This window comes from Streptomyces sp. WZ-12, from assembly GCF_028898845.1.
GTDB lineage: Bacteria > Actinomycetota > Actinomycetes > Streptomycetales > Streptomycetaceae > Streptomyces.
The window spans coordinates 7197292-7253343 of sequence record NZ_CP118574.1 but is presented as its reverse complement, the minus strand read 5'-3'; the positions used below and the strand labels follow the sequence as shown (position 1 = coordinate 7253343).

The following is a 56052-nucleotide window of genomic DNA, read 5'->3' as shown; positions in this document are numbered from 1 at the left end:
CCATGGACGCCGGCAAGACCCCGCACACCGTCAACTCCTTTGCCTTCCTGGCCGGTCAGGGCTACTTCGACCACAGCCGCTGCCACCGCCTCGTCGACGCGGGGATCTACGTCCTGCAGTGCGGCGACCCGAAGGGCACCGGCCAGGGCACCCCCGGTTACACGCTCCCCGACGAGAACCTCAAGGACCCCCGGATCAAGGGCAATGTGTATCCGGCGGGCACGGTCGCGATGGCCAACCGCTACGACGGCCAGGACCCCAAGACCCGTAATTCCGGGGGCAGTCAGTTCTTCCTCGTCTACAAGGACAGCCAGTTGCCCCCGAATTACACGCCGTTCGGCCGGATCACCGGCGGGATGGACGTGCTGAAGAAGATCGCCGCCGCCGGTTCGCACCCCGATCCGGCCACCGGCAACACCGCTCCCAACGCCACGGTCGTCATCAACGGGGCGTCGGTCAGGAAATCCTGACCGACGCGGGGGCCGGCGCGGGGGCGGGTACCGTCCGTCCCATCTGGAATTTCGGTCGTGCTGGATGCGGACAGCCGACCGCCGGTCGCCTAGATTGGCGTTGTGTAGGGTGCCTGCTCCGACGGCCTGCCACCCTCACCGCAATTCAGCCCGTCGGACCGGTCGGGGCGCTGCCCCGCCGGACAGAAACTGTGGACGATGCCGGGGGGCCACAGCCCGCGTCGGCATCATGTGGAGGAGGCGCTGTGAGCAGCGACCCATGGGGCCGCGTCGATGAGACGGGGACCGTGTACGTGCGTACCGCCGACGGCGAGCAGGTCGTCGGATCGTGGCAGGCGGGCACTCCAGAGGAGGCCCTGGCCTACTTCGAGCGCAAGTATGAGGGCCTGGTCGTCGAGATCGGCCTCCTGGAGCGACGGGTCAAGACCACCGACCTCTCGGCGAAGGACGCCCAGGCCGCCATCGACCACCTGCGCCAGCAGGTCGACGAGCACCACGCGGTGGGCGATCTGGAAGCGCTGAGGAAGCGGCTGGACGGGCTGGTCAGCACGGTCGAGTCGCGGCGCGAGGAACGCCGGGCGGCGAAGGCCCGGCAGACCGACGAGGCGCGGCAGTCCAAGGAGAAGCTGGTCGTCGAGGCCGAGGAGCTGGCGGCCAGCGAGCAGTGGCGGGCCGCCGGCGAGCGGCTGCGGGCGCTGGTGGACACCTGGAAGGGGCTGCCCCGGCTGGACCGCAAGACCGACGACGAGCTGTGGCACCGCTTCTCGCACGCCCGGTCGGCGTTCTCGAAGCGGCGCAAGGGGCACTTCGCCTCGTTGGACGCGCAGCGCGAGGAGGCCCGCAAGGCCAAGGAGAAGCTGGTCGCCGAGGCCGAGGCACTCTCCGGCTCCACGGACTGGGGCGCCACCGCGGCCCGTTACCGCGAGCTGATGCAGGACTGGAAGGCCGCCGGCCGCGCCCAGCGCGAGCACGAGGACGACCTGTGGAACCGCTTCCGCGGCGCCCAGGACGTCTTCTTCCAGGCCCGCAGCGAGGTCTTCGCGGAGCGCGACGCCGAGCAGCGGGAGAACCTGACCCGCAAGGAGGAGTTGGCCGCCGAGGCGGAGAAGCTGCTCCCGGTCACCGACCTGAAGGCGGCCCGGTCCGCGTTCCGGGCGATCAACGAGCGGTGGGAGGCCATCGGCCACGTGCCGCGGGACGCCCGCCCCAAGATCGAGGGCCGGATGCACACCGTCGAGCGGGCCATCCAGGACGCCGAGGAGGCCGAGTGGCGGCGGACCAACCCCGAGGCGCGGGCGCGCGCCGCGGGGCTGACCGGCCAGCTCCAGGACGCCGTCGACAAGCTCCAGAAGCAGATCGACACGGCCCGGGCGGCCGGCAACACCGCCAAGGCGGACAAGCTCGGCCGCGAGCTGGAGGGCCGCAAGGCCCTGCTTGACCAGGCCCTGAAGGGACTTGAGGAGTTCGGCGGCTGACGCCGGTCGGACGCGCGAAGGCCCGGTACGGACGATCCGTACCGGGCCTTTCCCGTGCGGGTTCGCTCAGGGCCGGCGGGCCGAGGTCACCCGGTACACGTCGTAGACGCCCTCGACGCCGCGGACGGCCTTCAGGACGTGGCCCAGGTGCTTGGGGTCACCCATCTCGAAGGTGAAGCGCGAGGTGGCGACCCGGTCGCGGGAGGTCTGCACGGCCGCGGAGAGGATGTTGACGTGCTGGTCCGAGAGGACCCGGGTGACGTCCGACAACAGCCGGGAGCGGTCCAGCGCCTCCACCTGGATGGCGACGAGGAAGACCGACGACTGGGTCGGCGCCCACTCGACCTCCAGGATCCGCTCGGGCTGTCGGGAGAGCGAGTCCACGTTGACGCAGTCGGCGCGGTGCACCGAGACGCCGCTGCCGCGGGTGACGAACCCGATGATGGGGTCGCCCGGCACCGGAGTACAACAGCGGGCCAGCTTGACCCACACGTCGTCCACGCCCTTGACGACCACACCCGGGTCCGCGCTCGTCCGACGCTTGGAACGGGGCCGGATCGGCGTCGACTCGGCGATGTCCTCGGTGGCCTCGTCCTGCCCGCCGAGCGCCTGCACCAGCTTCTGGACGACGCCCTGCGCGGCGACATGGCCCTCGCCGATGGCGGCGTAGAGCGAGGAGATGTCCGGGTAGCGCATCTCGTGCGCCAGGGTGACCAGGGAGTCGCCGGTCAGGATCCGTTGGATCGGCAGGTTCTGCTTGCGCATCGCGCGGGCGATGGCGTCCTTGCCCTGCTCGATGGCCTCGTCGCGGCGCTCCTTGGAGAACCACGCGCGGATCTTGTTGCGGGCCCGCGGGGACTTCACGAAGCTCAGCCAGTCGCGGGACGGGCCCGCGCCGGCCGCCTTGGAGGTGAAGACCTCCACCAAGTCGCCGTTGTCCAGGGTCGATTCGAGCGGGACGAGGCGCCCGTTGACCCGGGCCCCTATCGTGCGGTGGCCGACCTCGGTGTGCACCGCGTAGGCGAAGTCGACCGGGGTGGCGCCGGCCGGCAGCGCTATCACGTCGCCCTTGGGCGTGAAGACGAAGACCTCGTTGCGGGAGAGGTCGAAGCGCAGCGACTCCAGGAACTCGCCCGGGTCCTCGGTCTCCTTCTGCCAGTCCAGCAACTGCCGCAGCCAGGCCATGTCGTTGACGGTGTCCTGGCCGGCGCCCTTGCCGGTGCCCTTGGGTGCGTCAGTGCGCACCTTGGAGGCGCCGGCGACCGCCTCCTGCTTGTACTTCCAGTGCGCGGCGATGCCGTACTCGGCGCGGCGGTGCATGTCGAAGGTGCGGATCTGGAGCTCAACGGGCTTGCCGTTGGGGCCGATCACCGTCGTGTGCAGCGACTGGTACATGTTGAACTTGGGCATCGCGATGTAGTCCTTGAACCGGCCGGGGACCGGGTTCCACCGCGCGTGGATGGTGCCGAGGGCGGCGTAGCAGTCCCGGACGGTGTCGACGAGGACGCGGATGCCCACCAGGTCGTAGATCTCGGCGAAGTCGCGGCCGCGCACGATCATCTTCTGGTAGACGCTGTAGTAGTGCTTGGGGCGGCCGGTGACGGTGGCCTTGATGCGGGCGGCGCGGAGGTCGGCCTGGACCTCGTCGGTCACTATCGCGAGGTACTCGTCCCGTTTGGGCGCGCGCTCGGCGACCAGCCGGACGATCTCGTCGTACATCTTGGGGTAGAGGATCGCGAACGCGAGGTCCTCCAGCTCCCACTTGATGGTGTTCATGCCCAGCCGGTGCGCCAGCGGGGCGTAGATCTCCAGCGTCTCGCGGGCCTTCTTCTCCTGCTTCTCCCGCTTGAGGTACCGCATGGTGCGCATGTTGTGCAGCCGGTCGGCCAGCTTGATGACCAGCACCCGCGGGTCCTTGGCCATCGCCACGACCATCTTGCGGACCGTCTCGGCCTGCGCGGCCTCGCCGAACTTGACCTTGTCCAGCTTGGTGACGCCGTCGACGAGCAGCGCGACCTGGTCGCCGAAGTCCCGGCGCAGGGTGTCCAGGCCGTACTCGGTGTCCTCGACGGTGTCGTGCAGCAGCCCCGCCATCAGCGTCGCCGGGTCCATGCCGAGCTCGGCGAGGATGGTGGTGACCGCGAGCGGGTGGGTGATGTACGGGTCGCCGCTCTTGCGCTTCTGGCCGCGGTGCCAGCGCTCGGCGACCTGGTAGGCCCGCTCGACCTGGCGCAGCGTCGCCGTCTCGATCTTCGGGTCGTTGCTGCGGACCGCCCGCAGCAGCGGCTCCAGGACCGGGTTGTACGGGCTGGAACGCTGGACGCCGAGGCGGGCCAGGCGGGCCCGGACGCGGTTGGGCGAGCCGGAGCGGCCGGCCGTGGCGGTCGGCAGCGGCTTGGCCGTCGCCGGCGGCGAGGCGGGGGCCGGGCGGGAGCGGCCGGCGGGGGCGACGGTGCCGTCGGCCGCGGTCTGCCGCTCGGGCTTCGACGCGTCGGAGGAAGCCGCGGGCTGCGGCTTCGGCTCGTCCGGGCGCACGGCGGGGGTCCCCGTCGGACGCGGTCCGGGGGAGAGCGGCTGGGCCTCGTCTGGCAAGGGCACTCCTCAGGCGGGTTCGGACCCCAGGGCCTCGAAGCGGCCGGGGTGCCATGGTATCGAGCCCATGGCCACGGCCGCCGCGCGGCCGCGGGTCCGGTACCTGACACAGCAGCGGGGGCACCCGGAATGTTCCGGATGCCCCCGCTTGTCGCCACGGGTGCCGGCCGCACGGCCGACGACGGCTCAGACCGTGATCAGGGCCTCCAGCGGAGCGCCCTTCAGGCCCGGCTCCAGCCGCTGCCGCCCGGCCAGGAAGCCGAGCTCCAGCAGCACGGCCACGCCCGCCACCTCGGCGCCGGCCCGGCGGATCAACTGGAGCGAGGCGTCGGCGGTGCCGCCGGTGGCCAGCACGTCGTCGATCACCAGCACCCGGTCACCGGGCGCCAGCGCATCGGCGTGCACCTCGATCTCGGCGGTGCCGTACTCCAGGTCGTACGCCTGGCCCAGCGTCGCGCCTGGCAGCTTGCCGGCCTTGCGGACCGGGACGAAGCCGACCCCGGCGGCCACCGCGACCGGCGCCGCGAGGATGAAGCCGCGGGCCTCCAGACCCACCACCTTGTCGACCCGGAAACGCGCGCACAGATCGACGAAGGCGCTGGTCAGGGCGCGGAACGCGACCGGATCCGCGAGCAGCGGGGTGATGTCCTTGAACATCACGCCCGGCTTCGGGTAGTCCGGGACGTCCGCGATCCGGTCCAGGAGCAGCTCGCGCAGCTCGGTGGGGGCGCTCATCGGCGCCTCCCTGAGGGACGGCCGCGGCCGCGGTTGCGGGACGCGGGTTGGGAGCGGGGCCCGACCACCGCGGCGCCCTCGTCCTCCTCGGCGCCGTCCTCGGCCACCGCCTCGTCCGACTCCTCCTGGCGGGCCGCCTCCTTGGTCGCGGCCGAGGCGCGCTTGGCGGCGACCCGCTTGGCCAGCGCCTTCATCTGCGGCTCACCGTTCTTCAGGTCGGCGACCAGCGGGGTCGCGATGAAGATCGACGAGTAGGCACCGGCGGCCAGACCCACGAACAGGGCCAGCGAGATGTCGTTGAGCATGCCCGCACCGAGCAGGCCACCGCCGACGAACAGCAGACCGGCGACCGGGAGCAGCGCCACGACCGTGGTGTTGATCGAGCGCACCAGGGTGCTGTTGATGCTGCGGTTGGCGATCTCGCTGTAGGTGAAGCGGGTCTGCTTGGTGATGTCCTTGGAGGCTTCCTTGAGGCTGTCGAAGACGACGACGGTGTCGTAGAGCGAGTAGCCGAGGATCGTCAGCAGACCGATGACCGTGCCCGGGGTGACCTCGAAGCCGACCAGGGCGTAGACGCCGACCGTGATCGTCAGGTCGTGGATCAGCGCGACCAGCGCGGCGACCGCCATCCGCCACTCGAAGGCGACGGCGAGGTAGAGCACCACGAGGACCATGAAGATCCCCAGGCCCAGCCACGCCTTGTTGGCGATCTGCTCGCCCCAACTCGGGCCGACCAGCTGGGTGTTGACGTCCTTGACCGGGACCTTGAGGTCCTTGGCGATCTCCTCCTGGACGGGCACCGCCTGCTTGGTGTCCAGACCGCTGATCTGGATCCGCAGGGCGCCGCCGCCCAGTTGCTGCACCAGAGCCTGGTGGCCGGGTGCGGCCGACTCGGCGTGGTGCTGGGCCTCGGTGGTGGAGACCGAGGTCTTCGGGGTGGTGAAGACCGCACCGCCGGAGAACTCGATGCCCATGTTCAGGCCGCGCACCGCCAGGCCGACGATGGCCGTGATGGTGATCAGGATCGAGACGCCGTACCAGATCTTCCGCTTGCCGATGAAGTCGTAGCCGACCTCACCGCGGTAGAGCCGGGCGCCGAGGTTGCCGAGCTTGGACATCTCACGCCTCCTTCGTCGGGGTGGGGGCGGTGCGACGACGGCGCAGCGGCGGCTGGGCACCCAGGCGCTTGGGGTCGAGGCCGGACCACGGGTGCCCCGAGGCGAAGAACTTCCGCTGGGCCAACAGCGTCATCAGGGGCTTGGTGAAGAGGAAGACCACGACCACGTCGAGCAGGGTGGTCAGGCCCAGCGTGAACGCGAAGCCCTGCACCTTGCCGACGGTGACGATGAACAGCACCGCCGCGGCCAGGAACGACACGAAGTCGGAGACCAGGATCGTGCGGCGGGCCCGCGGCCAGCCGCGCTCGACGGCCGGGCGCAGCGTGCGGCCCTCGCGGATCTCGTCCCGGATGCGCTCGAAGTAGACGATGAACGAGTCGGCGGTGATGCCGATGGCGACGATGGCGCCGCAGACCGCCGGGAGGTTCAGCGCGAACCCGATGGTCGGGCCGAGCAGCGTCATGATCGTGTACGTCAGGACCGCCGAGACGCCCAGGCTCGCCAGCGCGACCAGCGCCAGCCCTCGGTAGTAGGCGACCAGGTAGACGATGACCAACGCGAGGCCGATGGCGCCGGCGATCAGACCCGCCTGCAACTGTTCGCCGCCGAGCGCCGCGGTGACCGTGGTCTCGTCGTCGATCTTGAAGGAGAGCGGCAGGGCGCCGTACGACAGCATGTTGCCGAGGTCCTCGGCGGACTGCTGGGTGAAGCCGCCGGAGATGGTGGCGTTGCCGCCGTTGAGGCGCTCGCTGACGCGCGGGTCGGAGACGACCGAGCCGTCCAGCACGATCGCGAACTGGTTCTGCGGCTGCGTCTTGGCCGCCAGCTTGCCGGTGACGTCCGCGAACTTCTTGCCGCCGCCGGAGGTGAAGTCCATCTGGACGATCCAGCCCTGGCCCTGCTGGCTGTCGAAGACGGCCTTGGCGTCCTTGACGTCGGTGCCCTCGACGCCGACCGGGCCGAGCACGTACTTCTGCGAACCGTCCTGCTTGCAGGCCACGACCGGGTCGGAGGGCTTGGTGCCGGCGGCCTGCTCATTGGCCTGGGACAGGCTCTGCTTGGTGGAGCAGTCCAGCGCCGCGAACTGCTTCTGCAGCGCGGGCGGGATGTCCGCGCCACCGGGAACGGGCGGCGTCGGCGGCGTGGAGGGCTTGTCCGAAGCGGAGGCGGAGGGCGAGGCGGACGGCTTCTTCAGCGCGTCGGTGACCGCGCGGCCCTGGGTGGTGGAGCTGGCGCTCGGCGACGGCGAGGCGCCCTGCTGGGAACCCTTGCCGCCGGTGGCCTTCTCGCCGCCCTTGCCGCTCTGCGAGGGGCTGGGCTCGGGCGTCTTGGCGCCGGCGGCGGTGGTCAGCACCGGCCGGAAGGCGAGCTGGGCGGTGGTGCCGACCTGTTGGCGGGCCTGCTTCGCGTCCGTCCCCTTGGGGATGTTCACGATGATGTGGCCGGTGCCCTGCGTCTGGACCTCGGCCTCGGACACACCCAGACCGTTGACCCGCCGCTCCATGATGCCGGCGGCGGTGTTCATGTTGGTCTCGTTGATCGCATTGGGTTTGCCCGGCTGGTTCTGCGCGGCCAGCGTGAAGCTGGTACCGCCCGCCAGGTCGATGCCCAGCCGCGGGGTCAGATGGTTGGAGTAGAACATGCCTCCGACCAACGCCACCATCGCGATCAGGACCAGGATCAGGGTGCGCCCTGGATGCCCCTGGCTCGCGGGCGCCCTACGGCCCTTTTTCGGTGCTGCCACCTTGTCGATTCTCCCTGTCCAACCCCTCGGCCTGGGATGTCTGCCGAGCGGCCACGAAGTGTTGTGGGGACGTGCCCCCGCCGGAGCCTAGACCGTCCGGGAACCGCGGTGCGCCTGATCTGGGGGCGAGCCGCGGTCCCTCACTACGGAACGACTACTTCGCGTCGGCGCCGCCGGCCTTCTTGCCGTCCTTGGCGGCCTCGGCCTCGGCGGCGGGCTCGTCGGCCTTCTTGGCCTCGGCGTCCTTGGCCTTCTCGGCGGGCTCGGCGTCCTTGGCGGCCTCGGCCTTGCCCAGGTCGATCTTGCCGGCCTCGTCACCCTTGTCGGCGGCCTCGTCGGCGCTGGTCAGCGACGAGAGGTCGTCCGGGACGACCGGACGGTCCTCGCTGGAGATCGGGTCGGCGCCGTCCAGAATGCGGTTGAACTCCTCGTCCGCGAGCACCGCACCGATGGCGTTCTTTGCGTAGATGGCGTGCACGCCGGGGGCGACCTCCAGGAGGACGGTGTCCTCGTGGATCTCCTTGACCGTGGCGTACATGCCGCCGATGGTCCGGACGCCGGTGCCGGGCTGCATCTCGTTGCGCATCTGCTGGGCCGCCTGCTGCTTCTTCTTGGCGGACCGCGTCATCAGGAACATGGCCCCGATGAGGACGATGAAGGGGAGGAGAGTCACGATACTCACGGGACGGAAATCCTTCGCACGACCGCTTCACCGCGGTCTCATATACAGGGGTGGAAATACCGTCCATACGGACGGCATCGGCGGAGTCTAAGCGAGTCCGCACCACAGGAACAACGCCCAGCATCGCACCGCAGTTCCTGACCGGGCGAGTCCCCGCGCCGTCATGCCCCGAACAGGCCGTGCTGTCCCGTTCCACCCGCCTGCTGCGGCGGAACCAGCCCGAGGTGCGCCCAGGCCGCCGGGGTGGCGATCCGGCCGCGCGGCGTACGGGCCAGCAGCCCCTCCCGGACCAGGAACGGCTCGGCGACCTCCTCGACGGTCTCCCGCTCCTCCCCCACCGCGACCGCGAGGGTGGACAATCCGACCGGGCCGCCGCCGAACAGCTTGAGCAGGGCGGTGAGCACCGCCCGGTCGAGCCGGTCCAACCCCCGGCTGTCGACCTCGTAGACCCCCAGGGCCTGCGCGGCGACCTCGCGGGTGATCACGCCGTCGGCCTTGACCTGGGCGTAGTCGCGGACCCGGCGCAGCAGACGGTTGGCGATCCGGGGCGTACCGCGGGAGCGGCCGGCGATCTCGGCGGCGCCGTCGGGCTCTATCGCCACGTCCAGCAGGCTGGCGGAGCGGTGGATGACGCGCTCCAGCTCGGCCGGGGCGTAGAACTCCATGTGGCCGGTGAAGCCGAAGCGGTCGCGCAGCGGCGGCGGCAGCAGACCGGCCCGGGTGGTGGCCCCGACCAGGGTGAACGGCGGGAGCTCCAGGGGGATGGCGGTGGCGCCCGGCCCCTTGCCGACGATCACGTCGACCCGGAAGTCCTCCATCGCCATGTAGAGCATCTCCTCGGCCGGCCGGGACATCCGGTGGATCTCGTCGAGGAAGAGGACCTCGCCCTCCTGGAGGGAGGAGAGGATCGCCGCCAGATCGCCGGCGTGCTGGATGGCGGGGCCGGAGGTGATCCGGATCGGGGCGCCCATCTCGGCCGCGATGATCATGGAGAGGGTGGTCTTGCCCAGGCCGGGGGCGCCGGAGAGCAGCACGTGGTCGGCGGTGGCGCCGCGGGCGCGGGCCGCCTTCAGCACCAGGTCGAGCTGCTCCCGGACCCGCTCCTGGCCGACGAACTCCGCCAGGTCCTTGGGCCGCAGCGCGGCCTCGACCGCGTTCTCCTCGCCGTCGGCGTCGGCCGCCACCAGTCGGTCGGCCGGCCCGCCGGCGGGCTCCTCGGCGGTGGACGGTGCGGTGTCGTCCCAGTTCACTGCGGATTGCCTCGCGGGGTCGGGGCGGTCGGGCCGCCTGCGTGGTCGTGCGGTCGGGGGCGCGCGGCCGGGGCGGTCATCGGGCGCGGTTGAGGGTCTGCAGCGCCGCCTTGAGGAGCTGCGGCACCTGTGGGGTGGAGCCCGCGGCGGCGGCCGCCTCGGCCTGCGGGGCCACCGCGGCGACCGCCTCGTCGGCCTCCTTGGCGGCATACCCCAGACCGACCAGCGCGGCCAGGAGCTGATCGCGCCAGCCGGCCGGCCCGGCCGCGGCCCCGGCGACCGGACGGGCGCCGCCGACGGGCGCGCCGAGCCGGTCCTTGAGCTCCAACAGCAGCTTCTGAGCGCCCTTCTTGCCGATGCCCGGCACCGCCGTCAGCGCCCTCTCGTCGCCGGTGGACACCGCGAGCCGCAGGGCGTCCGGGGAGTGCACCGCGAGCATCGCCTGGGCCAGCCGCGGGCCGACGCCGCTGGCGGTCTGCAGCAGCTCGAACGTCCCCCGCTCGTCGTCGTCGGCGAAGCCGTAGAGGGTCAGGGAGTCCTCGCGGACGACGAGGGAGGTGGCCAACTTGGCGCGCTCGCCGAGCCGGAGGCCGGAGAGGGTGTTCGGCGTGCACTGGACGGCGATGCCGATGCCGCCGACCTCGACGACGGCGCTGTCCGGTGCGAGGCCCGCGACCGGGCCGGAGACAAAGGCGATCATCGGGTGCCCTTCAGGGTGCGAGCGGGAACGGAGGTGCGGCGGGCCGCGGCCTGGGCCTGCTGGAGGCGGTTGACCGCGGGGGCGCGCCAGATGTGACAGATGGCCAGGGCGAGGGCGTCGGCGGCGTCGGCCGGCTTCGGCGGCGCGGACAGCCGCAACAGCCGCGTCACCATCGCGCCGACCTGCGCCTTGTCGGCCCGTCCTGAGCCGGTGACCGCGGCCTTGACCTCGCTGGGGGTGTGCAGCGCGACCGGCAGCCCGCGGCGGGCGGCGCACAGCATCGCGACCGCACTGGCCTGGGCGGTGCCCATGACCGTACGGACGTTGTGCTGGCTGAAAACCCGCTCCACGGCGACGCATTCGGGCCGGTGCTCATCGAGCCACGCGTCTATGCCGCGCTCGATCAGCACCAGACGCTGCGCGACGTCCGCATCCGCCGCAGTGCGCACCACGCCGACGCCGACCATGCTCAACGGCCGTCCGGCCACCCCGTCGACCACGCCGACCCCGCAGCGCGTCAGCCCCGGGTCCACCCCCAGCACCTTCATCGGGCCCCGCCCCTCGCCGTCGTTCGGTCGTCTGTTCCTGACGTTCTTGCAGGTTAGTAGCTGCCACTGACAAACCGACGGGCCGGCGGGGTGTGTCCCCGCCGGCCCGTCGTACGACCGGTCAGTGCGCGCCCGTCAGGCGTCGGCCTTGGGTCATGACGTCGTCCGACACGTCGTGGCGATCCTCGCCCCGCGGCGGCCGGACGCCCTTGCGCACCAGGTCAGTCGATGGAGGCCATGACGTTGTCCGGCACGTCGAAGTTGGCGAAGACGTTCTGCACGTCGTCGCTGTCCTCCAGCGCGTCGATCAGCTTGAAGATCTTGCGCGCGCCCTCTTCCTCCAGCTCGACCTGCATGGTCGGGACGAAGTTGGCCTCGGCCGAGTCGTAGTCGATGCCGGCCTCCTGGAGCGCGGTGCGCACCGCGACCAGGTCGGTGGCCTCGCTGAGCACCTCGAAGGACTCACCGAGGTCGTTGACCTCCTCCGCACCGGCGTCCAGGACCGCGCCCAGGACGTCGTCCTCGGACAGCTCGCCCTTGGGGACGATCACCACGCCCTTGCGGTTGAAGAGGTAGGACACCGAGCCCGGGTCGGCCATCGAGCCGCCGTTGCGGGTCATCGCGACGCGGACGTCGGACGCGGCGCGGTTCCGGTTGTCGGTGAGGCACTCGATGAGGACCGCGACACCGTTGGGACCGTAGCCCTCGTACATGATCGTCTCGTAGTCGGCACCGCCGGCTTCGAGACCGCCACCGCGCTTGATCGCGGAGTCGATGTTCTTGTTCGGGACCGACTGCTTCTTCGCCTTCTGAACGGCGTCGTAGAGCGTCGGGTTACCTTCCAGGTCGACGCCGCCCATCCGCGCCGCGACCTCGATGTTCTTGATCAGCTTCGCGAAGAGCTTGCCGCGCTTGGCATCGATCACGGCCTTCTTGTGCTTCGTCGTAGCCCATTTAGAGTGGCCGGACATCCGCCTGTCTCCTTCGCGTAACCAAGTTCAGAAACGATCGCCCCAGATCCTACCGGGCGGCGCGGTGGTGTCCCGACCCCTCCGCCCGTCACGGGACGCTCAGTCGCGGCCCTTCGTGAGGACGGCGCGCACCATGTCCACGAACAGCGCGTGGATGCGGTGGTCGCCGGTCAGCTCCGGATGGAACGACGTGGCGAGGACGTTACCCTGCCGCACGGCCACCGTGTGTCCACCGTACGTCGCCAGGACATCGGCCGAGGCGCCGACCGACTCGACCCACGGGGCCCGGATGAAGACGCCCTCCACGGGACCGCCGTCGATCCCGGCGACCTCGACGGCCGCCTCGAACGACTCGTTCTGCCGCCCGAAGGCGTTACGGCGCACGATCATGTCGATGCCGCCGAGCGTCTCCTGGTCCTCCCGGCCGTCCAGCAGCTTGTCCGCGACCATGATCATGCCGGCGCAGGTGCCGTAGACCGGCCGGCCCGCGCGGACGAACGCGCGCAGCGGCTCCAACATGCCGAACGAGACCGCCAGTTTGGACATGGTGGTGGACTCGCCGCCCGGGATGACCAGGCCGTCGACGTCGTCGAGTTCCTCGGGACGGCGTACCGGGCGCGCCTCGGAGCCGGCGTCCGCGAGCGCCTTCAGGTGCTCGCGGACGTCGCCCTGGAGCGCCAGCACACCGATGGTGGGAGTGGTGCTCATGTCGTCTCTGCGTCCTTACCAGCCGCGGTTGGCGTAGCGCTCGGCCTCGGGGAGGGTGTCGCAGTTGATGCCGACCATGGCCTCGCCCAGGTTGCGGGAGACCTCCGCGATGACCTTGGGGTCGTCGTAGAAGGTGGTGGCCTTGACGATCGCGGCGGCGCGCTTGGCCGGGTCGCCGGACTTGAAGATGCCGGAGCCGACGAAGACGCCCTCGGCGCCGAGCTGGCGCATCAGGGCGGCGTCGGCCGGGGTGGCGACGCCACCGGCGGAGAACAGCACGACCGGCAGCTTGCCGAGCTCGGCGACCTCCTTGACCAGCTCGAACGGGGCGCGCAGCTCCTTGGCGGCGGCGTACAGCTCGTTGTTGTCGCAGCCGCGCAGCTTGGCGATCTCGCCCTTGATCTGGCGCAGGTGACGGACCGCCTCGACGACGTTGCCGGTGCCGGCCTCGCCCTTGGAGCGGATCATCGCGGCGCCCTCGGCAATACGGCGCAGGGCCTCGCCCAGGTTGGTGGCACCACAGACGAACGGAGTGGTGAAGGCCCACTTGTCGGAGTGGTTGACCTCGTCGGCCGGGGTGAGGACCTCGGACTCGTCGATGTAGTCGACGCCGAGCGACTGGAGGACCTGGGCCTCGACGAAGTGGCCGATCCGGGACTTGGCCATGACCGGGATGGACACCGCGTTGATGATGCCGTCGATCATGTCGGGGTCGGACATACGGGCCACGCCGCCGTCCTTGCGGATGTCGGCCGGGACCCGTTCCAGGGCCATGACGGCGACCGCACCGGCGTCCTCGGCGATCTTCGCCTCTTCCGGCGTGACGACGTCCATGATCACGCCGCCCTTGAGCTGCTCGGCCATGCCGCGCTTGACGCGCGCGGTTCCGGTCTCGGGGTTCTGGGGCGTGGTGGGCGTGCTGGACACGATGACCTCACTCAGTGCGGGTGGTTGTGCTTCGCGCCCACACAACCGTTGGTGAGGTGCTCGGGGAAAGAGCCAATTACAGGTCAGTGGCTTGTGGCGTCGACCGTCACACCAACCGGAGGCACAAATTCCACCGTGCGGTCAGGCGCCGGCGGAACGGTCGTCCAGGATGGCCGGCGGCTGATCGTCCATCTCGAAGGCCATCGGAAACGGGGCGTGCCCCGCCAGCCGCAGATACCGCACCACCCGGTGGCGGCGCACCGCCCGCGCGGCCCGTACGGCGTCGTTGTGGAACCGCCGCGCCATCGGGACCCGCCGCACCGCGGCCGTCAGCTCCGCCACCGTGTGCTCCCCACCCGGGGCCTCCCGCACCGCCTCCAACTGCGCCTCGTCCTCGAAGACGGCCCGCAACGCCTGGCTGAGCTCGCTCTCCGCGACCTCCCGGTGGTCCTCCGACGCCTGCCGGGCCTCGTGCGCGGCCTGGTAGAGCACGATCGACGCGGCCGGATCCAACACCCCCGAGGTCCCCACCTCCTGCGCGACCGACGCCCGCCGCAACAACTGCGCGTCCAACGCCGCCCGCGCCGCGTCGATACGCGCGTGCAGCCGGTCCAACCGCCCCGCCGTCCAACTCAGATAGACCCCGACGAGGACGATGGCAACGGCGATCCAGATAAACGTGGTTGTCACGCGGGGTTACGTTACCCGTCCGCTGCGCTTGGCTTGCTGCCCACGTTGGTGGCTTTCCCGCCGTGGCGCCTGCGGCGGGCCGATCCGCTGCGCGGGACGGGTGGAGTTGTTGTCCGCTGCGCGGGGCTGTCGGGGTGCGGTGACGGGCCTCCGGGGGCGGCATGCCAGACTGCTTCGCTTTACGTCTGGCACACCACCCCCTCCGGCCCGTCCCCTCCCGTTGGGTGGGTGGAATTCTCTGAGATGGGGCTGGCCACTGTGGTCCGCTGACAGTCACCGCCCGGTTGCTTGGGCCACCTGTCCTCTTACGGTCACCACTCAGGCTCACACGTACCCGTCATCTGACGGCCACCACCCAACCCAACGGCCCGAGTTGACCCACCGGCAGAACGTGGCACCCACCGTTTTCACCCACCCCCAACGGGAGGGGACGGGCCGGAGGGGCGGGTGTGCCAGACGTAAAGCGAAGCAGTCTGGCATGCCCGCCCCGCAGGCCCGTCACCGCACCCCAAAAGCCCCGCGCAGCGGACACGTCGGCCCGCCCCGCGCAGCGGACCGGCAGCGGACAACAGGCCAGCGCCGCAAGGCGCTAAGAACAGCAACCCGCGCGGCGGGAAAGCCAACCACGTGGGAAGCCGAGCCAAAAACGTGGGAGGGCAGCCAACCGCTAGTCCCTCGTCAGCCAGCGTCGTGCCCTCGCCCCCACGCGCTCGTCCGTTGCCACCGCTGACGCGCCGGCGGCCACCGTTTCGTAGACGGCGAGGATGTCCGCGCCGACCGTCGTCCAGTCGAAGCGGCGGACGTGCTTCGTGCCGCGGGTGCGGAGTTCGGCCAGTCTTTCGGGGTGGTTGAGGAGGCGGATCGCCGTGGCGGCGAGCGCTTCGGCGTCCTCGTTGGCGAAGAGTTCGCCGGCCTCGCCCTGGTCCAGGACCTGGGCGAACGCGTCGAGGTCGCTGGCCAGTACGGGGGCGCCGGCGGACATCGCCTCCACGAGGATGATGCCGAAGGACTCGCCGCCCGTGTTGGGCGCGACGTAGACGTCCACGCTGCGCAGCAGGCGCGCCTTGTCCTCGTCGGAGACCATGCCGAGGAACTCGACCCGGGAGCGCAGTTCGGCGGGCAGGTCGGCGACCGCCTCGTGCTGGTCGCCGCGGCCGGCGACCAGCAGGCGGGCGTCGGGGACCGCGTCGAGGATCGCGGGCAGCGCCTTCATCAGGACCGGCAGGCCCTTGCGGGGCTCGTCGATCCGGCCGATGAAGCCGATGGTGCGGCCCTGCCACTCGGGGCGCGGTTCGGCCCGGCCGAAGAAGTCGACGTCCACGCCGTTGGGGATGACCACCGCGTCGCCGCCGAGGTGCTCGACCAGGGTGCGGCGGGCGTACTCGCTGACCGCGATCCGCGCGCTGATCTTCTCCAGCGCGGGCTGCAGGATCGGGTACGCGGCGATCATGGCGCGGGAGCGCGGGTTGGAGGTGTGGAACGTCGCCACGATCGGGCCCTGGGCGGCCCAGCAGGCGAGCAGGCCGAGGGACGGGGACGCCGGCTCGTGGATGTGGATGACGTCGAAGGCGCCGTTCTGCAGCCAGCGGCGGACCCGGGCGGCGGAGAGGAAGCCGAAGTTCAGGCGGGCCACCGAGCCGTTGTACGGGACGGGGACGGCGCGGCCGGCGGGGACGACGTAGGAGGGCAGCGGGGTCTCGTCGTCGGCGGGGGCCAGGACGGAGACGTCGTGGCCGAGGCGGATCAGGTGCTCGGCCAGGTCGCGGATGTGGAACTGGACGCCGCCGGGGACGTCCCAGGAGTACGGGCAGACGATGCCGATCTTCACGCGGGCTCCGTTCCGGGGGTGCCGCCGCGGGGCTCCAGGTCGGCGAGCCACAGGCGCTGGAGCATGTGCCAGTCCTCGGGGTGGTCGGCGATGCCGGAGGCGAAGGCGTCGGCGAGCGCCTGCGTCATGTGGGCGGCCTTCTCGGCGCGGGTGCCGTTCTCCGGTACGTCGACCTCCGGGTGGACCCGGCCGCGCATGATGGGGCTCTCGTCGTACCAGAGGGTGACGGGGAGCAGCATCGCACCGGTCTGGAGGGCGAGCATCGCGGGTCCGGCCGGCATCTTCGTCTGCTCGCCGAAGAACTTCACCGGTATCCCGGAGCTGGACAGGTCGCGGTCGGCGACCAGGCAGACCAGGCCGCCGGCGCGCAGCCGCCGGGCCAGCGTGCCGAACGCGGCGCCGCCGGTGTGCGGCAGCACCTCCATGCCCAGTCCCTCGCGGTAGGCGACGAACCGGTCGTAGAGCGACTCCGGCTTCAGGCGCTCGGCGACGGTGGTGAACGGGGTGTTGAGCTCGGTGGTGACCCAGACACCGGCCAGGTCGTAGTTGCCCATGTGGGGAAGCGCGAGGATCACCCCGCGGTCGCTCTTGAGGCCCTCCTCCAGGTAGTGCACGTCCTGGGGAGCGAAACCGGCCTTTATCCGCTCTGGGCTCCACGCCGGCAGCCGGAAGGACTCCATCCAGTACCGCATGTACGAGCGCATCCCGGCCCGGGAGAGCTCGGTCAGCCGCTCCGCGGAGGCGTCCGGCACGACCCGGGCGAGGTTGGCCTCCAGGCGCCGGACGCCCTTGCCGCGCCGCCGCCAGGCCAGGTCGGCGATCTGCCGCCCGAGCTGCACCGCGACGCCCTCGGGCAGCCGCTTGACGGTGCTCCAGCCCAGGCCGTAGAGCCCGTCCGTCAGCTTGTCGATGTCGATCAGGTTTCCGCGGCCCATCAGCCGTTCCCCCCTTGCGCGATGGCGTCGGCCTCGGCCGACTCTCGTCGTACCGTCACCACGCGCTGGCCGAGGGTGACGGCGCTGCCCGCGGCGACCACCCACAGGGCGATCGGCAGCAGAACCTGCACGCCGGGCACGCCGAACGCGTGCAGCCCGGACAGGCCGCAGGCGACCAGCGAGATCACCAGCCGCTCGGCCCGCTCCACCAGCCCGTTGACGGCCACCGGCAGCCCGATGGCCTCGCCGCGCGCCTTGGTGTACGAGACGACCTGGCCGCTGGCGAGGCAGAAGATGGCGACCGCGCAGAGCGCGAGGTTGTCGCCGCGCCCCGCGTACCAGAGCGCCAGCCCGCCGAAGATCGCGGAGTCCGCGACCCGGTCGAGGGTGGAGTCGAGGAAAGCGCCCCACCTGCTGGAGCGGCCCAACTGCCGCGCCATGTTCCCGTCGACCAGATCGGAGAAGACGAACAGCGTGATCACGACCGTGCCCCAGAAGAACTCGCCCTGGGGATAGAAGATCAGGGCGCCGGCCACCACACCGCCGGTCCCGACGAGGGTGACCGCGTCCGGGCTGACCCCGAGACGGATGAGCAGGGCGGCGAACGGAGTGAGAACACGCGTGAAGAACGCACGCGCGTACTTGTTCAGCATGACCTTCCCGGAAGTCGATATGGGCCGCGCGGTCAAGGGGCCACCGGCTGGCCCATCGTAGCCAGGACGCCGCGGGGCACCACGAAGGCATCGCGGCGCGGGGCGCTTCCCCGGGGCTCGGGCCGGCCGTCGCGCGCCGACCGGCACCCCCGCGGGACCAGGATGGCCGGGCGGCGCCTAGGGAGCGGCCGGCCCGCGCGCCATGTATGGACGCATCCTGAACCCGGTGGAAAGCTCGAATCACCGCAAAGTGTCGACCTGGAGGCGAGACACATGAGCGAGAAGTCGAGTACACACCCAGGAGCCGCCGGAAGGGCACCGGCGGCCGACCGGCCCGCAGCCCTGCGCAATGTGGTGCTGGTCGGCCACAGCGGCTCGGGGAAGACCACCCTGGTCGAGGCGCTCGCGCTGGCGTCCGGCGCGGTCAACCGGGCGGGCCGGGTCGAGGACGGCGGCTGTCTGTCCGACTACGACGAGATCGAACACCGCCAGCAGCGCTCGGTACAGCTCTCCCTCGTCCCGGTCGACTGGGGCGGAATCAAGATCAATCTGTTGGACACCCCCGGATACGCCGATTTCGTAGGGGAACTCAGGGCCGGTCTGCGCGCCGCGGACGCGGCCCTTTTCGTCGTCTCGGCGGCGGACGGCGTGGCCGGCGCGACCCGGATGGTGTGGGACGAGTGCGCGGCGGTCGGGATGCCGCGCGCCCTGGTCGTCACGCACCTGGAAGCCGCCCGCGCCGACTTCGACGAGATGACCCGGCGCTGCGCGGTCACCCTCGCCGGCGAGGACCCGGACGCCGTCCTCCCGCTCTACCTCCCGCTGTACGGCACCCCCGGCGCCGACGGGCACGCGCCCGTCCACGGCCTGATCGGCCTGCTCTCCCAACGGGTCTTCGACTACTCCTCGGGCGAACGCACCGAGCGCGCGCCCACCGACGAGGAGCTCCCGCTGATCGAGGCGGCCCGCAACCGGCTCATCGAGGGGATCATCGCCGAGAGCGAGGACGAGTCCCTCATGGACCGCTACCTCGCCGGCGAGGAGATCGACGTCAAGACCCTCATCGGCGACCTGGAGACCGCGGTGGCCCGGGGCTCCTTCCACCCCGTCCTGGCCGCCGCCCCGGCCGTCGACGGCGCCAAGCAGGGGCTGGGCACCGTGGAACTGCTGGAGCTGATCACCGGCGGCTTCCCCACCCCGTCGGAGCGCGAGGCCCCCGCCGTCACCGGCCCGGACGGCTCGCCCCGGGCGGGCCTGGGCTGCGACCCCGAGGGCCCGCTCGCCGCCGAGGTGGTCAAGACCTCGTCGGACCCGTACGTGGGCCGGCTCTCCCTGGTCCGGATCTTCTCCGGCACCCTCCGCCCCGACGAGACGGTGCACGTCTCCGGCCACGGCCTGACCGACCGCGGCCACGAGGACCACGACGTCGACGAGCGGGTCGGCGCGCTCTCCGCACCCTTCGGCAAGCAGCAGCGCCCGCTGCCCCAGGCCATCGCCGGTGACCTGGCCTGCGTGGCCAAGCTGACCCGCGCCGAGACCGGCGACACCCTCTCCGCCAAGGACTCCCCGCTGCTGATGGAGCCGTGGGAGATGCCCGACCCGCTGCTGCCGATCGCCATCCGGGCGCACAGCAAGGCCGACGAGGACAAGCTCTCCCAGGGGCTGGCCCGTCTGGTGGCCGAGGACCCGACGATGCGGCTGGAGCACAACCAGGACACCCACCAGGTGGTCCTGTGGTGCATGGGCGAGGCGCATGCCGACGTGGCGCTGGAGCGGCTGCGCTCCCGTTACGGCGTCCAGGTCGACACCGTGGACCACAAGGTGGCGCTGCGGGAGACGTTCGGCGGCGCCGCCGCGGGCCGCGGCCGGCACGTCAAACAGTCCGGTGGGCACGGCCAGTTCGCGATCTGCGAGATCGAGGTCGAGCCGCTGCCGGGCGGTTCCGGCATCGAGTTCGTGGACAAGGTCGTCGGCGGCGCGGTGCCCCGGCAGTTCATCCCCTCCGTGGAGAAGGGGGTGCGGGCCCAGGCCGCCCGCGGGATCGCCGCCGGCTATCCGCTCGTCGACATCCGGGTCACCCTGCTCGACGGCAAGTCCCACTCGGTCGACTCCTCCGACGCCGCGTTCCAGACGGCGGGGGCGCTGGCGCTGCGGGAGGCCGCAGCGCAGATCACGATCGCGCTCCTGGAACCGGTCGCCGACATCCGCGTCCTGGTGCCGGACGAGTACGTCGGCCCGGTGCTCAGCGACCTCTCCGGCCGCCGCGGGCGGGTGGTGGGCACCGAACAGTCCGGCGCCGGGCGCACGTTGGTCCGCGCCGAGGTGCCGGAGATCGAGGTCGACCGCTACGCCGTCGACCTGCGCTCGCTCTCGCACGGCACCGGCCGGTTCAGCCGCGGCTATCTGCGGCACGAGCCGATGCCCGGGCAGCTCGCCGCCAAGATGCGCGAACGGGTCGAGGTCGGCGCATAGTTAACGCCAGGTCAGCCGCCGTCCACAAGGGCCCTGTTGGGTCGGGGCGGCGGCTGTACGCTGGGACTCCTCGCCGCGACGGGCGTCGTGCGCCACCGTGCGAACCGGCCGGCGCGGCAGGTGTGCGCGCAAGCGCAGTCGGGTAGAGCGCATCAGCGGGTACGCGAGGGTGTGGGGGCGGTAGTGGCAGACGGCTTTGACTTCAGTCCGGGGGCGCAGGTCCCCATCTCGGGGGGCGCGGGACAGACCGCGGCGACCCAGGCGCTGGCCTCGGCCGCCTACCGGGACAGCCCGCTGTCGGACATTTCCAAGGCGGACTCCGACTCCGGTGCCTCCGACATCAAAAAGCCCAAACTGTCCCTGTTCGCGCCCAACTTGGGCGAGGCGTTCTCGCGCGCCGTCCAGGTGCGGATGCTCGGCGGCGGCCGCGGTCCGCTGATCCAGTCCTTCGGGACGGAGCCCCAGACGATCGTCGAGCACTGCCTGTCGGCCACCCGCATCCGCAAGCAGCGCGACACCCAGCTGACGGTCCTGATGGTGGTGTGCGGGCTGCTGTTCCTGCCCGGGGTGCTGCTCTGGCTGGGCGCCTTTCAGCTCCGCAAGATGTTCTCCAAGGACGGCGAGGGCAACGGCATCTCCCTGTTGGGCGGCACGCTGTTGGCACTGCTGGCCGCCGCCGGCCTGTTCTTCATGATCAAGCTGCCGTGGAACGGCTTCTGGCCGCTGTACGCCCGCGGCATGCTCGTCGCCCCGGTGGTGGGCTGGTGGCTGGCCAAGCAGATCTGCGAGCGGACCGCGGTGACCCTGCGGGAGGCGTGGAAGGGCCTGTTGGAGGGCGGCGGGGTCGCCGCGAAGATCCCCGAGGCGGTACCGCAGGACCCCAACCACACCTCCGCCGAGACCCTGCGGCACAACCTCGCCAAGGTCTCCGCCGAGCAGCGCAGCAACGTCGTCTTCTACGCCGGCCCCAAGGGCATACTCGGGATGGGCACCCGCTGGGGAAGCTGGCAGTTGGCCGAGGAGCTCCGGCCGGCCCAAGAGGGCACCGAGATCCACCCGTTCCGCAGTTGGGACGTCATCCGCGCGATCCACGACCGGCTGCGCCTGCTGGAGCGCAGTCCGCTGCACACCGGCGGTTTCCAGCAGCCGCCGTCCGTCCGCCACTGGATCGTCTCCCCGGTCGGCGAGAACGCCAAGGGCGTCTCCCGCCCCGACGGCAGCCACGTGGACGGCTACGAGATCCGCGGGCACGAGATAGAGCGGATCTGCAACGAGCAGCAGTTCGGCAGCGGCGACCGGCACTACCTCGGCGTCCAATTCGTGCTGTGGGACGGCCAGTTGGTGCTCACGCTGCTGATCACCGTCACCGTCCTGCACGAGACGCTGCGCATCGAGGTCAGCGGCCACGCCCTGGGCCCGGTCAACTCCCTCTTCATGGGCAAGCCGTCACCCAAGACCAAGCAGGTCGCCAAGGTCGTCCGGTTCTGGGAGACCAGGACCCAGACGCTGCCGCTGATCGAACCGTCCGAGGTGGTCCGGCTCGCCGCCCGCGCCCCGCTGACGTGGTTCCCCCCGGTACTGGACTTCCTCGGCGGCAAGTTGGGCCTCCCGGAGCCGTTCGGCCTGCGCCACGTCTGGGCCGACAAGCCCTGGCGCCACCGCTTCATGGCCGATGACGCGCTGCGCGCCGCGACCCCGGTCCTGCGGGCCGTGCACACCGCCGCGATGGGCGTCCTGCGGGAGCACGGCGTCGACACCGAGCGCTTCGACAACCGCTCGCTGGTGCTCAGCGGCATGGTCCAGGGCGCCGAGCCGAAGAAGGCCGACGAGTACAACGCGTAGGGCGGCACCCCGCACCCACGCGGACGGGCGCGCGCACGGCAGCAAAGCCGGGCGCGCGCCCGTCCGTTGTCCGCCCCGCTCCGTCGGCGGGCCGATGCCGAGCGGCTAGCGGAAGATCCCGGTGTGCCCCAGCGAGTACCGCCCCGGCTGCGGGTACACCGCCAGCCCGTGCGGCCCCTCCCCCACCCGGATCTTCGCCAACGTCTTCCCCGTCGCGGTGTCGAGCGCGTAGACCTCGGAGTTGTACCGCCCCGAGAGCCACAACACCTTGCCGTCCGACGAGACCCCGCCCATGTCGGGGCTGCCGCCGCCCTTGATGTGCCACTTGTCGACCAGGTCACCGCTCCTGAAGTCCAGCAGCGAGATGGAGCCCTCGCCCCGGTTGGAGACGTACATGGTGTGGGAGTCGCGACTGACGTAGAGGCCGTGCGCGCCCTTGCCGGTCGGCAGCAGCTTGGGCTTGCCGAAGGTGTCGCCGTTCAGGATCCACACGCCGTCGGCCATCATGTCGGCGACGTACCAGGTCCTGCCGTCCGGCGAGATCTTCACGTCCTGCGGCATCGCGCCCTCGAACGGCAGCTTCTGCTTCTCGACCACCTCCATCTTCGCGGTGTCGACCTTGAGTAGTTCCCCGGAGAACTCGCAGGAGACGATGAAGTACTTGCCGTCGGGCGAGAAGTCGGCGTGGTTGACGCCCGCGCAGTCGACCGGCAGGGTCTTGCGGATCTCCATGGTGTGCGGGTCCCGGAACACCAACTGCCGGTCCATGGACGCCATCACCACCGCGTACTTCCCGTCGGGCGTGAAGTAGAGGTTGTACGGGTCATGGACCTTCACCGGCTTGCCGGCCTTGCCGGTGGCCGGGTCGATCGGGGTGAGGTCGTGCCCCCGGTTGTTGTTGACCCACAGGGTCTTCATGTCCCAGGACGGCACCACGTGTTGCGGCTGCACGCCCACCGGGATCGTCTCGATGACCTTGTACGTCTTGGGGTCGATGACGCTGACCGTGTCGGAGCCGGTGTTGGGCACGTACACCCGCGACGGGAAGTCCTTGACGTGCGACGCCAGTTGGTTGGGCCGGTCCGCGGCGTACAGGTCGTGCGCGTCCAGCACCGGCGGCATGCCGGGCAGCCCCTGGACGACGGCCTTGTGGGGCGCGGCCGACGCGGGCCGCGCGGGGGCGGACTGCCCGCCGCCGCTGCACCCCGCCGCCAGGGCGCAGGCGGCGACCAGCAGCGCGGCGCGGCGGGTGGGGCGGGGGCCGGTCGGGCGGGGATGGGTACGGTTCCGGTCAGCCATCAGGTCACTAGCTCCGTTGTCGTCACCGCGCGCAGACCGCGCCGGCGGAGGCCGTCGAGGATCGGGGGCAGCGCGGCCACCGTGCCGGCGTGCCCGAGGTGGAGGCTGACGACCGAGCCCGGTCGGACGCCGTCGAGGACCGTGCGCTGGACGGCCCGGGCCCCGGGATCGTTCGCGTCGAGGGAGTCCACGTCGTACGACAGGACGTGCGGGTAGCCCGCCTTCCGGGCGAGCTGGATCACCTGCCGGGTGGCCCGTTGGGTCTGCGAGGGGCGGAACCAGCTACCGATGCTGCCGGTGAGCCTGCGCAACCGGTCGGCGCACTGGCTGATCTCGGCGTACGCGGCATCCGCGGGCAGCGCGCAGATGTTGCGGTGGTGCATGGTGTGATTGCCCAGCTCGTGGCCGCCGTCGAGGATCCGGCGGGCCATCTCGGGCTGCTCGTCGAGCCAGTCGCCGATGGCGAGGACGGTGACGCGGGCGCCGGCCCGCTCGGCCTCGCCCAGCAGCGCCCGCCCCAGCTTCGGGTCGCCGCGGCCGTGGAAGGTGAGGGCCACCGCGTGGCCCTCACGCGGCCCGTGTTCGATCTCCGCGGGGAGGCCGGGCGCGCGGGTCGGCGGCCGGGCGGCGGGGTGCGGGGCGGCGGGCCGGCCCGTCCCCTGGGAGCTCGGTCCGCCGGGGGCCGGTGCGGAGGCGGAGTCGTCCGCCGACCGCTTCGGGTCACAGCCCGTCGTGAGTGCGCCGGCGGCCGCGGCCGAGGCCGCCGCGCGCAGCACGGAACGACGATCTAGGGAAGTCACCACCCCATTAGAGGCGGAAGAATTCCCAATCGAGGCGATTTGTACGGTTTATCAGGGTGCGTGTCGCCCCGTTCACCGGGGTGCAACGCCTACGCCGGCCAGGCAGCGGCGAGCATCGCCCGGGTGTCGGCGAGGAGTTGCGGCAACACCTTGGTGTGCCCGACCACCGGCATGAAGTTGGTGTCGCCGCCCCAGCGGGGAACGACGTGCTGGTGGAGGTGGGCGGCGATACCGGCGCCCGCGACCGAGCCCTGGTTCATCCCGATGTTGAAGCCGTGCGCCCCGGACGCGGTGCGCAGCGCCGTCATCGCGCGCTTGGTGAAGTCCGCCAGCTCCGCCGTCTCCGCCTCGTCGAGGTCGGTGTAGTCGGCGACGTGCCGGAACGGGACGACCATGAGGTGCCCGCCGTTGTACGGGTAGAGGTTCAGCACCGCGTAGACCCGCTCCCCGCGGGCGATCACCAGACCGTCCTCGTCCGACTTCGCGGGAATGCTGCAGAACGGACAGCCGTCCCCGGCCCCCGGGCCGCTCGGCTTGTTCTCCCCCTGGATGTACGCCATCCGATGGGGAGTCCACAGGCGCTGGAACGCGTCCTGCGTCCCGACTCCGATCTGCTGTTCCGGCTCACTCGTCATGTTGCGAAGCATATTCTCCCGGGCCGGCCGGAGATGCGGCGAGGGGCGGTCCCCGTGGAACCGCCCCTCGTCACGTCGTGCGCGTCAGATCTGCGCGCGGCGCTCCACCACGTCCAGGAGCTTGGCCAGCGCCTCCTCCCTGGGGATGCCGTTCTCCTGCGAACCGTCGCGGTAGCGGAACGACACCGCACCGGCGGCCAGGTCGTCGTCACCGGCCAGGATCATGAACGGCACCTTGGCCTTCTGCGCGTTCCGGATCTTCTTCTGCATCCGGTCCGAGGAGGCGTCCACCTCCAGCCGCAGCCCCTTGGCCTTCGCCTCCTTGACGAAGTCCGCCAGGTACGGGACGTGCGCGTCGCCGATCGGGATGCAGGTGGCCTGCACCGGGGCCAGCCACGCCGGGAAGGCGCCCGCGTAGTGCTCCAGCAGCACCGCGAAGAACCGCTCGATCGAACCGAACAGCGCGCGGTGGATCATGACCGGCCGCTGCTTGCTGCCGTCCGCCGCGGTGTATTCGAGGTCGAAGCGCTCCGGCAGGTTGAAGTCGAGCTGGATCGTCGACATCTGCCAGGTGCGGCCGATCGCGTCCTTGGTCTGGACGGAGATCTTCGGGCCGTAGAAGGCGGCGCCGCCCGGGTCCGGGACCAGCGGGAGGCCCTGCTTGTCCGCGACCTGACGGAGGGTCTCGGTGGCCTCCTCCCAGACCTCGTCCGAGCCGACGAACTTCTCCGGGTCCTTGGTGGACAGCTCCAGGTAGAAGTCGTCCAGCCCGTAGTCGCGCAGCAGGTTGAGCACGAAGGTGAGCGTCCGGTCGAGCTCGTCGGCCATCTGCTCGCGGGTGCAGTAGATGTGCGCGTCGTCCTGCGTGAAGCCGCGGGCCCGGGTCAGGCCGTGCACCACGCCGGACTTCTCGTAGCGGTACACCGTCCCGAACTCGAAGAGGCGCAGCGGCAGTTCACGGTACGAGCGGCCGCGCGCATCGAAGATCAGGTTGTGCATCGGGCAGTTCATGGGCTTGAGGTAGTAGTCCACGCCCTCGTCGAGCTGCATGGGCGGGTACATGCCGTCGGCGTACCAGTCCAGGTGGCCCGAGGTCTCGAAGAGCTTCCCCTTCGTCGCGTGCGGGGTGTAGACGAACTCGTAGCCCTCTTCCTCGTGGCGGCGCCGCGAGTAGTCCTCCATCACCCGGCGGACGATGCCGCCCTTGGGGTGGAAGACGGCGAGGCCGGAGCCGATCTGCTCCGGGACGGAGAAGAGGTCCAGTTCGGCGCCCAGCTTGCGGTGGTCGCGCTTCTCGGCCTCGGCGAGGAAGTCCAGGTACGCCTTCAGCTCGTCCTTGGTCGGCCAGGCGGTGCCGTAGATGCGCTGGAGCTGCGGGTTCTTCTCGCTGCCGCGCCAGTAGGCGGCGGCCGACCGCATCAGCTTGAAGACCGGGATGTGCCGGGTGCTGGGCAGGTGCGGCCCGCGGCACAGGTCCTTCCAGCACAGCTCGCCGGTCTTGGCGTCGAGGTTGTCGTAGATGGTCAGTTCGCCGGCACCGACCTCGGCGGAGGCGCCCTCGGCGGCGTCCGCGGCGGAGCCCTTGAGGCCGATCAGCTCCAGCTTGTACGGCTCGTCCGCCAGCTCCTCGCGGGCCGCCTCATCGGACACCGCGCGGCGGGCGAACTTCTGGCCGCGCTTCTGGATCTCCTGCATCTTCTTCTCGATGCGCTTGAGATCGTCCGGGTGGAAGGGCTTCTCGACGTCGAAGTCGTAGTAGAAGCCGTCCTTGATCGGCGGGCCGATGCCCAGCTTGGCCTCGGGGAAGAGCTCCTGCACCGCCTGCGCCATCACGTGCGCGGCGGAGTGTCGCAGGATGTTCAGGCCGTCCTCGGAGGTGATCTCGACCGGCTCGACCTCGTCGCCGTCGGCCAGTGCGTAGGTGAGGTCCTTCAGCTCGCCGGCCACCCGCGCGGCCACGATGCTGCGCTCACCCTGGAAGAGGTCGGCGGCCGTAGTGCCCGTGGTCACCACGCGTTCTTCCCGCTCGGAATCGCGTTGGACGGTCACACGGACGTCTGACACCGGTCTCTCCTGACTCTTTACTCACGTCAGCGTTTGCTGCGCCCCCGAATCGTACCGAGCCACCGGACCGCACCGCGAAACGGTTATCGCGGCCCGCTCAGGCGTCCGCCGGCGACCCCTCGCACGCCGCGTCCGGGTCGTCGAAGACCGCGCCCCCGGAACCCGCGGTGCCCACCGGGTCGGTGGGGTCGTCCAGGAGCGCCTTCAGCAGCCGGTCCCGGTCGGCCGGGTCGACCGGGACCGGCGTGACGTCCCGGGCTCCGGTGATCCGTCGGAAACCGCCCCGGCTCTCCAGCCGGCCGCAGACCCGGACCGGCAGCCCGGCCAGATGCGCGTGCCCGGCGATCCGGTAGTCCTCCTCCCCCAGGGCCGCCCGCACCTGCCGCACGTCCGCGCCGGAGATCACCCGCAGCCGCACCGCCCCCGGGCCGTCCGGCTGTTCCCGGCGCAGCCGTACGACGGTGCCGGTGACCCGCACCGGCACCGACGGCTCGGCCCGGACGTAGCGCTGCGCGGCCTGTTGGAGGGCGGGCAGGTCGCCGGGCGAGAACTCGACGGGCTCGGGGCGGGCCGCGAACCCGGGCGGAGTGCCCGCCGCCGGCGACCACGCGAGGGCGATCCGCACCCCCTCCGCGCCCCGCACCAGCGCGATCAACGACTGCGCCAACTCGTGGCAGACGCCCAGCCCGACGGCGGCGTCGAACGCCTCCATGCCGCCGGTGGCCCGCTGGTAGTCGGTGGCGTCCCGGGCCGCGTGCAGCGCCCGTTGGAGCGCGGCGACCGCGCCCCGCCCGGCCGGTACGGGGACGAAGGCGGCCAGGTGCCGCCCGGCGGGCGCCGGGCCGATCAGCACCTGCCCGAGGAAGCCCTCGGCGCGGCGTTGGTGGCGGGCGCCGTAGAAGCCGGCCCGGGAATAACTGGCCAGCGCGCCGGCGGTCAGCATCGCCCGGGCCGCGCCGCGCAGTTGCTCCTGCGCCGCCCCGCGCGCCCCACCGGTGCCGCCGTCGGGGACCTCGCGCTCCCAGCGGACCTCGTCGCTGGGCACCGCGAGCCCGACCAGCACCTCGCGGGCCGAGGGGGTGCCGCTGCGCGCCAGCGCGGCCAGCGCCTCGGCGAGCAGCTCGGCGCTGTCCGGGAAACGGCGGTCGTGCGGCACCAGGAGGCTGGTGCCGCCCGCCCCACCCGGCGGGGTCCAGCGGGAATACGGGCCGGCCGCGCCGCCCCGGCGCCGCCAACCGTGCCGGGCCAACAGGGCGCCCAGCACTGCCGGGTCGAGCCGCGCGGGGTCCGGCGGCCGCGCGCCGTAGTCATCGGTCAGCCGGTCCATCAGGGTCTCCCTCCCGCCCCGACCCGCGTCATGATCTCGCGCAGCGCACGGTCGTCGAAGATCCGCGTGGTCGGGACCCGCACGGTGGTCCTGCGCCGGCCGGTCACCGGATGGCCGGCGAGGTTGATCCAGTAGCAGCAGTGCCGCAGTTCGAGGTGGTCGTGCCCGGCCCGCAGCCAGTCGTCCGGGTCCCGCGGGACCAGCATCACGACGAGGATCTTGTGCACCGCCACCGGGGTGCGGGCCAGCTTCACCAGGTGGTCGTTGTCGAGCGTGAAGGCAAAGGTGGGCCCCGGTGGTCGGGGGGCGATCTGGTAGGTGCACTTGAGCTGCACCTTGACGGTCACCTCGTCGTCGACGGTGTGGCCGGGCGCGGCGTGGCTGACGTGCCAGTCGATGCCGTTGTCCGGGAAGGGCTGCGCCAGCGAGCATCCGGAGGCGGCGGCGACCGCGTGCAGATAGCCCACTTGGAGCGTCTCCATGCAGGCCGTCGTGGCGAGTCCGCCGCGCTGCGGCGCGGTGGGGGGCGGGGGGTACCTGTCGCTGGTAGGGAACAGCCCGCCCGGTTCGGGCTGCGCGAGGGTCATCGCGGGTGCCTTCCGGGCTGTGCCGATCGTTGCGGGCGGGCGGCGGGGCCGGGGCCGGCGTACTGCACTGCCGGACCGCGCGGTGCGCGCCACCCGTCACCTTGGTTGTCTCCGCGTCAAGAGGGCCGCAAACAAGGGCGGTTCGAGCCGACTGCCAGTCGGGTATCACCAGCACGGGTGACGTGCACCGTCATCCCCCGTACGACCGCGAGGAGTTGGATGATGCCGCGCTGGTATGACGGTCCACTGGCCGCCTTTGACACCGAGACGACGGGCATCGACGTCGAGCGCGATCGCATCGTCTCCGCCGCCCTGGTGGTCCAGGAGACCCCGCGCGCCGCGCCGCGCGTCACCCGCTGGCTGATCAACCCCGGGGTGGAGATACCGGAGGCCGCGCAGGCCGTGCACGGCCTGACGGCCGACCACCTCGCGCTGCACGGCCGTTGGCCGGCGCCGGTGTTGGAGGAGGTGGCCCGCGCACTGGCCGCCCAGGCGGTGGCCGGCCGCCCCTTGGTGGTGATGAACGCCCCGTTCGATCTCACGCTCATGGAACGAGAGTTGAAGCGCCACCGCGCCAGCTCCCTGGCCACCTACCTGGCGGCGCAACCACTCCACGTCCTCGACCCCCGCGTCCTGGACAAGCACCTGGACCGCTACCGCAAGGGCCGCCGCACCCTCACCGACCTGTGCGCGCACTACGAGGTCGAGCTGACCGACGCCCACGAGGCGGCCGCGGACGCCATGGCCGCGCTCCGGGTGGTCCGGGAGGTGGGCCGGCGCTTCGCCGACCGGCTGGCGGAGCTGGAACCGGCCGAACTGCACACCCGGCAGGCGGTTTGGTACGCGGCCCAGGCCCGCGGCCTCCAGGCGTGGTTCGCCCGCACCGGCTCCCCCGAGGCCGTCGACCCGCACTGGCCGCTCCGCCCCGAACTCCCCGCCGCCGCCTGACTCCACCTCACCCAAGACCACGACGCCACGGCGGAAACGGCCACCGCGCCGCCCGCGAACGCACCACCTCAACGCAGAAAGCCGGGCCGCCTGTTGGCGGCCCGGCTCCCTGATCCCGGTGGGCGATACTGGGTTCGAACCAGTGACCTCTTCGGTGTGAACGAAGCGCTCTCCCACTGAGCTAATCGCCCGGGTTTCCGCGGGGTTTCCCCTGCGAACGACCTGAACAATACAGGCCGTCGCACCCTTCCATCAAATTCCTGTTCCGCCCCCTCACCCACGGGCCAGCCAGGCCGCCAACCCGCGCCGCCCGGCCCGCATCATCAGCGCGTGATTGACCCGGAAAAGCGGCCGCCCCAGCAACGCCCACCGCCGCAACGCCGGCTTGCGGACCTCCACGTCCTGCTCGAAGACCGCCCGGGTACCGCTCTCCCCCGGCACGACCGTCCACCGCGCCCAGCCGGCCAGATCCCCGCCCATCGCTATCTCCAACACCCCCGCCCCCGGGTCCCGCACGGTCTCCCGCACCACCACGGCCAGTTCGTACGGCAGGAAGGACCGGAACCGCGCGGCACCGCCGCCACCCTCCAGCGGAGCCACCGCCCGCACCTGCGGCCACCACCCGGGATAGCTCTCGGCCCGCCCCAGCACCGCATAGACCACGGTGGGCGGCGCACTCAACAGCCAGACATTGCGGAAGCGGTAGCGGTGCAGACGACGCGGACGACCGGGCGGGGCGGACATGATCCCAGTGTGCCCCCCCGGCGCTCGCACAGCGCCCAACAAACGCGACGGCCCGGAGACTTGGAGTCTCCGGGCCGTCGTCCGGGGTGGGCGATACTGGGTTCGAACCAGTGACCTCTTCGGTGTGAACGAAGCGCTCTCCCACTGAGCTAATCGCCCGGGCGCACCGCCAACATTACCGCACGTCGGGGGCGCCTCCGACCACTCCGACCACCCCGATGATCTTCGAGCGACCACCCCGGCCGACCGCCGCCCGCCCCGCACGAGGAAACACCCCCACCACACCCGGCACGCCGAGCCACCCAAGATCACCACGCGACGACCCGGCACCCATTACTCTGCGTATCCAAATCGTCAACACGCCACCAAGGTCACCTGGCCGAAACACCACCCAGGACGATCACGCAATCCGCCGTAAGAGGTACCAGAAGCCACCCAAAACCGTCAGAGGGGTTTACAACGGCACCGTAGGTGGCATGTCGATTTCGCCGACGTGCGAATCCCCGAGCGCACACTGAGCGAAAGGCCCTGGCGCTTATGAACACCACGGTCAGCTGCGAGCTGCACCTGCGCCTCGTTGTGTCGAGCGAGTCCTCACTGCCTGTACCCGCGGGCCTGCGGTATGACACGGCCGATCCGTATGCCGTGCATGCCACCTTCCATACCGGAGCCGAGGAAACGGTTGAGTGGGTCTTCGCCCGCGACCTCCTCGCCGAGGGCCTGCACCGGCCCACGGGCACCGGAGACGTCCGCGTTTGGCCGTCCCGGAGCCACGGGCAGGGCGTCGTCTGCATCGCCCTGAGCTCCCCGGAGGGGGAAGCCCTCTTGGAGGCCCCCGCGCGGGCGCTGGAATCGTTCCTGAAGCGGACCGACGCCGCCGTACCGCCCGGTACGGAGCATCGGCATTTCGATCTCGACACCGAGCTCTCCCACATCCTGGCGGAGAGCTGAGACGCAGCACGCACACCTATCGCATCCGCCCGCTCACACTTGCGACCGTCCAACTCGGGGAGACGGCGCAGGACCGACAAGTTCACACGGCACACTTTCGGCGCCGTCGCCGCGGAGCACCGCGGGGACGGCGCCGAAGCCCGTTCCAGGCGCTAGAGTCGGCGACCATTCGCCAACGACACCGGGGCGGCACCGGCCGACCCCACCCGGCCAGGGAGCGGAACCGTGCTGATCACCCATGACACCCGGTGCGCGCTGGACGCGGTCGTCGATCTGCTGAACACCGCACCCGAAGGCGAGTCCCCCGGCGCCCCGGACAGCCTGACCGGCCCCGCGGCCCTGCAGGACTTCGTCCGGCGCAACGCGATCAGTGACGTGGGCGCGCTGGGGCCGGGCGACCTGGCGGCCGTGCGGGCCGTGCGGGCGCGGTTCGCCGGGGTCTTCGCCGCCGACGACGACCGCACCGCGGCCGCGCGGCTGAACACGCTGGTCGCCTCGGCGGGCACCACCCCGCGGCTGACCGACCACGACGGCTACGACTGGCACGTGCACTACTTCGCGCCGGGCGCCTCCGTCGCCGACCACCTGGCCGCGGACGGCGGAATGGCGCTGGCCTTCATCCTCGTCGCCGGGGAGCGCGAGCGGCTGCGGCACTGCGAGGCCCCGGACTGCCGGCACGCCTTCGTGGACCTCTCCCGCAACCGCTCGCGGCGCTACTGCGACAGCCGGACCTGCGGGAACCGGCTGCACGTCGCGGCGTACCGCGCCCGGCGGCGGGAGGCGGCGAGCTGAGCGACCGCGGCACGACCGCCCGCCCATCGACAACGGGGTCCGTCCGACCCGCTCCGAACGCGCCCCTCGGCGTTCAGAGGATGTAGAGGTCGTGTACTGCGCCTAGGAGGAGCAGTAGGCCGATGATGGCGAGGAAGAGCATCAACGGCGGCTGGGACAGCGCGAAAAGACAACCGCGCGGTTCGGCGGACGGGGCGTCGTCTTGGGCGAGGGCGCACTCATCGTTCATCTCGTGCGCATCATCGCGCAGATGATCGTCCCGGAATCCCCAAAAACCCTGTCAGCAGCGGGAGTTCATCAAATCCCGTGCTTTTTCAGGATCGCTTCGATGTCCGAGAAGTCATCCTTGGGGGCCACGCCCGCGCCCGGGGCCGCGGCGGCCTTCTGGGCCTTGGGGGCCTTCTGGCCGGAGCCGAGGGAGGGCGCGGAGGCGGCCGGCGCCACCGCCGGAGCCCCTGAACCCGCCGCGGCCCGGCGCTCCTTGCGGCCCGTTATCCCGCGCCGCCGCTCCGCCAGCCTGCCGATCGCGAACAGCACCGCGGAGAGCGCGAGCACCCCGAAACCGACCCAGACCGTGGGCTTGAGGACGACGCTGGTGACCCAGTCGATGACGCCCGTCATCACCAGGCCGATCGGGATCAGGGCGAAGGCGGCGATCCGGGTCGCGGCCAGGAAGCGCCTGCGGTAGGCGGTCAGCGCGGCAATGCCCAGGCCCGCTGCCGATACCGCGGCACAGACTGTCGAGGTCAGCATCCGGTCCTCCTGCCGGTCGAGAGGGCGAGCGGTCCTTCCGCGCTCACCTCCATCCTGCCCTCTCGGACCCCTCGCCGGCCATGTTCCGACGACGACCTCAGGGAGATCTCGGGGTCGCCCTCCTCCGCAGGTCCGGGTTCCTGGCCAGGGCCGCGGGCTGGAACACTGGCCCCATGAACGACGCCGCCGTCTCCGGCCCCCACCATCCCGCCAGCCCCGCCCGCCCCGTCCTCGACGTGTGGTGCGACCTGCAGTGCCCGGACTGCGCCACCGCCCTGACCGACGTACGGGCGCTGCGCGAGCGCTTCGGCGACCGCCTGGAGATCCGGCTGCGCCACTTCCCGCTGGCCAAGCACAAGCACGCGTACGCGGCCGCCCAGGCAGCCGAGGAGGCCGTCGAGCAGGGCCAGGGCTGGCCGTACATCGAGGCGGTGCTGGCGCGGACCGAGGAGGTGGGCAAGCGCGGCGAGCAGGCGCTGCTGGACGTCGCCGGGGAACTCGGGCTGGACGCCGAGGAGATCGACACCGCACTGATCGACGGGCGGCACCTGCTGGTGGTGGACGCCGACCAGGCAGAGGGCAAGGCGATCGGGGTCACCGGCACCCCGACGTATGTGATCGGCGGCGAGCGGTTGGACGGCGGCAAGAGCCAGGGGGGCCTGCGGGCCCGGGTCGAGGAGCTCGTCGAGCGGCTGCTGGGCGGGCAGGACAGCGCGGCGGGCTGACGCGCCGCGCCCGGCGGCGCCGGAGCGGCCCGGGAGGGCGCCCCGGGCGCCGGTCAGAGGATCGGCTTCCAGAGCCGGTAGGCGGCCGTCCGGTAGCCGAGCGCGCGGTACAGGCCGAGCGCCGGGGCGTTGTCCGGGCGGACGTTGAGCGCCAGCGAGGAGCGCCCAGCGGCCAGGGTCTCGCGTTCGGCGACGAGCATCAGGCTGCGGCCGTGCCCCTCCCCGCGGCGCTCGGGCGCGACCCGCAGGTCCATGACGTAGCCACCGGGCTGCCCGGGGAGCCGCAGGGCGAGCCAGAGGGTGCCGACGTCGCTGCCCTCGTGGACGAGGACCCGGAGTACCTGGCCGGCGGTGGCCGCGCCCTCGGGGAGCAGGGCGTCGTGCCTGCCCGGAGAGATCTCCTCGGCGCGCTCGCGGGGCATCCCCTGGGCGGTCTCCTGCCGGACGTGCTCGGCGATCGCGGCGTCCCGCCAGGCCCCGAACTCGGCCTCAGCCAACGGGCGATCGGCGCTACCGTCCGGGAGCGGACCCGGGCGGCTCAGGGGCCGGGACATGATGCGGCTGCGTTCGGTGTAGTTGAGGGCGGCCGAGAGGCGCACCGCGGCCTCCGCCTCGGCGGGCACGGTCAGTTCGATCTGCCGGCAGCCCCAGCCGCGCAGCACCTCCTCGGCGGCCAGCGCGGCGACCGTGGCGCGGCCGCGGTGCCGGTCGGGGGCGTCGACGGTCAGGGCCTCGATCCGCCCGGCGGTCGGCCCGAACCGGGCGTCCGTGGCCAACTGGATCCCGCCGACCCGGCGGCTGTTGACGCAGATGTCGTAGGGGCGGGACCGGCGGCCGTCGTCGTGTCGTACCTCGGGGCCCGCGGGGCGCAGCGTAGTCGTCACGAGGACTTTCTACTCGCCCGCCCGCGGCCCGTCATCATCAGCGCGGGTCGAAGTCCGCGGCCGACTCCCGCTCGAAGATCCGCATCGCCTCGGTGGTCACCGGGCCCGGCCCGTCGGCGAGTTGGCGGCCGTCGATCCGGGTCACGGCCTGGACGTCGCGCAACGTGGAGGTCAGGAAGATCTCCTCGGCGCTCTCCAGGGCCGCGAGCGGCAGGTCGGTCTCCTTGGCGCCGGCCCAGGCGATGGTCAGGGCGCGGGTGATGCCGGCCAGGCAGCCGGAGGCCAGCGGCGGGGTGTGCAGCTCGCCGTTGAGGACGACGAAGACGTTGGAGCCGGTGCCCTCGCAGAGCGCGCCGGCCGTATTGGCGAACAGCGCCTCGGAGGCGCCCTGTTCGCGGGCGCGGGCGAGGGCGACGACGTTCTCGCCGTACGAGGTGGTCTTCAAACCGGCGAGGGCGCCGTGCTCGTTGCGCGTCCAGGGGACGGTGACCGCCGCGGTGGTGTCGGGCCGCCGGCCGGTCTCCGAGAGCGCGACGACCAGGGTGGGGCCGGCCTCACCGCGGTCCGAGCCGAGCGGGGAGACGCCCCCGGTGTAGGTGATCCGCAGCCGGCCCAGGGGTATCGGGTTGGCCTCCAGGACGGCGGCGCAGCCGCGTTGGACCTCGTCGAGGTCGGGGGCGGGCAGCCCGAGACCACGGGCTGAGGTCGCCAGGCGCTCCAGGTGGCGGGTGAGGGCGAAGGCCCGGCCCCGCTCGGCCTTGATCGTCTCGAAGACCCCGTCGCCGACCGTCAGGCCGTGATCGAAGACCGAGACCCGGGCGCTCTCGGCGTCCCGCAGTGCTCCGTCCAACCAGATCTTCATCGCTACCGTCCTCCGCTCACTTCGTGCTCACCGGACGCTACCGCGAGCAGTCGGCGCGCCTTCAACTCGGTCTCCGCCCACTCCCGCTCGGGGTCCGAGTCCCAGATGATCCCGGCCCCGGCGCCGAACCGGAGCGCCGGGCCCTCGGGGGCGGCGCGGTCGATCCAGAACGTGCGGATGCCGACGTTGAGCCAGCCGGTCCGGCGGTCGGCGTCCACCCAGCCGATGCCGCCGCAATACGGGCCGCGCGGGGCGGTCTCCAACTCGTCGATGATCCGCAGGGCACTGGACTTGGGGGCTCCGGTGACCGACCCGGGCGGGAAGGTGGCGTCGAGGAGATCGGCCCACGCCGTCTTCTCGTGGGACTCGGCCAGTTCGCCGCGCACCGTGGAGACGAGGTGGACGAGGCCCGGGTGTTCCTCCACCGCGCACAGCGCGGGGACGGTGACCGAACCGGTGCCGCACACCCGCCCAAGGTCGTTGCGGACCAGGTCCACGATCATCACGTTCTCCGCCCGGTCCTTCTCCGAGAGGTCCGCCTCGGTGCGCCCGGTGCCCTTGATGGGGCCGGACTCGACGATGCGGCCGTCCCGGCGCAGGAAGAGCTCCGGGGAGGCGGTGGCGATCTCGACGCCGTAACCGGGCAGGCGAATCGTTCCGGCATACGGTGCGGGGTTCCCGCGCGCCAATACGGCGGAGAGCGCGTCCACGTCGGAGCGCTCGGGGTCGGGCAACGCCGCGGTCAACACCCGGCAGAGATTGACCTGGTAGACCGTGCCGGCCGCGATGTGGGCACGGATGCGGCGGACGCCGTCCGTATAGGCGGCGCGGTCCATGGAGCTGCACCAGTCCGCCGGGGAGGGCCCGCGCCAGGCGTCGGGCGCGGGAGCGTCCGCGGCGGTGGCCGGCCGCACGTCGGCGAAGCGGGCGCAGACCACGCCCCCCTCGAAGTCGGCGGTCACCGCCCACCAACCCGTGGAATCCAATGCCGCGGGATCGCTGGTGACATCGCGCAGGTCGGTGGCTATCAGCCCGCCGAAGCGGGCCATCGGAGCGAAATCGTGCACGTCAGTGAGTCTATGGCGGGGCACCGTCGATCGCCCGGGTCGAGCGAGCACCGCAGCACGCTGCACAAACGCGTTTTTGTACTGGCCCAGGAATCCGCTAGAGTTCAACACGTCGCCGGGACGCGAAAGCGCCCCGGAGGACAGGGAGCTCCCCGACCTGGTCTGGGAGAGCCACCCGCGGACGTAGCTCAGTTGGTAGAGCACCACCTTGCCAAGGTGGATGTCGCGAGTTCGAGTCTCGTCGTCCGCTCGATGTGGGGGATCATCCCGAGCCCCCCGCACACTCCTGGTGGAGTGGCCGAGAGGCGAGGCAACGGCCTGCAAAGCCGTCTACACGGGTTCAAATCCCGTCTCCACCTCCAAGGACGATTAGCTCAGCGGGAGAGCGCTTCCCTGACACGGAAGAGGTCACTGGTTCAATCCCAGTATCGTCCACTGACCTGGCAACATGCAGGTCCCCGCGCGATTAGCTCAGCGGGAGAGCGCTTCCCTGACACGGAAGAGGTCACTGGTTCAATCCCAGTATCGCGCACGCAGTACCCGCGGTGATCCACGAAATCCGCGGTCCCGAGGACGATTAGCTCAGCGGGAGAGCGCTTCCCTGACACGGAAGAGGTCACTGGTTCAATCCCAGTATCGTCCACCGGAAAGCCAAGGGCCGGAGCGAGGAGCTCCGGCCCTTGGCGTTTGTCGGAGCCTGCCTCGGCGGTCAACTTCCGCGGGCGGGCGGGCAGTTCGGAGAGAGCGCGGGCGCCCGGTGGGCTGCCCGAAAAGCCCGATGGCCGGGCATCTCCCCAGATGCCCGGCCACTCGTGCCGTCCGCCGCACCCCCGTCCCCACGGGGTTTCGGTCGGAAGTCCCGTCCCGGGCCGCTCTCCCGGGACCGGGGCGCCGCTCAGCGCCCCAGCATTCCGACCACGGACGACGCCTGTGTGACGACGGCCTCCCAGCCGCCGAAGACCACGGCCAAGAGGAACGCCAACGGCAGCACCATGGCGACCGCGACGAGGGGATGGCGGGTGCCCGAGGGGCGGGTGCCGCCGAACGCGGTGGTGGCCCTGCGGCCCGGCGTCCGGAGGGCCGTCCGCCCCGTGCTGTGCGCCATCGAACCTGCTCCTGTCCTGATCCAGGGCGGCGGGCGTCTGACCTCGGGGGACGAGTGCTGCGCCCGCCGCTTGACCTCAAGCCTAGGCGCGCGGGAAAGGCCGGGCGTCATGCCGTCGTACCGCTTGCCTGGCCTCCAGGAGGATGACGGGGTGGGGACCGGTGTACTCCCCTGGGTGGAGAGCGCGGAGCGGAACCCCGGGAGATCCCTGAGAGGGGCGCGCGACGCGGAGACAGGGCGCACGTCGGGCGGGGAGAATTGCCGGTTGCGCGGGCGCCGAAACGGTGACTTCGATCACTCAGGAGGCTCCCCCGCGCGCCGCCGCACCGGCAGCAGCGCGAAATCCGCGGCGCCCGCCGGGTCCGTCGCACCGTCACCTTTCCTACCGTCAAACTCCGTTGAGAAAGGGATCATTGGGGCCGAGCGCGGGTAGCGAGGCGGGAGGGCGGAGCGATTTCCTTCCGTGCGGCGGGGATCGCGGCGGCCACCGGCGATCCGGTTACCGACGCATGCGCGGCCTCTCAGCACAGCGAGCCGTCAATCCGTAAGCTGTGCCACGTCAGACGGTTGAGCGGAGTGGGGCCTCCCCACCGCAGGCAGGGGACGGACATGGCGATGATGCGGCTCCGGCGCGAGGACCCGCGTGTCGTCGGATCGTTCCGGCTGCACCGCCGGCTCGGCGCGGGCGGGATGGGCGTGGTCTACCTCGGCTCGGACAAGCGCGGGCAGCGGGTCGCGTTGAAGGTCATCCGGCCGGATCTGGCGGAGGATCAGGAGTTCCGGTCGCGGTTCGCCCGCGAGGTCTCGGCCGCCCGGCGGATCCGCGGCGGCTGCACGGCCCGGCTGGTGGCGGCCGATCTGGACGCCGACCGCCCATGGTTCGCGACCCAGTACGTCCCCGGGCCCTCGCTGCACGACAAGGTGAACGAGGAGGGGCCGCTCTCCCCCGCGCAGGTCGCCGCCGTCGGCGCGGCGCTGTCCGAGGGGCTGCTGGCCGTCCATGACGCGGGCGTGGTGCACCGGGACCTGAAGCCGTCCAACATCCTGCTGTCGCCCAAGGGGCCGCGGATCATCGACTTCGGGATCGCCTGGGCGACCGGGGCCAGCACGCTGACGCACGTCGGGACGGCGGTCGGCTCGCCCGGCTTCCTGGCGCCGGAGCAGGTGCGCGGCGCCGCGGTGACGCCGGCCACCGACATCTTCTCGCTGGGTGCCACGCTGGCGTACGCCTGCACCGCGGACTCGCCGTTCGGGCAAGGCAGTTCGGAGGTCATGCTCTACCGCGTCGTCCATGAGGAGGCGCACCTGGCCGGGGTGCCGGACGCGTTGGCGCCGCTGCTCGCGGCGTGCCTCGCCAAGGACCCGGCGGACCGGCCCAGCACGCTGTCGCTGTCGCTGCGGCTGAAGGAGATCGCGGCCCGTGAGGCGCACGGGCTGTCGGGCGGTGCGTGGGAGAACGAGCCCGGGGGCGGGGACGGTTGGGGTCGTGCCGAGCGGCGGCCGTCGGAGCGTCCGACCGGTCAGCGGGCTGAGGAGTACGCGCGGCAGCGGACCGAGCGGGGTACGGGGGGCGCATCGGGGGGGCGCCCGGGGCCGGCCCGCCCGGCGGCGGCCAGAGAGGCGGCGCCGCGGGAGGCGGCCGTGCGGGATTCGGCGGCGCGGGCGCAGGGCCCGGCGTCGGGGGCGAATCCGCGGACCGGCGGGCGTAACGGGGGGCGGGGTCCGGCCTCCCGCCCTACGGGGCGAAACGGTTCACGTCCTGCGGTGCGCACCGGCGCCGGGGGCCGGCGGCCGGGGCCGGACCGGCGGCTGTTGCGGCAGCGGGTCGTGGTGTTCGTGGTGGTGACGTTGCTGGTGGCGCTGGGGATCGCGGCCGCCCAGGGGTGCCAGGGGCCGACTCGGGGGCTGGGCGGGGAGCGGCCGGTGAGCGTTGCGTCGTATGCGGTTGGGGGCTCGGATGAGGGTGCGGGTGTGGGAGTGGCTGGGGAGTTGGGCTGAGGCTGTGGCGTCTGCGCGCGGACTCGCGCACGTACGCCTCCCGTCCCTGATGCGGGATCAGGGGTGATTCACTCCGTCGTGTTGGTCGGTGGTGGGGGTGGCTGAGGGGACGTCCCCTAGGGGGTGCGCGGGCCCCCTGCGGAGCCACAACGGGGTTGGGGGTGGGGGTTATTCCGCGGGAGGGGCGGTGCGTCGGGCTGTTCCGCGGGGAACGGGGCGAGGCGTTCCACGGGTGGGGTGGGCGGCGCACATCCCACGGGCCGGCCCGGCAGCTCATATCGCACGAGCCGGCCCGGCGGCGCACATCTCACGGGCCGGCCGGGCGGCGAACAACCCGGGGCCGCCGCGGTGGCGAACAACCCACGGGTGGGGCGGCGGCGAACATTCCACGAGCCGGGGCGACAGCGAACGTTCCACGAGCCGGTGCGGCGGCGCAGATTCCACTGGTCAGTGCGGCGGCGCACATCTCACGGGTGGGGACGGCGAGCGTTCCGTGGGCGGCCAGGACGACGGGGTTCCACGGGTGGGCAGGGCTAGGCGTTCCGCTGGTGGACGGGCTGGGCGTTCCGCGAGCGGACAAGGCTGGGCGTTCCGCGGGTGCGGGTGGGGGGCGGGGGTTACTTCGTTGAGGGTGGGGATGCGGTGACCGCGTAGAAGGAGACCGCGGCGGCTGCGCCTACGTTGAGGGAGTCGATGCCGTGGGCCATGGGGATGCGGACCCATGCGTCGGCGGCGCGGAGGGCGCCCGTGGTGAGGCCGCCGCCCTCCGCGCCGAGCATGAGGGCGACGCGTTCGAGGGCGTGCGGGGCCACCTCGTTGAGGTCGGTGGCGCCCTCGGCCGGGGTCAGGGCGAGGAGGCGGAAACCGGCCTCCCGTACGGCGGACAGGTCGCGCGGCCAGCTCTCCAACCGGGCGTAGGGGACGGAGAACACCGCGCCCATGGAGACCTTCACCGAGCGGCGGTAGAGGGGGTCGGCGCAGTCCGGGGAGAGGAGGACCGCGTCCATCCCGAGGGCCGCGGCGCTGCGGAAGATGGCGCCGATGTTGGTCGGTGGCACAAGTTAACTACCAAGCCAACACGTGTGTGAAAAAGGATCATCCGACACACACGAGGGGCATCCCGATGGTCGACGTGCGGGACAAGCCGCGCCGCAAGGGACGTGGGTACATCCGCGTCTCGAAGAAACGCCGGGACATGATCAGCCCGGAAATTCAGCACGACGAGATCGATGGCCTTGCCATACGCGAGAACATCGAGCAGGTAGCAGAGCCGATTCAGGACCTCGGCCTCTCCGGGCGAGAGTTCGAAGAGCGACAGATCAGCACTCTCGTCGAGGACGTAGAGAAGCGCATCATCGAGGTCGTCCTCCTCTGGAAGTGGAGCCGATTTGGTCGTAACACCCTTGAATCCCTGCTGAACATCGAGCGCATCTACAAAGCAGGCGGCGATGTTCGTGCGGCGACGGAGGACTTCGACGGGAAGACGAGTGTCGGTCGTCTCCAGATCACCCAGATGCTCGGCTGGGCTCAGTTCCAGTCCGACCAGATCGGTGAGAACTGGCAGTCCGCCCACAAATACCGACGCAAGAAGGGGCTCCCCCACAGCGGCTTCAAGACGTTCGGGTACAAGATTTGCTTTACGTGTCCGCCGAATGAGCCGGGTGAGCGTCGCAACAAGTGTAACGAGTGCCGTGAGGGAATCCAGAAGCTGGACCCTGCCACGAAGGGTGTGCTCGCCGAGGCGTGGCGGCGCTTCACTTTCCAGAACGAGCCAATGAAACGTATCTGCGATGACCTGTGGCAGCGCGGATTCCGGACGGATAGTGGAGAGCGGATCACGTCAACACAGATGTACAAGTGGCTGGACAGTGGCTTCAGCCTTGGTTGGGTTCGCTGGCGTTCCAAGGAAAAGATCCTCCAGGATAAGAAGGTCGTCCGTGAAGGAAGAAAGAACTACTATCGTAGCTCCCGTCCGGAGTATTTCGACGTCTGGAAGGCCGGGGCGCACGAGTCTGTCATCGAGGACCCCAATGAGCGCGAGCTGCTCTGGCTGACCTATCTGTCCAAGCGCTTCGGTTCGCCTCAGCTCCCCAAGTCGCATCATGATCCGAAGTACAGCATTTCTGGCCTGGCTCGCTGCACGGGGCTACGACTCTTCGAGATCACTCGTGAGCGCGGCCAGTGGAAGCCGGCAATCTGTGGGCGCAATGAGGGTGCCTTCTCGCGAGGCAAGGAGAGGATGGAGCAACATCCGCCGCTACCGAACGGAGACCGCAATCCTCACACTGTTTTCTTCCGCTGCACTCACGGAGCTTTGTACAAGGACTGCACAGGAAGCGGTTCAATCGGCGTCGCGCGGGCGGAGAAGGAACTGCTCGACTGGCTGGCGAAGCAATCTGTAGGCGAGGCGTCGGTCAATGAGAAGATAACCGCAGCGAAGGACCAGTTCGCCTTGAGGGGCTCAGCCGACGAGCAAGAAGAGACAGCTAAGCAGCTCCAGGAACTAGACGAGGAGTCCTCTCGTTTGGTGCGCGGCTACACGAAGGGAATCATCGACGAGGACAAGTACGTCAAGGAGAAGCAACGCATTGAGCTAGATATCTCTGCGGCTAGGGAGCGTCTAGAGCGTTCGTCCGTAAAGGTGACTGCGTTGCGGCCTGCGCAGGCCCGATTCCTCGGCTTGGTTGAGGAGTGGGAGCACATGACGTATTCACGGAAGCGTCAGGCCCTGTCGACTGTGATCTCGCATTTCTGGGTGTACCGGGAGAAGAAGCGGAGTAAGCCCAGGATTCGCGTAGTTCCGCTCTGGGCGGCGGAGCATGACAGGCTCGCCCCGCCCCAGTCGATACACCCTGCGGATGAAGTCATTTAGGCAGAGCCGTTGAGAGGTGGGGGCTGGATTGGTTGCTGGTCCTGTGCCCACCTCTTCTGCCGTTCGATCGCAGCGTGGGCAATCACTGTCCAGAAGGAATCCCAACACTGCTGCTCGCTGCATCGCTGATCGTGTCGCTCCATAGCAACTCCCGTTTCTCGTTGTGACACGGGAACGTTATGGCGATCAAGTCCGGAGGTGTTACTTCGACACAGTCAGGCCACTGAGGAAAGCAGCGAGTTCAAGAGGCAGGTCGCTATACCCAGAAGGGCCCCACATGGGGCCCTTCTTTGTTTACCTTAAGGAGATGCAGTGAGTCACATGTGGGTCGTCCTTGCGTTCATCGCCATAGCAGTCCTTGGTTTGGCTGTGGTGTGGCTCATCGGCGTTTCGGACTCGCGAGGCCGCCATCGCAAGCGTTGATCGTTCGATGTCTTGCGGTGAGGACGCGGGTAAGATAAGTTCCCTCTCTCTCCCGAGCTTTCCATCAGGCTCAAAACATCTTAAGCAGGGGTTAATGGTCCTCAAGGAGAATCGAACCGTGGAAGAGCAGTGCCCTCGTTGTACTGGAAAAGTCGCCGCCTTCCCAGGTGATGTTGGCGCATCGTCAGCGACGTTGAATGACCCGGGTATTCGAATTTGCGCCCTGTGTGCCACAGACGAGGCGGTACGTCTGTCGTGCCGTCTGGCGCCACAGCCTCCTAGTGAGTGGCCGGTGTGGTACTGCCAGGAGGATAACTTGACGTGGCGTGATGTCTCGGATGGCGTTCTGGACATGGAAGCACTTGACGCCTACTTGTCCGAGCCCAAGTTGCCCGGGAAGTGGCCGGCGTGGCCTAAGACTGTATGATCGCTTTGAAGGGCCCGGTTCGCCGGGCCCTTCTTGGTTGGTTAGTGACCTATGAGCACTGTTCCATTTCCTTCGCATTCGACGCAGGCATCGATTTCGGGATAGCGACCTCGGCAGCGTGGGCATGGGCGCTCGATGAGGTTGCGTCCTTCAAGACTGTGATTCCAAGTGGTCGTTGCCCTTGCGTACTTACTCGTCATGTGGCGTCCTCAATGATCTCTGCGTCCACTATGTCTTTCTGTTGGGGTACTGCGGCGGGAGCTGGTAGGGCCTTAGCCTGGGCGTCGTCCTCACGGCCGAAGAGTCGGGAAATCAAACCGGTCTGCGCCTCACCCTTCTGAGATGCCTTGATGGAGATGCTGAAGGACGTCTCATCTGCCTTGCGTTTCTTGGTAATTAGCGTGCTGAACCTGTCGATTTCCTCGGACAGGACCGGGTCGAGTTCGCCGTCTTGGTACGACTCCTCCTGTCGTGCTCGCTTGTAGACGCGCCCGAGCTGGAGTTCTAGGACACTGGCCTCGGCGTCGGCGAGCTGTTCCTTGGTGCGTACGCAGATGGGCTCTTCTCGTCGCCAGGAAGGCAGGGAAGTTACTCTCCCGTGCCGGCCCTCCAGGTCCTGGGGATCAACTGTCTGGGGGGTCAGATCCGTGTTTTCGGGAGATGGCGTTTCCACGTGTGTACTTACTCCCCTGCTCCGAGCGTTGAGCTTGTCCATGTAGCGGGCCCAGGCGTAGATCGAGACTCGGAGTACTTCGGTCGCGTCGTCAGCTTCGATAAGGTCGACGTCGAATCCGGCGTCGCTGAACTCCTGTCGATGTCGCTTTCGTGCCTTCTCCTTCATCTTCTTGGGGTAGCGGCGCAGTTCTCCGCCGGAGAACCAGATGGTCTCCCCGAATTGGGACGGGCTGAGCCAGCTGGTACTCGTCACCCCGTGGAACGGGACGCGTTCCATGACCGCAGGTTTTGTGATGCCCAGGCCGAAGAGCCGGATGTCGTTCTCCCGGAGGAGGGACTTGAGTCGACGGACGAGGTGGTCGTCGATTGCATCTTTCGGGATTGCGATGTTGGGCCAGTGAACACTGAGCTCTGCGAGGTCCTGGCCGGGGTGCCAGACGACGACTGCCTTGTCCTTGTGGCTGGTCATCCATGTGCGCCAGCGTTCCCGCTCGTCCTCCCCCAGATTCTGCGCGTCGAACTCGGTGAAGAACTCGATGCGATCCACGTTCGGCGTAACAAGGTTGGTGTAGTAGGCGTCGGTCATGGCGCGGAGCTCTTCGGACGACAGCTCGTCGCTGAGGCTGTAGGCGCCGGAGTCGAGGAGGATCTGCGCCCTGTCTTCGAACTGCTCGGCCAGGAGCAGGGGCTTGTCCACCTTGCGGCGCTTACGCAGCCCTGTGTAGGAGAGGGCGACGTCCGCGTGTCCTTCGGCTGCGAGCAGGCGGCGGTACGTAGGGAATTCTGTGCCTGCGAGGTAGAGCTTCACAGGGGCTCCGCCGTGCGTCGGGGGTCTGCCGCGTGTGCGTCAGCCTGGAGTCGCGCTTCGGCGATGAGGTCATCCCAGGGGCGGGGGGTCTGGGCGTAGTCGGGTCGCCATTCCGGTCGGGCGAAGTGAGGCAGTGTGATGGTGGCTATCGGGTAGCCCAGGGCGAGGAGTTCTGCCGTGATGGCTGGGTTGGGCTCGATGATGAGGTCCACCTTTGCGCCGGTGCCGGACAGTTGGCCGACGGCGTCGAGGCGGACTTGAGTTGTGGAGCGCCACTCGTTGGTCAGCCTGTTCTGGATGACCTTCATGTGGCGGTCGAGTCCGTGGAGTCGCAGCCAGCGACGGGCGGCGTCGTGATCGGCGTCGTCGGAGATGAGGTAGACGCTGTGGTGGGCGGCGAAGGAGTGGTAGATGCCGCTGCCTGTTGAGATGAGCGCGTCGTTGTCGGTGTTTCGGAGGATGCCTTCAACGGTGATGACGATGTTCATCGCTTGCCCCACAGTGCTGCGTTGATGAGAGCGTGTCGCGCGTCAGCGATTGGTTGTCCGTAGAGTTCGGTGTCGGTGAGCTCATGGGCGGTGGTGCCGATGTTCTTGATTTCTCGGAGGGCTGTGGCGATTCCGCGTTCCTTAGCTGACTGCCAGCGGAAGTTGGTGAAGTCGGAGTAGCCGTCTCCGTTGAGGGTGAATGCCTGCTGGCGGCCGGTGTGGATGGAGTCGAAGAGCTGGGCAGCCTCGGCGACGGTGTTCTTGAGTTCAGTGGCTGCGTTCATCCAGGCCGGAGATGCCTTGGTGAGGCGTGTGAGCTGGCGTTGGAGGGATCGGTAGCGGTCGATCAGGTATCGAGCCTGCTGTTCGTCGATGTCAGCGGCGTCGGTGTACTCGCTGGGGTAGAGACGGCGTGGGTCTTGGGGCAGTTCGGGAGGACGGACAGTCCACTGGTTACGGGTCAGGCTGTATGCGGCGTAGGGGTGGATGGCGGTGATGTCCCGTACGCCCTTGGCAGGGTTCCAGTAGAAGGTGACCTCGTAGGTGTTCGTGCCGATTCGCGTGTTCGCAGTCTTAGGCCAAAGGCTTTTCCGGAGAGAGTCGTTGATGAACTGTGCGGCTTCTTCGGAGGATAGTCCTGCATAGGCGGGGTTGCAGTGGGTGAACTTTGAATAGTCCACGCCGATCAGCACGTCTAGGTCGCCGTTCCCTCGATCAGCTTCCCACTGGTAGGAGATTCCTGATCCCGCTAGCCATACCTCTGCCCACTGATCGATTCCGGGGGTCGCGTGGAAGAATTCGCGAAGTGTGCGGGTGATCCAGCTCCGGAGTTCCTGCTTGACCTGGTCCCCATCGAAGAGGTTTGGGTCGAGGTGACCGGCTGGTGCGGAGAAATATCCGCTGCGGCCAGCGTGACCCGGCGTACCGATGTCGTGTGCCGCTTTGGCGAGGTGGTTGTAGAAAGCGTTGGGGCCACTCATAGGTGCGACGCTACGAGTGGTCCTTGGTCAAGTGTTAGTGGCTCAATTTGCCCGTTGTAGGATGACAGCCATCACAGGGAGGGGTCAGTGTGGGCGTGGAAAGCAGTAGTGACACTCAGAGCACGGTGCGCTACATCGAGTTGTTGGCCGAGGTTGGGCGGTCTAATGCTCGTGGTCGTTTTGACGGGTGGCGCTTTGCTCACGGAGCTGAGGTTCTGCTGGAGTACGGCCGCGTCTTTCGCCCCGAGTTGGCGGTTCCCGTGAGCGAACCAGGGCCAGCTAGGCGTTGTTACCACAACTCAGCTGAGGTGTCGGTGGCCGAGGGACTGACATATGTCGAGGGCTTCGCATCGTCCTTTTTCCCGACCGAGCACGCCTGGTGCGTCAACGAGGACGGTGCACTGTTGGAGACCACGTGGGAAAGTGTCGGCACTTCTTATGTAGGGTTGCCTGTGAAATGGAAGGTGCCTTACCTAGTGATTGATGCGAACGAGTTCTTCATGGATGGTGGGCTCTTGTTCGCTTCATCCCTCATGCGACTCTGGCTTGAGCATGGCGTGGACGAGAGCATGTTGGTCGACGTCGGCGAGCCGTTGTCCGCATACCGCTCCTAGACGTCGCCGGCCATACGCCGGCCTATTGCTCAAAGCCCGGGGTGTCGTGGAAGAAGTCTCGCAGGGTGCCCAGAATTCAGTCGCGGATTTTCGTTTTGAGCTGTGTGCCATCGAAGAGATTGGGTCAAGTCTCGTCGAGGAGCTGAGCTTTCCAGCACCGAAGTGCCCCGCCTCCGAATAGTTCGGAGGCGGGGCACTTCGTGTCAGCGCAGCGGCTGCTTGCCGGGGTTGTCCCACGGGGGGTTAAGCGGGCGCCTGTACCAGTACCACGGACGGTCGGTGATTGGCGCCTTTGTTGCCTCGGCCAAATTTCTGCCGCCGTCATCGTGAGTGAGAGCGCGATACATCTGGTCTACCTGCTCCACGGCTTCTCTGACCGGCTGTTGGTCCGCCGGAGGCAGTTGCGCGATCACGTCGTCGAGCTGGTCGCGTAGTTCCAGGTCCTCCACGTACATGGAGGCTGGGTACCAGGCCGATGGGGGCCAGTCCATCTTCATGCGGACCGTAAGCCGTTCCCAGTTGAGCAGTGGATAGAAGATTTCTGGCTGCGGGTGTTCCTTGGGCATGCAGGAATCGGTGATGGGGGTTGGCAGTTGAAGTTGCTTGATGATTTCTGGGATGCGGCGGACTTCCGCGTTGGGGAATTCGGGGATGTTGATCTCGGAGACCGCCACTCTCCACCGGGGAGGCTCAGCCTCTTCCTGTTCGGTGTTGACGTAGCACACCTCACCTGCGGGCGTCGCGGCGCGATCGATCCACGAGATGTCTTTGTAGTCGGAAGCGAAGATGACGACGATTCCCAACTCGCGCGCTACTGTCAACGCGAGATCTTCTTCAGACAGATGAGGTGTGTCATCGGTGGCGATGGCGAGAGACCAGCTGAGTTCGCCACCGAGCGCCATGTACTCGCAACTAATCGAGGCATCCCAGTTACGATTTTCGAGATCCCACGCATCGCAGACATCGACGTCGTCCGCAACGGTTCCAAAGAAGCGGGCCAGAACTGGAGCGATACGTTCGAGGACTCCGTTACCGGTCGTCAGTAGGGTGCACATCATAGTTGGTACGTCCTGTATAGATCGATCGCCACCTGGACGGCGTGAGGTTCGTCCTTGAATTGTTTGGCGTTGGCGAAGAACTTCTCGCACTGGGTCAAGTCGCCGTCGGCTCGCATAATGGCGCCCAAGGCGCCATATTCAGCACGGCTCAGGTTGACAAGGCCGGACCCTGATACGGGGAATACGGTACCGGATGACTCGACCTTGTACGAGCGGCCGTTGATGTCATACGCCTGCGTCTTTTGGTTCCACGCTGCCTTACCAGATGCGATCTCACCGATGTCGTCCTTGACTGCCTGGTTATATCCTGGCAGCACCACAGTGTTGCTGTCCTTTGCTGGCCCACGTTTGACCCCACCCCAGAAATGCCGATCGGCTGGAGCCTTGATCGTTTTACCTCGTGCGGGCCCCGGGACATGCTCTCCTGCTGGCCATGAAGCGCGGCCTCCCCCACCCCCGCCGCCTCCGTCGGCGTTGCGCATCAGGGGCTGCCCAGTCGGGCCGACGGGACCTTCGCTTGCCATCGCTACGCGCGGGCCGGCCAGTGGGTTGGTGAGGTTGTCCAAGCCCTCCAGCTTCATTCCGCCGAGGACGTTCTTGACGCCGCCAGCGTCGGCCACGGCCTTGATGCCACGTGCTGCTCCGCCGACAGCACCACCCAAAAGCACGCCGGAGACAGCGGAATCCTTGGCCTCTGCGAGATTGATCCCGTGCTGGTCACCGAGCAGATTCCTACCGCCTTGGGCGACGACCACGTCCACCGTGATGGCCTCGATGCCGCCGATCGCCGCGGTGGCCAGGACGGTGCCGGCGATCTCGGTGATGGTGGCAGAGACGGCAACGCCCGCAGCGGCCGCAGCCGCCTCAAGCGTCGCGGTCGCGCCTGCGGCGGCGACCTCACTGATTCCGCCGGTAAAGACGGCCAGGGCTGTACCGGCGACCAGGACCGCGCCCGCGATCTCCAGTTCGTGCTCGATCTTCTTCTTCGCTGTGGCGATCTGGTCGGCGAACTTGTCTAGGGCCTTGGCCATGTCCTCCGCAGCGGAGGCGAGATCATCCAGGTACCCCTTGCCCCCGCCGTGGTACTTGCGCCAGAACTCGCCGAACGCCTCAATGGACTTACCCTTGTTGTTGTCGATGACGTCCTGCGCGGACTTGTGCGTCGCAGAGGTGATGTCCTTGACGTCATCAGCAAATGTCCGCCAGGCGCGAGCGGCTTCTCGAAGTTCGTCTTCATCACCCTTCGGCCACCACATGCCGGTGAGATCCTGAACGATCTCCTTGGCCTTGTCCGCAGCACTCAATGCGCACCACCCCCTTGCGACTTGAGACCAGAGGCGTTGGAGCGATCCGTTTCCTCGTGGTTATCTGCCATGTCGCTCATGGACGTGTGAATGCTCTCCAGGCCCTTCACCAACGCATGGGCGGCGCGCTCGATTTGGGCGCGATGCGGGCTGTAAACACCCTCGAACTTCTGCCCTTGTTCGTCGTTTCCCCATGGCTCGCCGAGGCCATCGAGTGAGTGCTTCAGCTTCTCTATCGCCTTCGCCAAAGCGGCTGACTCTCTGCCGAACTTCGGTGCTTCATTCTTCAGTTGGTCTGTGTCGACGTCGAAGCCAGAAGCGGCCACGAATCCCCCCAAGCAGCATGCCTTCAGGTCCAGCACGAACCTACCTTGTACCTCTGACAGTGCTCGTGCCCGATTGGCGACCGTCAACCTGCGCCCCATTTCGCCGTTATTGCGAACGTTGGGCAGTCAGATGCAGCCAAGCCGGTGGCTGGAAATCCCAATGCGGATGCCCGGCAGCAGACTTCCGCTGCCCCCACCGAAGGTGCGGGCGCTCGTGAGCGGTGTCGACGGCGGTGAGGCTGGCCTTCAGCCGTGGGAGTCGTCTGGGTGATCATTGAGCAATCCGCCCGACGCTCACGACGCAGGTCTCTACGGTTGCTGACTATGACCTCACTCACCACGGTCCGGCCCGACTGGGAAGCCGTTCCAGCCCCTGTACGTGACTACATCGAGAAGCGTCTCGAAGCGAAGGTGGCCAACGCTCAGACGGTCAGCGGCGGTTACACGGAGGGGATGGCGTGCCGGCTAGAGCTGGACGACGGCCGCCGTGTTTTCGTGAAGGGCGTGCCAGCTGGCCACGCGCTTGAGCGGGTGTACGCGACGGAGACATATCTGACAGCGGCCCTTCCGGAGGGCCCATTTCCCCATTTGTTGTGGTCGTCCCTTCCCTCCGGCGGAGTTGGCTGGGTACTGCTGTGCACGGAGGACATCGGCGGTGGTCACGTCGACCTGTCGCCCGGGTCACCAGACGTATCGGACCTAGTGGCCACCCTCGGGCATCTGGCCGGCGTGCTATCACCTTGTCCTCTTCCGGACGCACCGCAGGTAGTTGATCTCATGGGGCGAGCCCTGGCGTGCTGGCAAGAGCTTGAGGAGGAGATGCCCCCGGATCTGGACCCGCTCATGGTCGAGAACCTGCCGAGGCTGATCGCGATTGAACGAACATGGGAGAAGCACGCAGTCGGTGACACGCTGGTACACCTCGACACGCGGCCAGACAACATCCTCAAGCGTTCCTCCGGCCCTGTGCTCATTGACTGGTCCTGCTCTCGGCAAGGGGCTTCCTGGCTTGAAGGGGTGTTTCTGGTACCTCACCTGGTGCTGGCTGGTCACAGCCCCAAGAGCGCGGAAGCCGTCGTCGCCCCTCTGCTGGGCGACGTACCGGAGGAAGCTGTCACCTCTCTCGTCGTCGCCCTGGCCGGGCATTGGGAGGCATGCAGCAGGGCGGCCCCTATGCCGGGACTCCCGCACCTGCGTGCGTTGCAGAAACGGACAGCTCAGGCGGCGTGGGAGTGGGCGAAGAGCCGACTCGACTTGTCCTGAAAGCCCCTCACGGGGCGGTCCGGTGGCACCTAGCCTTCCCCGGTACGCAAGATCTCTCCGAGAGAAGAAGGGCGGAAATCCATGCGAGGTCACGTTCCCGCGAACGAACAGACGGGCGACGCGTTTGCGCCGGTCTACAAGGAGACAAAGGCCCGGATAGAGGCGGTCTTCGGCGCCCGCAGTGACCGGTTCTGGCCGGAAAACGACCAGACATGTTCCAAGTGCTACAGCGTCGCCCCTGCGGTTGCGTCGTAACCGGTGAACAAGATCACGCTCATCGCTCCAAAGGACAGTCTCGTTGGCCCCTGCGTCGCTGCGAAGCCAAACATCAGCGACGAGATACGGGACCGACTCAAGCTCCTGGAAGGGTACGACCTAGGCTTTCTCCTGCTCGGGTTGAGCCCCCGTCGACTCCTACGGGATGGCCGACTGTTCGACAATGAGCAAGTGCTACCAATGTTGCTCTGGTTCGGTCAATGGGATAAGCACTGCCGCAACTGGGGCGCGGAGGTCATGAAGCAATGGCTGACCTTCAACCCATCCGAGGGGGACTTCGAAGGCGTCGATGACGAAAAGGCGGTGAAGTTCCGCGACTACTTCTTCGCCACCTACGTCATTCCCCTCATTGAGGAGTTCCGCCAGTTCGTTGCTCTCTCGATGATCTACCCGAAAGAGAGTAATGCCCCGTCCGGCCCCGTAGACATGGTGTGGCACGCGTTCCTGCTGCATCCCGAGCACTACGAGGACTTCAGTAACCGGATTTGGGTCGGCGCCGATCACGTCCAACCCTTCGTACCCGAAGAGAACTACCGGTAGGCGCAATGGGCCCAGGAGTTGAAGGAGGGCGGAGTGAACACCTTGGATCTTCACGCCGAAGAGTTCCGGCAACAGGGGTTCACCGTGTTCCGCTCCGTCCTTCCGCCTGATCAGGTGAAACTGATGCGGAATCTTGCCGAGGGCCGCTACCGAGCATGCGTGGCTGACCCACCCGACCGTGACACCCTGCGTGGCGGGGTGAGCCTCATGCGCGCCTTCGAGTTCGGTACGGCCTTCCGCGACGTGCTGGCACTCGAACCCGTCATCCAAGTCGTTGAAGCGCTTCTCGGTGACGACTGTCATGTGATTTCGCAGAACGTTCTGAGGACTCCCACAGGTCGCGGAATCGTGAATTGGCACATTGATGACGCCTTGTTCTTCCCGTTCTTCGCTGATCTCAACATCGACCCGAAGCACGTGCCTGTCTACAGTCTCAACGTGATGATCGCGCTCAGCGACGTCCCCACGGACGCATTTGGCCCTACGCAGGTGGCACCCGGAAGTCACCTCTCCGGTCGCCGGCCAGAACGCTCTCCGGACCTTCCAGCCGGATGGGAACCGGTGTCGCTCCGGGCGCAGACTGGTGACTGCTACCTCGTCAACAGTCAGACATGGCACCGAGGAGCGCAGAACGAGACAGGCCGCACCCGTTATGTGCTGACCACCGCGTACGGACGGCGCTTCATCAGCCAGCGGTTCTATCCCTTCATCAACTACACGATGCCTCCGCACGTCCTCTCCGGCGCTGGCAGTCGGATTGAGCGGTTGCTTGGCGCACACGACAAGGGCCCCTACGGCTGACCGAGCTCCAAACCCCTAGTGTTCGTGGGGCGGCTTGGTTCTTCGGTCCGGATGAGCTGTTCCCCTTGGTTTCCCAGTGGTTGGCACCTGGTGACCGATTCGCGTGTTGTAGTTGATCACTTCTTCTCGGTGCCCTTCTTCTTGTCCCGTCGCTTGTGCATCAACCGCGTGTTCTCTGCCCTGCTTACAACGCGCAGATTTGACGGACTGTCGTCGTGGTGGTTTCCGTTGATGTGGTCCACGGTCTCGTCGCTGCGTAGCTTTCGACCTAGCTTCTGTTCCATGACGAGTCGGTATCCGTAGGTGACCTTGCCGGTCTTCGGGTCACGGACGCTGGAGTAGCCCTTCTTGGTGCGGGCGATTCCCTTTTCCGCGCCCTTCTTGCCGTCGAGGATCTGCTGTCCTCGGGTCTGCTTCTTCTTGGTTGAGGCCATGTCAGTCCTTCGGTGCGGTCTTGTCGAAGTGCTTCTGCCGTACGGCGTTGGCCACAGGGCAGAAGTCGCAGAGGTAACGGTCCTTTGGCGAGCGGTACTTGGGCAGGCCGGCGGCCTTGCGCTCCTTGACGGTTCCGGGGGTCAGGCGCACCTTGTCGCTCTTCCAGTCGGAGCAGTCGAGGTTGCGGTGGTGGCGCTTGAAGCACTGCAAGGCGTCAGTTCCGAAGGCGTCACGTGTGTTGTAGTACTCAGTGCCGAGCCCGTCGCTTCCCCCCTTAGCGACGGTATCGTTGATCTTCTTGACGATCTCGTCCTTGTAGTGCGTCTTCTCCCAGTACTTCTTCGGCACCTTCATCAAGTGTCCTCGATGCTTTGTCCCATCGGGGTACGCGTGCCTGTTGACTAGATTGCCAAGCAAGTGGTCCTCGTCGGGGTTTCCGTCGTAGTCGGGTAGTTCTTCTATGGTGTGGCAGTTGTGGCACAGCAGCAGCCGGATGTTCTCGTCTATCACAGACCTTCCCCTTTGGTTGGATGTCGGCTCGCCGCTCACGCTATGGGGCGAGCCGACTGGTCTGTTAACAGGCGGGTGGGGTGTTATCGCATTCCGGCTTCGTACGAGCAGATGGGCCATGCGCCGGGTCCTTGGTCTGCCAGTACCTTTTCAGCGATGCGTATTTGCTCCTCGCGGGATGCTTCGTTCGGCATGCCCTTGCCGCCGTGCTCTCGCCAGGTGCTCAGGGCGAATTGGAGTCCCCCGTGGTAGCCGTTGCCGGTGTTGATGGACCAATTCCCTGAGGACTCGCACTGGGCGAGTCGATCCCACATGCCATTTCGAGCGTCTGTGGCTGTGGCCTTCGGTTTGGCGTGACGGGGAGTGGTGGTCTTTCGCTCGGCTTCGCCCGTGTAGGGCTTGCGATGGCTGGTCGGGAGCGTAAGGCGTTGGCCTGGCTGAATGACATCCGGGTTGGGGCCGATGGTGTCCTTGTTGATCTCGTACAGGTGTGGCCATCGGCGACTGTCGCCGAGGTGGCGTTCGGCAATGAGGCTCAGGGTGTCTCCTGCGCGGACTGTGTAGGTGCTCGGGGAGGACTTCTCGGGAGCCTGAGTTGGAGGAGCTGCGGGGGCGTCACTGGGGTCTGATCGGGCGGATGCCTGTCCGGTGGAGACGGCCAGCGCGGTTGCGGTGATCGCGGGCAAGAGTGCGGCGGCGAGCTTTCGGGACATGCTGGTCCTTGGTGTGGGTGTGTGTGGTGGTGCGAGCACGGCACAGCCCCCAGCTGGGGTGGTTGCTGGGGGCTGTGGGGCGTCAGCGGTGATCCGAGTTGTCTGCGGAGCTGGAGGAAGTGGCGTTCGGCAGAGTGGCGTTCACCTTGTGGTTGGCCGTAACTCGGGTGCGGGATTCGAGACCGATGATCAGCACAAGGAGTGTGTTGAGGCCACCGATGATTGCTTCATTGGTCTCGACACCAGCCAGTGCTGGAACGAAGTGGACCAACGCGGTGAGGATGCCGACCACGAGCGTGCGGGTCAGGATGGGGTTGTCCTTGATGTACTGACGCATTGTCAATCTCCTTCAGTGTTACGGCGATAGAGCAGGGAGGCGGGGGGTTCGGGGGGCTTCACTGGCTCGATGCCGGCAGCGCGGAGCTGGTACTCGTATCCGGCTGCAACACCCCTCCAGTAGTTGAGGAGGGCTTCTAGCTCGCGTGTTTGCCGGGCCAGGTCTTCGCGCCACTGCGCGATGTCTTCGATGTGTTCGCGCCGGGTTTGGTTGTAGCCGTCGCGGCGCATGCGCATTCCCTGAAAGATGCTGGTGATGAGAGACCCGAGACCGGCGCTGAGCACTGCCGCGAGCGCGGTCCATTCGGTCACTGCATCAGCCTCCGCCAGGTGGCCGGGCCGACGTTGCCGTCGGCGTCGCTGCCGCTCCAGCCCTGGGCGAGCTGAAATGCGCGGACGGCGGCTCTGGTGGTGTTGCCGTAATAGTCGGAGGCCCCGTGGGTGAGGTACCGGCCGTATCCGTGGCGGGTCAGGGCCTGGTCCACGGCGAGGACCTGGGGGCCGCTGGAGCCGTACCTGACTGCGTCGCGGCCCGGAAAGGACGTGTTGGTCGAGCCGATGAGTGCCCGCAGGGTCTTCGGTCCGGGGATGCCGTCTGCGTCCTTGCCGGTGAAGCCCAGGCTCTTCTGGTAGGCGGCGTACGCCTTGGTATCGGCGTCGGTCCAGCGCGGGCCAGGCCCTTCGGCATAGGAGCCGCCGAATCCCTTGGCGACCAGGGCCTGGCCGACGCGGGTGACGTGGCTGCCGTACGCGCCAGAACCGTATGTCACGCCGTCGATGGTGACCTGGTAGTGGCCCAGGTTGTCTGGCGGCGGCTTGGGCTTGCTGGGCTGGCCACTGCCTGGGGCTGCCTTGAAGAGCGCAACCGGATCAATGGCCCCTGGGTCTCCGTGGTCGTTGCCTGGGACATTCGAGTGGCAGTAGTGGCCGCCCTCGCTGAGCCAGATGCCCCGGTCGCGTCGGGAGCCGCCGGGGTACGACGGTGGATCGCCCATCGGAAACTCGTCTGGGATTCCCCAGGATCTGATTGCCTTCAGCAGTGCCTGGAAGTTCGGGCCCGGCTTCCAGTAGTCGGTGAAGGGGCTGGCGGCTCGGGCGAGGACCTCGATCTGAATGCAGGCGGAGCCGGTGCGGTTCGTCCGGGTCGAGCCGTCGTTGCGCAGGGCTCGGGCCGAGAAGTCCATCGCTCCGAACTGACCGAGCCGGTCGGTGCTCGGGTCGTAGAGGAAGTGGGGCTGTGCCTGGCTTTGGATGAGCCAGGAGGCAACGTTGTCGAATGCCTGGTCGCCGTCGCCGCTCTCAGTGGAGTGCCAGACCACTCG

At 68.9% G+C, this 56052-nt stretch carries 54 protein-coding genes, 7 tRNA genes and 1 pseudogene (2 of these 62 cut by a window edge); 19 read left to right on the top strand and 43 right to left on the bottom strand.

All coding sequences use genetic code 11. The features are described from left to right. Positions 1-470: the 3' portion of a peptidylprolyl isomerase gene (locus tag PV796_RS31665; protein WP_274917028.1), read on the top strand. Its footprint begins 364 nt before the window's first position; the window shows 470 of its 834 coding nt (coding positions 365-834); the start codon falls outside the window, past its left edge; the stop codon is at positions 468-470. Positions 471-715: 245 nt separating this feature from the next. After that, a complete protein-coding gene (locus tag PV796_RS31660; protein ID WP_274917027.1) occupies positions 716-1945 on the top strand; it encodes a DUF349 domain-containing protein in 1230 nt (409 codons plus the stop codon). A 66-nt stretch (positions 1946-2011) separates the two neighbouring features. Here the strand turns inward: PV796_RS31660 and PV796_RS31655 are convergent, their stop codons facing one another. From PV796_RS31655 to pgsA, 15 genes are all read right to left on the bottom strand, one after another. Then, a complete protein-coding gene (locus tag PV796_RS31655; RefSeq protein WP_274917026.1) occupies positions 2012-4537 on the bottom strand; it encodes a RelA/SpoT family protein in 2526 nt (841 codons plus the stop codon). A 186-nt stretch (positions 4538-4723) separates the two neighbouring features. Further along, positions 4724-5272 (bottom strand): adenine phosphoribosyltransferase, encoded by a 549-nt coding sequence (locus PV796_RS31650; protein ID WP_274917024.1) that lies wholly within the window; start codon positions 5270-5272, stop codon positions 4724-4726. Further along, the gene (gene secF, locus PV796_RS31645; RefSeq protein ID WP_274917022.1) at positions 5269-6390 is read right to left on the bottom strand and encodes a protein translocase subunit SecF; all 1122 of its coding nucleotides are present in this window, start codon (positions 6388-6390) and stop codon (positions 5269-5271) included. The genes PV796_RS31650 and secF overlap by 4 nt, the downstream gene beginning before the upstream one ends. Before the next feature lies 1 nt (position 6391). After that, positions 6392-8134, bottom strand: coding sequence for a protein translocase subunit SecD (secD, locus tag PV796_RS31640; RefSeq protein ID WP_274917021.1), 1743 nt, complete (start codon positions 8132-8134; stop codon positions 6392-6394). 154 nt (positions 8135-8288) lie between these two features. After that, on the bottom strand, positions 8289-8816 hold the full coding sequence (yajC, locus tag PV796_RS31635; protein WP_274917020.1) for a preprotein translocase subunit YajC: 528 nt from the start codon (positions 8814-8816) through the stop codon (positions 8289-8291). A gap of 161 nt (positions 8817-8977) precedes the next feature. Then, on the bottom strand, positions 8978-10066 hold the full coding sequence (gene ruvB, locus PV796_RS31630) for a Holliday junction branch migration DNA helicase RuvB (RefSeq protein ID WP_274917018.1): 1089 nt from the start codon (positions 10064-10066) through the stop codon (positions 8978-8980). 76 nt (positions 10067-10142) lie between these two features. Then, positions 10143-10766, bottom strand: coding sequence for a Holliday junction branch migration protein RuvA (gene ruvA / locus PV796_RS31625; protein ID WP_274917017.1), 624 nt, complete (start codon positions 10764-10766; stop codon positions 10143-10145). Continuing rightward, positions 10763-11314 (bottom strand): crossover junction endodeoxyribonuclease RuvC, encoded by a 552-nt coding sequence (gene ruvC / locus PV796_RS31620; RefSeq protein ID WP_274917016.1) that lies wholly within the window; start codon positions 11312-11314, stop codon positions 10763-10765. The genes ruvA and ruvC overlap by 4 nt, the downstream gene beginning before the upstream one ends. Positions 11315-11535: 221 nt before the next feature. Beyond that, positions 11536-12285: a YebC/PmpR family DNA-binding transcriptional regulator gene (locus PV796_RS31615; RefSeq protein ID WP_274917015.1), complete on the bottom strand. Its 750-nt coding sequence runs from the start codon at positions 12283-12285 to the stop codon at positions 11536-11538. Between the two features lie 99 nt (positions 12286-12384). Continuing rightward, the gene (gene pdxT / locus PV796_RS31610) at positions 12385-12993 is read right to left on the bottom strand and encodes a pyridoxal 5'-phosphate synthase glutaminase subunit PdxT (protein ID WP_274917014.1); all 609 of its coding nucleotides are present in this window, start codon (positions 12991-12993) and stop codon (positions 12385-12387) included. A gap of 15 nt (positions 12994-13008) precedes the next feature. Beyond that, a complete protein-coding gene (gene pdxS / locus PV796_RS31605) occupies positions 13009-13920 on the bottom strand; it encodes a pyridoxal 5'-phosphate synthase lyase subunit PdxS (protein WP_274917013.1) in 912 nt (303 codons plus the stop codon). A gap of 141 nt (positions 13921-14061) precedes the next feature. Beyond that, the gene (locus tag PV796_RS31600) at positions 14062-14610 is read right to left on the bottom strand and encodes a hypothetical protein (RefSeq protein ID WP_274917011.1); all 549 of its coding nucleotides are present in this window, start codon (positions 14608-14610) and stop codon (positions 14062-14064) included. A gap of 667 nt (positions 14611-15277) precedes the next feature. Further along, entirely contained in the window at positions 15278-16438 is a 1161-nt protein-coding gene (locus tag PV796_RS31595) for a glycosyltransferase family 4 protein (RefSeq protein WP_274917010.1), read from the bottom strand. Then, positions 16435-17373, bottom strand: coding sequence for a phosphatidylinositol mannoside acyltransferase (locus tag PV796_RS31590; RefSeq protein WP_274917009.1), 939 nt, complete (start codon positions 17371-17373; stop codon positions 16435-16437). Before PV796_RS31590 ends, PV796_RS31595 begins: the two co-directional genes overlap by 4 nt. Then, complete coding sequence (pgsA, locus tag PV796_RS31585; RefSeq protein ID WP_274917008.1) at positions 17373-18026, bottom strand: phosphatidylinositol phosphate synthase; 654 nt, start codon at positions 18024-18026, stop codon at positions 17373-17375. Before pgsA ends, PV796_RS31590 begins: the two co-directional genes overlap by 1 nt. A gap of 273 nt (positions 18027-18299) precedes the next feature. Between pgsA and PV796_RS31580 the strand changes: the two genes are divergently transcribed. Further along, a complete protein-coding gene (locus PV796_RS31580; protein ID WP_274917007.1) occupies positions 18300-20498 on the top strand; it encodes an elongation factor G-like protein EF-G2 in 2199 nt (732 codons plus the stop codon). 183 nt (positions 20499-20681) lie between these two features. Beyond that, complete coding sequence (locus PV796_RS31575) at positions 20682-22340, top strand: hypothetical protein (protein WP_274917006.1); 1659 nt, start codon at positions 20682-20684, stop codon at positions 22338-22340. A 105-nt stretch (positions 22341-22445) separates the two neighbouring features. On the opposite strand, the gene PV796_RS31570 is transcribed toward PV796_RS31575, so the two are convergent. The 6 genes from PV796_RS31570 to PV796_RS31545 form a co-directional block, all read right to left on the bottom strand. Beyond that, complete coding sequence (locus tag PV796_RS31570; protein ID WP_274917005.1) at positions 22446-23639, bottom strand: YVTN family beta-propeller repeat protein; 1194 nt, start codon at positions 23637-23639, stop codon at positions 22446-22448. Next, positions 23639-24439 (bottom strand): polysaccharide deacetylase family protein, encoded by an 801-nt coding sequence (locus PV796_RS31565; protein ID WP_274917004.1) that lies wholly within the window; start codon positions 24437-24439, stop codon positions 23639-23641. The genes PV796_RS31570 and PV796_RS31565 overlap by 1 nt, the downstream gene beginning before the upstream one ends. Before the next feature lie 89 nt (positions 24440-24528). After that, positions 24529-25086: an HIT family protein gene (locus tag PV796_RS31560; protein WP_274917003.1), complete on the bottom strand. Its 558-nt coding sequence runs from the start codon at positions 25084-25086 to the stop codon at positions 24529-24531. A 72-nt stretch (positions 25087-25158) separates the two neighbouring features. Continuing rightward, entirely contained in the window at positions 25159-27138 is a 1980-nt protein-coding gene (gene thrS, locus PV796_RS31555; RefSeq protein WP_274917001.1) for a threonine--tRNA ligase, read from the bottom strand. Between the two features lie 97 nt (positions 27139-27235). Further along, a complete protein-coding gene (locus PV796_RS31550) occupies positions 27236-28465 on the bottom strand; it encodes a hypothetical protein (RefSeq protein ID WP_274916999.1) in 1230 nt (409 codons plus the stop codon). Next, positions 28465-29052 carry a DUF4365 domain-containing protein gene (locus PV796_RS31545; protein WP_274916998.1) on the bottom strand — a complete coding sequence of 196 codons (588 nt, stop codon included), beginning with the start codon at positions 29050-29052 and terminating at the stop codon, positions 28465-28467. Before PV796_RS31545 ends, PV796_RS31550 begins: the two co-directional genes overlap by 1 nt. 222 nt (positions 29053-29274) lie before the next feature. Between PV796_RS31545 and PV796_RS31540 the strand changes: the two genes are divergently transcribed. Then, the gene (locus tag PV796_RS31540) at positions 29275-30000 is read left to right on the top strand and encodes an exonuclease domain-containing protein (RefSeq protein WP_274916997.1); all 726 of its coding nucleotides are present in this window, start codon (positions 29275-29277) and stop codon (positions 29998-30000) included. Positions 30001-30119: 119 nt separating this feature from the next. Here PV796_RS31540 and PV796_RS31535 read toward each other — a convergent pair. From PV796_RS31535 to PV796_RS31525, 3 genes are all read right to left on the bottom strand, one after another. Further along, positions 30120-30191, bottom strand: a tRNA-Val gene (locus PV796_RS31535). An 82-nt stretch (positions 30192-30273) separates the two neighbouring features. After that, positions 30274-30744 carry an SRPBCC family protein gene (locus PV796_RS31530; RefSeq protein ID WP_274916996.1) on the bottom strand — a complete coding sequence of 157 codons (471 nt, stop codon included), beginning with the start codon at positions 30742-30744 and terminating at the stop codon, positions 30274-30276. Between the two features lie 87 nt (positions 30745-30831). After that, positions 30832-30903, bottom strand: a tRNA-Val gene (locus tag PV796_RS31525). 378 nt (positions 30904-31281) lie between these two features. Between PV796_RS31525 and PV796_RS31520 the strand changes: the two genes are divergently transcribed. Together PV796_RS31520 and PV796_RS31515 are read left to right on the top strand one after the other, a co-directional pair. Then, positions 31282-31695 carry an SsgA family sporulation/cell division regulator gene (locus PV796_RS31520; RefSeq protein ID WP_003959770.1) on the top strand — a complete coding sequence of 138 codons (414 nt, stop codon included), beginning with the start codon at positions 31282-31284 and terminating at the stop codon, positions 31693-31695. A gap of 225 nt (positions 31696-31920) precedes the next feature. Next, positions 31921-32487, top strand: a complete 567-nt coding sequence (locus tag PV796_RS31515; RefSeq protein WP_274916980.1) for a CGNR zinc finger domain-containing protein — start codon at positions 31921-31923, stop codon at positions 32485-32487. Between the two features lie 73 nt (positions 32488-32560). Here PV796_RS31515 and PV796_RS31510 read toward each other — a convergent pair whose 3' ends face one another. Together PV796_RS31510 and PV796_RS31505 are read right to left on the bottom strand one after the other, a co-directional pair. Further along, positions 32561-32716 carry a hypothetical protein gene (locus PV796_RS31510; RefSeq protein ID WP_274916978.1) on the bottom strand — a complete coding sequence of 52 codons (156 nt, stop codon included), beginning with the start codon at positions 32714-32716 and terminating at the stop codon, positions 32561-32563. Between the two features lie 68 nt (positions 32717-32784). Continuing rightward, positions 32785-33240 carry a hypothetical protein gene (locus PV796_RS31505; RefSeq protein WP_274916976.1) on the bottom strand — a complete coding sequence of 152 codons (456 nt, stop codon included), beginning with the start codon at positions 33238-33240 and terminating at the stop codon, positions 32785-32787. Between the two features lie 173 nt (positions 33241-33413). Between PV796_RS31505 and PV796_RS31500 the strand changes: the two genes are divergently transcribed. After that, positions 33414-33965, top strand: coding sequence for a DsbA family protein (locus tag PV796_RS31500; RefSeq protein WP_274916975.1), 552 nt, complete (start codon positions 33414-33416; stop codon positions 33963-33965). A 53-nt stretch (positions 33966-34018) separates the two neighbouring features. Here PV796_RS31500 and PV796_RS31495 read toward each other — a convergent pair whose 3' ends face one another. From PV796_RS31495 to PV796_RS31485, 3 genes are read right to left on the bottom strand one after another with little or no spacing between them, the layout of a single operon-like run. Continuing rightward, positions 34019-34849 (bottom strand): GNAT family N-acetyltransferase, encoded by an 831-nt coding sequence (locus PV796_RS31495; RefSeq protein WP_274916974.1) that lies wholly within the window; start codon positions 34847-34849, stop codon positions 34019-34021. Positions 34850-34886: 37 nt separating this feature from the next. Beyond that, positions 34887-35711 carry an aminotransferase class IV gene (locus PV796_RS31490; protein WP_274916972.1) on the bottom strand — a complete coding sequence of 275 codons (825 nt, stop codon included), beginning with the start codon at positions 35709-35711 and terminating at the stop codon, positions 34887-34889. 2 nt (positions 35712-35713) lie between these two features. Next, complete coding sequence (locus PV796_RS31485; protein ID WP_274916971.1) at positions 35714-36778, bottom strand: chorismate-binding protein; 1065 nt, start codon at positions 36776-36778, stop codon at positions 35714-35716. A gap of 177 nt (positions 36779-36955) precedes the next feature. Here PV796_RS31485 and PV796_RS31480 point away from each other — a divergent pair. From PV796_RS31480 to PV796_RS31460, 5 genes are all read left to right on the top strand, one after another. Continuing rightward, positions 36956-37028: transfer RNA gene (locus PV796_RS31480), tRNA-Gly, on the top strand. A gap of 38 nt (positions 37029-37066) precedes the next feature. Then, a tRNA-Cys gene (locus PV796_RS31475) sits at positions 37067-37140 on the top strand. Between the two features lies 1 nt (position 37141). Then, positions 37142-37213: transfer RNA gene (locus PV796_RS31470), tRNA-Val, on the top strand. A 25-nt stretch (positions 37214-37238) separates the two neighbouring features. Continuing rightward, positions 37239-37310, top strand: a tRNA-Val gene (locus tag PV796_RS31465). Between the two features lie 39 nt (positions 37311-37349). Further along, positions 37350-37421, top strand: a tRNA-Val gene (locus PV796_RS31460). Positions 37422-37673: 252 nt separating this feature from the next. Here PV796_RS31460 and PV796_RS31455 read toward each other — a convergent pair. Beyond that, entirely contained in the window at positions 37674-37883 is a 210-nt protein-coding gene (locus PV796_RS31455) for a hypothetical protein (protein WP_274916969.1), read from the bottom strand. A 609-nt stretch (positions 37884-38492) separates the two neighbouring features. Here PV796_RS31455 and PV796_RS31450 point away from each other — a divergent pair. Continuing rightward, positions 38493-39881 (top strand): serine/threonine-protein kinase, encoded by a 1389-nt coding sequence (locus PV796_RS31450; RefSeq protein ID WP_274916968.1) that lies wholly within the window; start codon positions 38493-38495, stop codon positions 39879-39881. Between the two features lie 617 nt (positions 39882-40498). On the opposite strand, the pseudogene PV796_RS31445 reads toward PV796_RS31450, so the two are convergent. Next, positions 40499-40930 (bottom strand): annotated as a pseudogene (locus PV796_RS31445) (TrmH family RNA methyltransferase); the annotation flags it as partial. 74 nt (positions 40931-41004) lie between these two features. Here PV796_RS31445 and PV796_RS31440 point away from each other — a divergent pair. After that, a complete protein-coding gene (locus tag PV796_RS31440; protein ID WP_274916967.1) occupies positions 41005-42753 on the top strand; it encodes a recombinase family protein in 1749 nt (582 codons plus the stop codon). Positions 42754-43799: 1046 nt separating this feature from the next. Here PV796_RS31440 and PV796_RS31435 read toward each other — a convergent pair. The 3 genes from PV796_RS31435 to PV796_RS31425 are packed head-to-tail and all read right to left on the bottom strand — an operon-like array spanning position 43800 to position 46554. Continuing rightward, positions 43800-45086 (bottom strand): hypothetical protein, encoded by a 1287-nt coding sequence (locus PV796_RS31435; RefSeq protein WP_274916966.1) that lies wholly within the window; start codon positions 45084-45086, stop codon positions 43800-43802. Next, on the bottom strand, positions 45083-45574 hold the full coding sequence (locus tag PV796_RS31430) for a hypothetical protein (RefSeq protein ID WP_274916965.1): 492 nt from the start codon (positions 45572-45574) through the stop codon (positions 45083-45085). Before PV796_RS31430 ends, PV796_RS31435 begins: the two co-directional genes overlap by 4 nt. Next, positions 45571-46554 carry a hypothetical protein gene (locus PV796_RS31425; protein WP_274916964.1) on the bottom strand — a complete coding sequence of 328 codons (984 nt, stop codon included), beginning with the start codon at positions 46552-46554 and terminating at the stop codon, positions 45571-45573. Before PV796_RS31425 ends, PV796_RS31430 begins: the two co-directional genes overlap by 4 nt. A gap of 125 nt (positions 46555-46679) precedes the next feature. Between PV796_RS31425 and PV796_RS31420 the strand changes: the two genes are divergently transcribed. Continuing rightward, on the top strand, positions 46680-47168 hold the full coding sequence (locus PV796_RS31420) for a hypothetical protein (RefSeq protein WP_274916963.1): 489 nt from the start codon (positions 46680-46682) through the stop codon (positions 47166-47168). A gap of 203 nt (positions 47169-47371) precedes the next feature. On the opposite strand, the gene PV796_RS31415 is transcribed toward PV796_RS31420, so the two are convergent. Genes PV796_RS31415 through PV796_RS31405 form a run of 3 tightly spaced genes read right to left on the bottom strand, consistent with a single transcriptional unit; the run spans position 47372 to position 49892 of the window. Further along, positions 47372-48226, bottom strand: a complete 855-nt coding sequence (locus PV796_RS31415; protein ID WP_274916962.1) for a hypothetical protein — start codon at positions 48224-48226, stop codon at positions 47372-47374. Then, on the bottom strand, positions 48223-49530 hold the full coding sequence (locus PV796_RS31410) for a WXG100 family type VII secretion target (RefSeq protein ID WP_274916960.1): 1308 nt from the start codon (positions 49528-49530) through the stop codon (positions 48223-48225). Before PV796_RS31410 ends, PV796_RS31415 begins: the two co-directional genes overlap by 4 nt. Next, positions 49527-49892 (bottom strand): WXG100 family type VII secretion target, encoded by a 366-nt coding sequence (locus PV796_RS31405; RefSeq protein WP_274916959.1) that lies wholly within the window; start codon positions 49890-49892, stop codon positions 49527-49529. Before PV796_RS31405 ends, PV796_RS31410 begins: the two co-directional genes overlap by 4 nt. Before the next feature lie 288 nt (positions 49893-50180). Between PV796_RS31405 and PV796_RS31400 the strand changes: the two genes are divergently transcribed. The 3 genes from PV796_RS31400 to PV796_RS31390 all read left to right on the top strand — a co-directional run bounded on the left by PV796_RS31400 (position 50181) and on the right by PV796_RS31390 (position 52736). Then, positions 50181-51119, top strand: coding sequence for a phosphotransferase (locus PV796_RS31400; protein ID WP_274916957.1), 939 nt, complete (start codon positions 50181-50183; stop codon positions 51117-51119). A gap of 258 nt (positions 51120-51377) precedes the next feature. Further along, positions 51378-51935, top strand: a complete 558-nt coding sequence (locus tag PV796_RS31395) for a hypothetical protein (RefSeq protein WP_274916956.1) — start codon at positions 51378-51380, stop codon at positions 51933-51935. Positions 51936-51968: 33 nt separating this feature from the next. After that, entirely contained in the window at positions 51969-52736 is a 768-nt protein-coding gene (locus tag PV796_RS31390; RefSeq protein WP_274916955.1) for a phytanoyl-CoA dioxygenase family protein, read from the top strand. A gap of 116 nt (positions 52737-52852) precedes the next feature. Here PV796_RS31390 and PV796_RS31385 read toward each other — a convergent pair whose 3' ends face one another. From PV796_RS31385 to PV796_RS31355, 6 genes are all read right to left on the bottom strand, one after another. Further along, entirely contained in the window at positions 52853-53170 is a 318-nt protein-coding gene (locus PV796_RS31385) for an HNH endonuclease (protein ID WP_274916954.1), read from the bottom strand. A 1-nt stretch (position 53171) separates the two neighbouring features. After that, positions 53172-53681 carry a hypothetical protein gene (locus PV796_RS31380; protein WP_274916953.1) on the bottom strand — a complete coding sequence of 170 codons (510 nt, stop codon included), beginning with the start codon at positions 53679-53681 and terminating at the stop codon, positions 53172-53174. 83 nt (positions 53682-53764) lie between these two features. Beyond that, positions 53765-54394 (bottom strand): transglycosylase family protein, encoded by a 630-nt coding sequence (locus PV796_RS42450; protein WP_446750639.1) that lies wholly within the window; start codon positions 54392-54394, stop codon positions 53765-53767. Between the two features lie 82 nt (positions 54395-54476). Further along, positions 54477-54731: a hypothetical protein gene (locus tag PV796_RS31365; RefSeq protein WP_274916952.1), complete on the bottom strand. Its 255-nt coding sequence runs from the start codon at positions 54729-54731 to the stop codon at positions 54477-54479. A 2-nt stretch (positions 54732-54733) separates the two neighbouring features. Next, positions 54734-55042, bottom strand: coding sequence for a hypothetical protein (locus PV796_RS31360; RefSeq protein WP_274916951.1), 309 nt, complete (start codon positions 55040-55042; stop codon positions 54734-54736). Beyond that, positions 55039-56052: the 3' portion of a peptidoglycan-binding protein gene (locus PV796_RS31355; RefSeq protein ID WP_274916949.1), read on the bottom strand. It continues 84 nt past the right edge of the window; the window shows 1014 of its 1098 coding nt (coding positions 85-1098); its start codon lies off the right edge, out of view; it ends in the stop codon at positions 55039-55041. The genes PV796_RS31360 and PV796_RS31355 overlap by 4 nt, the downstream gene beginning before the upstream one ends.

Bases quoted from the DNA above. Each gene is read 5' to 3' on its own strand.
- PV796_RS31650 (WP_274917024.1), bottom strand. From the start codon at position 5,272: ATGAGCGCCCCCACCGAGCTGCGCGAGCTGCTCCTGGACCGGATCGCG.
- secF (WP_274917022.1), bottom strand. From the start codon at position 6,390: ATGTCCAAGCTCGGCAACCTCGGCGCCCGGCTCTACCGCGGTGAGGTC.
- ruvA (WP_274917017.1), bottom strand. From the start codon at position 10,766: ATGATCGCCTTTGTCTCCGGCCCGGTCGCGGGCCTCGCACCGGACAGC.
- ruvC (WP_274917016.1), bottom strand. From the start codon at position 11,314: ATGAAGGTGCTGGGGGTGGACCCGGGGCTGACGCGCTGCGGGGTCGGC.
- PV796_RS31615 (WP_274917015.1), bottom strand. From the start codon at position 12,285: ATGTCCGGCCACTCTAAATGGGCTACGACGAAGCACAAGAAGGCCGTG.
- pdxT (WP_274917014.1), bottom strand. From the start codon at position 12,993: ATGAGCACCACTCCCACCATCGGTGTGCTGGCGCTCCAGGGCGACGTC.
- PV796_RS31590 (WP_274917009.1), bottom strand. From the start codon at position 17,373: ATGGGCCGCGGAAACCTGATCGACATCGACAAGCTGACGGACGGGCTC.
- pgsA (WP_274917008.1), bottom strand. From the start codon at position 18,026: ATGCTGAACAAGTACGCGCGTGCGTTCTTCACGCGTGTTCTCACTCCG.
- PV796_RS31580 (WP_274917007.1), top strand. From the start codon at position 18,300: ATGAGCGAGAAGTCGAGTACACACCCAGGAGCCGCCGGAAGGGCACCG.
- PV796_RS31570 (WP_274917005.1), bottom strand. From the start codon at position 23,639: ATGGCTGACCGGAACCGTACCCATCCCCGCCCGACCGGCCCCCGCCCC.
- PV796_RS31560 (WP_274917003.1), bottom strand. From the start codon at position 25,086: ATGCTTCGCAACATGACGAGTGAGCCGGAACAGCAGATCGGAGTCGGG.
- PV796_RS31550 (WP_274916999.1), bottom strand. From the start codon at position 28,465: ATGGACCGGCTGACCGATGACTACGGCGCGCGGCCGCCGGACCCCGCG.
- PV796_RS31545 (WP_274916998.1), bottom strand. From the start codon at position 29,052: ATGACCCTCGCGCAGCCCGAACCGGGCGGGCTGTTCCCTACCAGCGAC.
- PV796_RS31540 (WP_274916997.1), top strand. From the start codon at position 29,275: ATGCCGCGCTGGTATGACGGTCCACTGGCCGCCTTTGACACCGAGACG.
- PV796_RS31530 (WP_274916996.1), bottom strand. From the start codon at position 30,744: ATGTCCGCCCCGCCCGGTCGTCCGCGTCGTCTGCACCGCTACCGCTTC.
- PV796_RS31520 (WP_003959770.1), top strand. From the start codon at position 31,282: ATGAACACCACGGTCAGCTGCGAGCTGCACCTGCGCCTCGTTGTGTCG.
- PV796_RS31510 (WP_274916978.1), bottom strand. From the start codon at position 32,716: ATGAACGATGAGTGCGCCCTCGCCCAAGACGACGCCCCGTCCGCCGAA.
- PV796_RS31505 (WP_274916976.1), bottom strand. From the start codon at position 33,240: ATGCTGACCTCGACAGTCTGTGCCGCGGTATCGGCAGCGGGCCTGGGC.
- PV796_RS31500 (WP_274916975.1), top strand. From the start codon at position 33,414: ATGAACGACGCCGCCGTCTCCGGCCCCCACCATCCCGCCAGCCCCGCC.
- PV796_RS31490 (WP_274916972.1), bottom strand. From the start codon at position 35,711: ATGAAGATCTGGTTGGACGGAGCACTGCGGGACGCCGAGAGCGCCCGG.
- PV796_RS31455 (WP_274916969.1), bottom strand. From the start codon at position 37,883: ATGGCGCACAGCACGGGGCGGACGGCCCTCCGGACGCCGGGCCGCAGG.
- PV796_RS31450 (WP_274916968.1), top strand. From the start codon at position 38,493: ATGGCGATGATGCGGCTCCGGCGCGAGGACCCGCGTGTCGTCGGATCG.
- PV796_RS31440 (WP_274916967.1), top strand. From the start codon at position 41,005: ATGGTCGACGTGCGGGACAAGCCGCGCCGCAAGGGACGTGGGTACATC.
- PV796_RS31430 (WP_274916965.1), bottom strand. From the start codon at position 45,574: ATGAACATCGTCATCACCGTTGAAGGCATCCTCCGAAACACCGACAAC.
- PV796_RS31425 (WP_274916964.1), bottom strand. From the start codon at position 46,554: ATGAGTGGCCCCAACGCTTTCTACAACCACCTCGCCAAAGCGGCACAC.
- PV796_RS31415 (WP_274916962.1), bottom strand. From the start codon at position 48,226: ATGATGTGCACCCTACTGACGACCGGTAACGGAGTCCTCGAACGTATC.
- PV796_RS31400 (WP_274916957.1), top strand. From the start codon at position 50,181: ATGACCTCACTCACCACGGTCCGGCCCGACTGGGAAGCCGTTCCAGCC.
- PV796_RS31385 (WP_274916954.1), bottom strand. From the start codon at position 53,170: ATGGCCTCAACCAAGAAGAAGCAGACCCGAGGACAGCAGATCCTCGAC.
- PV796_RS42450 (WP_446750639.1), bottom strand. From the start codon at position 54,394: ATGTCCCGAAAGCTCGCCGCCGCACTCTTGCCCGCGATCACCGCAACC.
- PV796_RS31365 (WP_274916952.1), bottom strand. From the start codon at position 54,731: ATGCGTCAGTACATCAAGGACAACCCCATCCTGACCCGCACGCTCGTG.